Genomic DNA, 50557 nt, shown 5'->3' with positions numbered 1-50557 from the left:
TCCCCGCCCCGGTCCGGGGTGGGGAGGCACACGCGCGTCCGGGGGAGGTCAGCGGTCGCCGGCCGCTCCCGCGCCGAACCGGTCGCCCGCGAAGGGCGCCAGGTCGACCGGCGCGGGCTCGCCCAGCGCCAGGGCGGCCGCGCACTCGCCCACCGCGGGGGCGAACTTGAACCCGTGCCCCGAGCAGGCCGAGGTGTGGACGATCCGCGGGTCCGCCGGCGAGCGGTCGATGATGAAGCTGCCGTCCGGGGTCAGGGTGTAGTAGCAGTAGCGCGCCCGGGGTGCCTCCGGCTGGACGCCGGTGAAGATCCGGGCCACCATCCGGGCCATCTCCTCCCGCTCCTGCGCCGAGACCTCGCGGCGCGCCAGGTCGGTCGGGTCCCCGGGCGTCTGCTGGCGGTTGTGGAAGCCGATCTTGACCTCGCGGCCGCCCTCGCCCCACTCGGGCACGCCGTAGACGACCTGTCCGTCGGCGCTCTCGTACAGGAAGGCCGGGAAGCCCTCGGTGCCCAGCTTCGGGTCCGCCCGGAACCAGTAGACCGGGACCCGCATCGGGCTCAGGTGCCGCGCCGTGGACGGTGCGAGCGGTCCCTTCATCCAGGGGCCGGTCGCGACGACGACGGCGTCGCAGGAGAGCGTCCCGCCGGAGCGCAGCCGTACGGTCACGCCGCTGGCGGCCGACCGCAGGTCCACCACCTCCTCGCCGAAGCGGATCGAGGCCCCCCGGCGGACCGCCTCGTCGATCATCGCCAGCCGGGCGCGGTTGGCCAGGACGGTGTAGGCGCCGGGTTCGTACAGCGCCTTCATGTCGGCGCCGACGCCGAACCACGGGAAGCGCCCGTTGAGCTGCTCGGCGTTCCAGACCTCGTGCGCGATGCCGCCGGTCTCCGCGGTCTGCCGGCTGAGGTCCACCACGCCGCTGGACTCGGCCCCGACGAAGACCCCGCCGGTGCGCATCAGCAGGGTGTCCCCGTACGCGGCCTCCAGGTCCGTCCACCGCTCGTGGGCGCGCTCCAGCAGCGGGAGGTAGTCGGTCCCCTCCCAGTAGGCCCGCCGGAAGATGCGGGTCTCGCCGTGCGAGGAGCCGAAGCGGTGCGTCGGGCCGTGGGCGTCGACGGCGAGCACCCGCGCGCCCCGTTCGGCCAGTGCCTGGGCCGCCGCCGCGCCGAACACCCCGAGGCCGATGACCAGTACGTCGCCCGTTCTCACAGCCGTACCCCCTTCTCGACCGGTGCCGCGACCGGCCCGGACTGCGGACGCGCCCGGCGGACGCGCAGCGCCGATTCGATGACGATGGAGACCAGTGACAGCCAGACCACGGCGAAGCAGATCAGCGTGTTGGCGGACGGCCGCTGGTGGTACCAGACCAGCGCGACGACGAGCTGGGTCGTCGGCAGCACGTACTGGATGAACCCCGTCGCGGTCAGGCTGACCTTCTTCGCGCCGAAGGCGATCAGCCACAGCGGTGTGACGGAGACCAGGCCGCACACCGCGAGCAGCACGAAGTCCGTGTGCCCGGCGGACGGCCCCGGGTCGAGCGAGTAGCCCGTGGTGAGGACGGCGATCCCGATGCCGAGCGCCAGCAGGGCCGTCTCCAGGGTCAGCCCGGTGACCGGGTCGGCGGTGGTGAGCTTCTTGAGGAAGGTGTACACCCCCCACGTCAGGCCGATCGTGACGTACACCCACCAGTCGAGCTCGGTGCTGCGCACGATGAGCAGCACGACGCCCAGCAGGCACAGGCCGAGCGCGACGCGGCGCAGCCGCCCGAGCGGTTCGCCCATCACCAGCGTCCCGAGGACGACGGTGACCGCCGGGGCGATGAGGTAGCCGAGGCCGGTCTCGATGACCCGCCCGTGGATCGAACCCCAGATGAACGTGAGCCAGTTGATGCAGACCAGCACCGCCGCGGTCAGGTGCACCAGCACCAGCCTCGGGGTGGCGGCCGTGCGGGCGGCGGCCCGGAACCGCCCCAGCAGCGCGAGCGCGCCGCACAGCGTCACCAGCGACACCAGGATGCGGTAGCCGAGCAGCGTCTCCGGCGGCACGTGCGCCAGGGCCCGCCAGAACAGCGAGGACGAGCCGAGGATGACGTTGGCGACCGCGATCGCGGCCAGGCCCGCCGGAGCGCCCCGGCCGCGTACGCTACCCATCCGCCCGCCTCTCCCCCCGGCGGGCCAGGCGGCATTCGACGATCTCGTACGACCAGTAGAGGGTCCCGTCGCCGGCGATGCTAAAGGCCGCGCCGTGGTGCTCCTTCCAGTGGTGGAACTCCCTGGTCAGCACCTGTCTGGAGGCGTGCCACTCCCTGGTGTACAGGAACAGCGGGAAACTGTGCCGCTCGATCAGCCGGAACTCCAGAGGGCCGGCGCTGCCCGCCGGCCCGCCGAGTCGGCGGAGCACGTCCTGGATGCCCGTCATGGAGTTGAGGCCGATGACGGCGCGCCCGGTGTCGGTCAGGTGGTGCGGGAGGTCGCGCAGGAAGCCGAGGAGGACCTCCTCCCCGGAGAACATGGCCGACAGTTCGAGGTCGGCGAGCCCCTGCTGCCGCAGTTCGCGCCGGCAGTCCGCGGACGGGGTGCGCCAGCCGGGCGGGTTGAAGACGACGAGGTCGAACCTGCGGTCCGCGGCCGGGCTCTGGAACAGGCTGCCCGCGTCGTACCGGACGATCCGGTCGCCGAAGTTGAGCTGCTCGTTCTCCGCGGCGGTCTTCAACGCGGGGATCGACACGTCCGTCGCCACGATGTCGCGGGCGCCCAGGCTGCGCATCAGCAGGGCCAGGGCCCCGCTGCCGGTGCCCATGTCGAGGACCGAACCGCCCAGGACGGACCGGTCGAGGGTGCGCACCAGGACGTCGCCGAGGCTCAGCCCGGCGGGGCTGACCTTGAAGACGCCTTGGCGGTCCTGGAGTCGGAGGCTGTGCCCGAGGCCGAAGTACACCTCGTAGTGCTCCTCGGAATGCACCGCCGCGGTTCTGTCGCCGGGATTGTGCTGCCGGATCACGCCCAGCATGATTCCCCCTCCAATGGAATTCTCGGTCGAGTTCTCGGCCGGTTCCCCGGCCGCACCGCATTCACCGGGGCGGCGGCCGCCGTGGCACGCGCATTCACCGGCCGATTCCGCCCAGTTCACGCGAACGGTCGGCGGAGCGGGTCAAACCCCCCACGAGCACGCCTTGCAGCCCCAGCTCCTGGAAATGGAAGATTCCCTGTTCGGTCGTTCCCCCCGGGGTCATGACCTGTCGGCAGAGCTCCTCGGGAGAGTGCTCGGTCGCATCCAGGAGTTCCGCGGTGCCGCGCAGTACCTGGGTGGTCATCGACCGGGCCTGGGCCCGGTCGAACCCGGCGGTGACGGCGAAGTCGATGAACGCCCCGGCGATGTGGGCGACGAAGGCCGGTCCACCGCCGCAGAGCGCGGTGGCGTCGTCGATGAGGGCCTCGTCGCGCACGGTGAGGGCCCGGCCGATCGAGGACAGCAGCCGTTCGGCGGTCCGCACGTCGGCCACCGGCACGGTGGCGCCGGGGCACAGCACGGTCATGCCCTGCGCGACCTCGGACGGCGTGTTGGGAATCGCCCGGACGACCCGGTCGGTGCGCAGCAGTGCCGTCATGGCCGCGATGCTCACCCCGGCCATCACGGAGATGACCAGGGCCCCCTCGAACGCCCCCGCCTCCTGGTCGGCCGCGAACCCCTCGAAGGCCTGCGGCTGGATGGCGAGGACCACGGCGTCGCCGGGCTGCGGGCGGTACCGGACGACGGGTTCCAGGCCGAATTCCGCGTGCACCAGGCGCGCCCGGGATTCGGCCGTCTCCACGATTTCGAGCGGAAGGTCCGGAGTTCTCTTCAGGAGTCCGGAAATGATGGCGGTGCCCATGTGCCCGGCACCGATGACGACGACCCGGTCCACGCCGGTTGTCAGACTTTCCCCACTGGTCACATTTCCCCCACTGTCAACGGGCGTCACTCTGGACGCACCAAGCGACGGTCATCACGAATGTGCCTTTTCGGAAGCTTTACAACACCCGCGCCAGCCTATTTATGTGATCATGGACCGACAAGGGACCAAAGGCGGATGGACCGGACAGTTTTTACGACCGTACAAAAACCCATTCGACGGTCGGGCCGCACCACCGCGCCGCCCCTCGCCGCACTTCCGCCTCGCCCCTCGCCGCACCTCCCCCGACGCGAAGGAGCCCGCCGTTTCCGGCGGGCTCCTTCGTGGTGCGGTCGTCGTCAGACCGCGATCACCGTGATCAGCGCGACCAGGCCGAGCAGCGCCGGGACGATCACCCACCAGCACCAGCGGACGACCACCGGGCCGGCGGCGTCGGGCCGGCGGCCGTTGCGCTCGGCCATCCCCTGGAGGACGTCGGTCACCTGGTCGGACCAGGCCCGGGTCGGGTCCGAGGACCCCTGGACGACCGGGTTGGTCCGGGCGGCGAGGCCCAGCCCCAGGCCCGTCCGGGAGGCGTGCTCGGCGTTGCCGCGGCTCAGCGCCCGGTTGGCCCGCTTGCGCTGGCGCAGCGACACCGGGACGGCCCACACCTGGTACTTCTTCTCGCCGGACAGCAGCTCGACCGAGTACCCGGCCCGCAGCGCGTCGACCGAGGCCCAGGGGACGGTGATGGTGCGCCAGGGGTTGCGGACCACCAGGCGCCGACTGTCGGCGAACACCGCCGGGCGCAGCGTGTAGGCGATCACCGGGAGGGCGAACACCGGCAGCGCCGCGAGCGCGACGTACGGGGTCCTGCCGGTGCCGGTCACCGCCGCGTCGCCGATCAGCCAGGCGGCGACGGCGAGCAGGAACACTCCGGAGATCACGCCGGGGACGGAGCGGTACACGCGGTCCGCGTACTCGGGGTCCCCGTCGGGGGCGGCCGGGCCCTGGTGGGGCTTGCCGTCGGATTCGGTCATGGCGTCGATTCTGCCCCATGCACCCCTCACCAGCGGGTCTCGGTCCGGCCACGAATGGCGCTCCGACCCCGGCCGGGGCGCACCCCGGTCGGCACCCCGATCGGCACCCCGGGCCCGGCCGGGCCGCGGCCGGGCGGCCCCGTTCGGCCGAGGTCTCGGTCCGGCCACGAAAGGCCACCGGAAAGGTGGGCGCTCTAGCGGTCGGCTACGCGCGTAGATATGCTGGTCTGGTGACTATGTCCACTGTTGCAGCCAATGCCCCCGGCGTTGCGGGCAGCGGCCTCGCGGACGTTGCGGCGTCCGAGGCCTCGCTCCGCCGCTTCCTGCACGGCCTGCCCGGCGTCGACCAGGTCGGCCTCGAAGCCCGCGCCGCGTCCCTCGGGACCCGCTCGATCAAGACCACGGCGAAGGCCCGCGCCATCGACCTGGCGATCTCCATGATCGACCTGACCACGCTCGAGGGCGCGGACACGGTCGGCAAGGTGCGCGCCCTGTGCGCCAAGGGCAGGACCCCCGACCCGACCGACCCGACCACCCCGCGCGTCGCCGCCATCTGTGTCTACCCGGACATGGTCGCCACCGCGAAGGACGCCCTGCGGGGCACCGACATCCAGGTCGCCTCCGTGGCCACCGCCTTCCCGGCCGGCCGCGCCGCCCTCCCGGTCAAGCTCGCCGACACCGCCGACGCGGTGGCCGCGGGCGCCGACGAGATCGACATGGTGATCGACCGGGGCGCCTTCCTCTCCGGCCGCTACTTCGACGTCTTCAACGAGATCGTCGCCGTCAAGGAGGCGTGCAAGCGCGCCGACGGCAGCTACGCCCACCTCAAGGTGATCTTCGAGACCGGCGAGCTGCAGACCTACGACAACGTCCGCCGGGTCTCCTGGCTGGCGATGCTGGCCGGCGCCGACTTCATCAAGACCTCCACCGGCAAGGTCGCCGTCAACGCGACCCCGCCGGTCACCCTGCTGATGCTGGAGGCGGTCCGCGACTTCCGCGCCGCCACCGGCGTCCAGGTCGGCGTGAAGCCGGCCGGTGGCATCAAGACCACCAAGGACGCCATGAAGTACCTGGTGATGGTCAACGAGACCCTCGGCGACGACTGGCTGAGCCCGCACTGGTTCCGCTTCGGCGCCTCCAGCCTGCTCAACGACCTGCTGATGCAGCGCCAGAAGCTCGCCACCGGCCGCTACTCCGGCCCCGACTACGTGACGGTGGACTGATCACCATGGCCAAGAAGAAGAACATCGAGGAGCCCGCGGCCCAGCCGGCCGGAGGCCTCTTCACCTACGCCCCGGCCCCGGAGTCCCCCGCCGCCGCCGGCGACATCGCGACCTCGTACGGCCACTTCATCGGCGGCGAGTTCGTCGACTCCTCCGGCAGCGAGGCCCTCAAGACGGTCAACCCGGCCACCGAGCAGGTGCTCGCCGAGTTCGCCCAGGGCACCGACGAGGACGTGGACCGCGCCGTCGCCGCCGCCCGCAAGGCCTTCGCCGACTGGTCGGCGCTGCCGGGCAGCGAGCGCGCCAAGTACCTGTTCCGGATCGCCCGGATCATCCAGGAGCGCGCCCGCGAGCTGGCCGTGCTGGAGTCGATGGACAACGGCAAGCCGATCCGCGAGACCCGCGACTTCGACATCCCGACCGTCGCCGCCTGGTTCTTCTACTACGCGGGCTGGGCGGACAAGCTCGACTACGCCGGCTACGGCGCCAACCCGCGCCCGCTGGGCGTGGCCGGCCAGGTCATCCCGTGGAACTTCCCGCTGATGATGCTGGCGTGGAAGATCGCGCCCGCCCTGGCGACCGGCAACACCGTCGTCCTCAAGCCGGCCGAGACCACCCCGCTGACCGCGCTGCGCTTCGCCGAGATCTGCCGCCAGGCCGGTCTGCCGAAGGGCGTCGTCAACATCGTCACCGGTGACGGCCGCACCGGCGCCGCGCTCACCGCGCACCCGGACGTCAACAAGGTCGCCTTCACCGGCTCCACCCCGGTCGGCCGGGCGATCGCCAAGCAGCTGGCCGGCAGCCGCAAGAAGCTGTCGCTGGAGCTGGGCGGCAAGGCCGCCAACATCGTCTTCGACGACGCGCCGATCGACCAGGCGGTCGAGGGCATCGTCAACGGCATCTTCTTCAACCAGGGCCACGTCTGCTGCGCCGGCTCCCGCCTGCTGGTCCAGGAGTCGATCCAGGACGAGCTGCTGGACGCCCTCAAGCGCCGGATGGGCACCCTGCGGGTCGGCGACCCGCTGGACAAGAACACCGACATCGGCGCGATCAACTCGGCCGCCCAGCTGGCCCGGATCACCGAGCTGACCGCGGCCGGCGAGGCCGAGGGCGCCGAGCGCTGGTCGCCGGAGTGCGAGCTCCCGGGCACCGGCTTCTGGTTCAGGCCGACCCTGTTCACCGGCGTCAGCCAGGCCCACCGGATCGCCCAGGAGGAGATCTTCGGCCCGGTCCTGTCGGTGCTGACCTTCCGCACCCCCGACGAGGCGGTCCAGAAGGCCAACAACACCCCGTACGGCCTCTCCGCCGGCATCTGGACGGAGAAGGGCTCGCGCATCCTCTGGACGGCCAACCGGCTCAAGGCGGGTGTGGTCTGGGCCAACACCTTCAACAAGTTCGACCCGACCTCGCCGTTCGGCGGTTTCAAGGAGTCGGGTTACGGCCGCGAGGGTGGCCGCCACGGTCTGGAGGCCTACCTCGATGTCTGACACGACCTTCGCGCGTCTTGACGTCCTCAAGACCTACAAGCTGTACGTCGGCGGGAAGTTCCCGCGCTCCGAGAGCGGGCGGGTGTACGAGGTGACCGACGCAAAGGGCGAGTGGCTCGCCAACGCCCCGCTGGGTACCCGCAAGGACACCCGCGACGCCGTCCTGGCCGCCCGCGCGGCGGTCAAGGGCTGGGCCGGCACCACCGCGTACAACCGCGGCCAGGTGCTCTACCGGGTGGCCGAGATGCTGCAGGGCCGGCGCGAGCAGTTCGCCGCCGAGGTGGCCGTCTCCGAGGGCATCGGCCCGAAGAAGGCCGCCGCGCTGGTGGACGCCGCGATCGACCGCTGGGTCTGGTACGCGGGCTGGACGGACAAGGTCGCCCAGATCGCGGGCGGCGCCAACCCGGTCGCCGGGCCGTACTTCAACCTCTCCACCCCGGAGCCGACCGGCGTGGTCGGGATCGTCGCCCCGCAGGCCGGGTACGGGCACTCGCTGCTCGGCCTGGTCTCGGTGATCGCCCCGGCGATCGCCACCGGCAACACGGTCGTGGTCGCGGCCGCCGCGGACGCCCCGCTGCCCGCGCTGTCGCTGGGCGAGGTGCTGGCCACCTCGGACCTCCCGGGCGGCGTGGTCAACATCATCTCGGGCCGGACCGCGGACATCGCCCCCACCCTGGCCTCGCACCAGGACGTCAACGCGCTGGACCTCACCGGCGCCGTCGCCGCCGACGGCCCCGGCGCGGCGACCGCGCTGGAGGCCGCCGCCGCCGATACCCTGAAGCGGGTGGTCCGTCCGGAGCTGGACCCGTTCGCCCAGGACTGGACGGATGCGCCCGGTACCGACCGGCTACTCTCCTTCCTGGAGACGAAGACGGTCTGGCACCCGATGGGGATCTGACCCTCCGTCGGTTCCGCATCACAACTCCACAGACTGGCCGTCCCCAGCGCCCTCTCCCCCCCAGGGCCCGGACGGTCATTGGACGGACCCGCACCTCTCCCCCCCTGGTGCGGGTCCGTCGACTTTCGTCACCGCCCGCGCGACTTTCGGCGCTCGCCGTGCGTGTGCGTCCGGACCAGAATCCCCGGTACCGACACCACCGAGGAGGCGCCGTGGGAGAGTTGATCGCCGAGCTGATGCCGCTGCTGACGGACGGGTTCGTCCGCCGCTGGCACGTCGCGCGGGTCCGCCGCCGCCTGGCCGCCGGGAAGCCCGCCCGACTGCCCTGCTCCGCCCGGTCCGACCGGCCGGGCTGGCAACACCGCTACACCAACGGCAGGTTGGACGTCACCCCGGGTGCCGCCGCGGTCACCTTCCGCGCCCGCGGGGCCCGCCCGCTCGAACTGCCCACCGGGGGCACCTTCCACGAGCCCGAGCCCGACACCTGGCACTCCCAGGACTGGGCCGCCACCGGCTACCAGCCGCCCGGCGGCGGGCGCCAGGTGTACCTCCAGCTCGACAGCCGCTACCTGCCGGCGCTCCACCTCGCCCTCGCCGGCCCCGACTTCCGGACGGCGTGACGGAGGGCGCGACCGGAAGGCGCGACCGTAAGGCGCCGGCCGGAAGGTGTGATGCAGAACGGTTTCGGCAACCGGCCGGGATGCGTCAGACTGGTGTCCCGTGAGTGACTCCCCCATGAATCCCGTCCCGACGGCCCACGCCCGGGTGATCCTGCTCTCCGGGCCCTCCGGATCGGGGAAGTCCTCGCTGGCCGAACGCAGCGGCCTCCCGGTGCTCCAGCTGGACGACTTCTACAAGGACGGGGACGACCCCACCCTCCCCCGGCTGCCCGACGGCGCCGTGGACTGGGACTCCCCGCTCGCCTGGCACCGCGACCAGGCCGTCGCCGCCATCCGCGCGCTGTACGAGCGCGGGCGCACCGAGGTGCCGGTGTACTCGATCCCGGACAACGGCCGGATCTCCACCCGCGCCCTGGACCTGGACGGCGCCACCGCGTTCATCGCCGAGGGCATCTTCGCCGCCGAGATCGTCACCGAGTGCACCGCCGAGGGCCTGCTCGGCGACGCCCTGTGCCTGCGCAACGGCGCGCTCACCACGGCCTGGCGCCGACTGCGCCGGGACGTCCGGGAAGGCCGCAAGTCGCTGCCGGTGCTGCTGCGCCGGGGCTTGCGACTGATGCGGGCCGAGCGGGCCATCGTCGGACGGCAGGTCGAGCTGGGCTCGTACCCGTGCGCCGGGCCGGAGGCGGAGCGGCGGGTCCGCGCCGCCTCGGGGCGGCGGGAGCTGTCGGCGGTCTGAGCCGCGGGGCGGGACCGCCCGAGGACGTACGACGACGGGCCCGGTGCGTCTCCCCCGCACCGGGCCCGTCGCCCACCGAACGGCTTGGGCTCCCCACGAGCGCCGCTCCCCCGAGCCGGCACCCCCGAACCGCAACCGTCCGCTACCCGTCCCCCGACGGGAGTCCTGTCCCCTGCTCCCCGCTCGCCGCCGTCAGGCGACCAGCTCGCCGAACGCCCGGACGGTGTCGCCCGACTTGTTCAGGTGCTCGTCGTCGCGCAGCCGGCGCAGCGCGCGCCAGATGCTGCTCTTGACCGTGCCGACGCTGATCCCCAGCACGTCGGCGATCTCCGGGTCGGTCTTGCCCTCGTAGTACCGCAGCACCAGCATGGTCCGCTGGTTCTCCGGCAGCTTCGCCAGCGCCTGCCAGAGCACGGTGCGCAGCTCGGTGCCGCCCATCGCGTCGGTGTCGCCGGCCGTCTCCGGCAGCTCCTCGGTCGGGTACTCGTTGACCTTGCGGCGCCGCCAGGCGGAGATGTGCAGGTTGGTCATGGTGCGGCGGAGGTAGCCCCCGACCGCGGCCTTGTCGGTGATCCGGCCCCAGGCCCGGTAGGTGCTGAAGAGCGCGCTCTGCAGCAGGTCCTCGGCCTCGTAGCGGTCACCGGTGAGGTGGTACGCCGTGGCGTACAGGGAGGCGCGGCGCTCGCGCACGTACGCGGTGAACTCCGTGATGTGGTCCTCCGCGACGGCCGGGTGCTCCCCCTGCGCGTCTCCCTGTCCCGCCTCGGTGGTGCGGGCCGGCGCGGGGTTCAGCCGCAGCAGCGTCGCACCGGCGGCCCCGCGACCGGCCGGCTCCCCCGAGCCGACCGTCCGCAGACCGTTCTTCCTCTGGTCGCCCCCCCGGGCGTCCGTGCCCTCGACGCGGACGGGGAGGATCCCCCGCAGCGTGAGGGTGTTGCCGGAGTCGGCCGTACTCCCCAGTCGGCCGATCCCGTACAGCTCCCCCGTCCTGCCGCCGCCGCTCACCCGGCGGGCGACAGGGTTTCCACCGGTGCTGTGCGCGCACCCCCGTACGGTCACGGCACCGGAGTTCTCGTCGGTCCTGATCTCGTACCGGGTCCGGTGGGTGGTCGCTGAGGAACGCGCGGTGCGGACAGCCGGGTTGGTCCGGGTCTGAAGCATGGCGTTCATCGTGCGCCCCCTTGGTTCGGTACGAGCGGTTCCTGTTGCCGCCCTCCAGCCGGCCCTTGCGGCCCGCTGTCCTGCGGCGACATGGAAAATCCTGCCCGCCGGTTGTGATGGCGCTGTCCGCCGACTGTCACAGGGGTGTCACAGGGCCGGGCCCTTCGACCCGTTCCTCCTCCCGCCGTTCCGGACGCCGGCGGCCGTCCTTCCGGTTCCCGTACGGGCGGTGACCGGTCCGGGGGGTGATTCGGCGCTCCCGGTGGGCCAAAATGGGGCCGTGCCTTTCCTCCTACTGATCGAGGACGACGACGCCATCCGGACCGGCCTCGAACTCGCTCTCACCCGCCAGGGCCACCGTGTGGCCACCGCCGCCTCCGGCGAGGACGGTCTGAGGCTCTTCAAGGAGCAGCGGCCCGACCTGATCGTGCTGGACGTGATGCTGCCCGGAATCGACGGCTTCGAGGTCTGCCGTCGGATCCGCCGCACCGACCAGCTGCCGATCATCCTGCTCACCGCCCGCTCGGACGACATCGACGTGGTCGTGGGTCTGGAGTCCGGCGCGGACGACTACGTGGTGAAACCGGTCCAGCCGCGCGTGCTGGACGCCAGGATCCGCGCCGTGCTGCGGCGCGGTGAGCGGGAGAGCTCCGACTCCTCCGCGTACGGCACCGTCGTGATCGACCGGGCCGCGATGACCGTCACCAAGGACGGGCAGGACCTCCAGCTCACCCCGACCGAGCTGCGGCTGCTCCTGGAGCTCAGCCGCCGCCCCGGCCAGGCGCTCTCCCGCCAGCAGCTGCTGCGGCTGGTCTGGGAACACGACTACCTCGGCGACTCCCGCCTGGTGGACGCCTGCGTCCAGCGGCTGCGGGCCAAGGTCGAGGACGTGCCGTCCGCGCCGACCCTGATCCGCACCGTGCGCGGGGTGGGCTACCGACTGGACCCGCCTGCCTGAGCCCCTCGCCCCCTTCCTGAACTCCCGTACGACGACAGGCTCTTGTGACTGACCATCAGCAGACTGCCCGACGGTTCTCGTCCGGCCCGTGGCGACGGCTGCGCTCCTTGCGGGTGCGGCTGATCGCGGTGTTCGCGGCCGTCGCGCTGCTCGCCGCCGTCTCGGCCTCCGGCATCGCGTACTGGCTGAACCGCGACGCGGTGCTCAAGCGCGCCCAGGACACCGCGCTGAACGACTTCCGGGTCTCGCTCAGCCGCAACGTCTCCGACCTGCCGCTGAACGCCAGTTGCCCGGACCTCGCCACGCTGGCCTCCAACGTGGCGAGCTCCGGCCTGTCCTACGACGTGGTCGTGGTCGACCCGGCGCACCCCGAGTGCCCGGCGGTCTCCTCCGCCCCGACGCGCTTCACCCTGGCCGACGTCCCGGCGGCGCTGCAGTCCACCGTCGCCAAGCCGCGCGAGGTCACCGAGAGCAACCCGTACCCGTACCACCTGTACTGGCAGCGGCAGAACCTGGACGGCCGCCCGTTCGTGATCGGCGGCACCAAGGTGCTGCCGAACGGCCCGACGGCGTACATGTTCAAGTCGCTGGAGAACGAACGGGCCGACCTCAACACCCTGGGCTGGTCACTGGCCATCGCGACCCTGCTCGCGCTGATCGGTTCGGCCCTGCTCGCCCAGGCCGCCTCCTCGACCGTGCTGCGGCCGGTCAAGCGGCTCGGGGAGGCCGCCAAGCGGCTCGGCGAGGGCCACCTGGACACCCGGCTGGAGGTCGAGGGCTCCGACGAACTCGCCGACCTGGCCCGGACCTTCAACCGGGCCGCGGAGTCGCTGCACGAGCAGGTCGAGGAGCTGAGCGCGCGCGAGGCGCAGAGCCGGCGGTTCGTCGCCGACATGTCGCACGAGCTGCGCACCCCGCTGACCGCGATGACCGCGGTGACCGACATCCTGGAGGACGAGGCCGAGTCGCTGGACCCGATGATCGAGCCCGCCGTCCGACTCGTGGTGAGCGAGACCAGGCGGCTGTCCGACCTGGTCGAGAACCTGATGGAGGTCACCCGCTTCGACGCCGGCACCGCCAGGCTGGTCGCCGACGAGGTCGACGTCGCCGACCTGATCATGTCCTGCATCGACGGCCGGGCCTGGTACGACGCGGTCGAACTGGACGCCCCGCGCGGCATCCTGGCCGTGGTCGACCCGCGCCGGCTGGACGTGGTCTTCGCCAACCTGATCGGCAACGCGCTCAAGCACGGCGGCTCGCCGGTGCGGGTCAAGGTCCGGCAGTCCGCGGACTCGGTCGTGGTCGAGGTCTCCGACAGCGGCCCCGGCATCCCCGAGGACGTGCTGCCGCACGTCTTCGACCGCTTCTACAAGGCCGACCGCGGCCGGGCCCGCTCGGAGGGCAGCGGCCTGGGGCTGTCCATCGCGATGGCCAACGCCCAGATCCACGGGGGGACCATCACGGCGGCGAACGGGGAGGTCGGCGCGGTGTTCACCCTGACGCTGCCGCTGACCCAACCGCCGTCGCCGTCCGCGGGCGGGACCGAGCTCGGCCCCGCCGGCGACGCCGAGCTCAAGGACGCCACGTGACCGCCCCCACCCGCACCGCCCTGCGCCGCACCGCCGGCGTCCTGCTCCTGCTCGCGCTGGCCTCCGGCTGCGGCATCCGGCCGACCGCCGTACCGGTCGACGCCGGCGCGCCCGCCAGCCGGACGGCCTGCCCGAGCGCCCCGCACATACCGACCGCGCTGGCCACCCCGACCCCGCCCGCCCCGGCCGTCACCCCGTCCCGCGGCGCGGCCAAGGCGAGCCCGAGCCCCTCGCCCACCCCGGTGGTGCCGGGCTCGCCGCCGCCCGACAACGTGTTCGGCGCGGTGCCCACGGCGGCGCCCTGCCGGTAGGGCCCGTCCTCGGGCGAGGCGCCCCCCGTCGACTCCGTCGACCCCGTGTGACGGGAAACGGGGGCGCGCCCCGGAATGTTCACGCCCGGCGTGGAACCGCCGCGCCACCGGCCCACGTCCTTCCCCCCGTGCAGCGAGATGGCACCAGGACACGCGACGAGCGTTCCGGCGCACGGACCGAGAACAGGCCGGCGGCGGGCGTCCACCGTCCCCTCCGGCACGCCGGACTGGCGGGCCTGGCCCTCCACCTGACGCTGGTGCTCTGGCTGGTGCTCAGACCCCTGCCGGTGGCCTGGGTGTACGACGCCAACCTGACGCCGCTGGCCTCGCTCCGCTCCTCCACCCCGTGGCAGGTGGTCGGCGAGTTCCTGCTGCTCGCCCCGCTCGGCGTCCTGCTGCCGCTGGCCGGCGGCCGGGTCCGGGCCCCCTGGCTGCCGTCCTTCCTGCGCACCACCGGTGTGTCCGCCCTGCTGGCGACCGGCCTGGAGTTCCTCTCCTCCTGGACGCCCGGGCACGTGCTCAACGTGGACCACATACTGTTCGCCGTGCTCGGCGTGATGATCGCCCACCTCGCGCTCGTCCCCGGCCTGCGCCGCCTGCTGCGGGAGCACCGGACCGCGGCCCGGGCCCGGCGGGCCGCCGTCCTGGCCGCCCCGCCGGTGGCCGCCGCCGTCACCCCGAAGGTGACCATGGCACCCGCGGCCCGTCCGCGCGCCTACGCGGGCCCCACCCCGCCGGCCGGCTAGGCCCTGTCCGGTCGATCTTGTCGGATCAGCCCGCGGCGGTGGGCGCCCGGCTGGGCGTGCGCCCGGATCGTCCTCGTACTGGGTGTACTCGGGCGATTCGGGCGTGCGGCCAGGCGGGATGCCCGGCGTCGCGGGCCCGGCAAGATCGGCCGGACAGGGCCTAGGCACGCACCACCCGGCTATGCGCGCACCACCCGGCCGCCGACCTCGACCAGCCCGCCCGGCCGCGGACCGGCCAGCAGCTGCGAACCCCGGCCCTGGGTGACGGTCAGCGCCCGCCCGAGCCGGCCGGCCAGCAGCAGGGCCGCCGCACCGGTCGCCTCGTCCTCGTCGATGCCGTCACCCCGGCCCGGGAAGGCCCGCGCCCGGACCGTACCGGCCGCCTCGTCCTGCCAGGCCCAGGCGTACACCCACTCCCCCGGCGGCGGCACCTCCAGCGCCTCCACCTCGGCGGCCGAGCCGTACTGCCGCAAGGTCCGCCCCGGGGCCCACTCCGGCCGGGCCTCGATCCGGGTCAGCCCGCCCTCGCGCCGCACCGGCACCTCCCCGGCGGCGGTCACCAGCCGGTCCACCCCGAGCAGCCAGGCGGCGCCCACGCACGGGTGGCCGGCGAAGGGCAGCCGCACGCTCGGGGTGTAGATGTCGATCTCCCCGCGCTCCGCGTCGTCGACGAACACCGTCTCGCTGAAACCGAGTTCACCGGCGAAGGCCTGCCGCGCCGCCCGCCCCGGAACGGCGGCGCCGTCCCGCACCACACCGAGCGCGTTGCCGTACTGCCCGTCCGGCCCGCAAAAGACCCGCAGCACCTCATAAACAGTCATTTCCCACCTCGTCAATTACCGCTCCGGCGCAGCCGCGACCCGGCGCAACGACACCGTGATGAAAAGGCGACGACGGATGTCGGCCCCCTCCAGTACTGTGCGCTGTCGTCCCCGGACGGTTCCCGTCGTCATTCTCCTCCCACAGGAAATTCCCTTGAACAATCTCGACTTCACCAACGCACCCGGTTTCTCCTGGTACGTCGTTCTGCTGGCGCTCAGCGGCGCCATCATGCTGGTCCTCGGCGTCCTGCCGCTGCGCGGGCTCAAGGTCGGCATGCGGATCCTCAACATCGTGATTGGCCTCGGGTTCGCGGGCTACGCCTACTACCTGGCGTTCGTCTTCGAGGGCGGCACCTACCGGATCTTCTTCCAGGCGCTGATCCTGCCGATCGCGATGATCGTCGCCACGGTGAAGGCCGTCGTCGAGCGCAGCAACGCCAAGAACGCGCCGCCCCAGCCGGTCACGCCGTACACCCCGCACGCGCCGTACAACCCGAACGCCCCGCACGACCCCAACGCCGCCGCCCAGCAGGCCGCGTTCAACCCGAACGCCCCGTACGCCCAGCCGGCCGGGCAGCCGGGCCAGCCGGTGCCGCCGCAGGGCGCCGTGCCGCCTCAGCCGGGCGCGCCGGCGCAGCCGGTGGCGGACAACCCGTACGCCCAGCCGCAGCCGCCGCAGCAGCCGGCCGGCTGAGCCCCGGAACGCCGCAAGGCCCGTCCGTCCCCGCTCGAAGGCGGGGACGGACGGGCCTCGTGCTGTCCGGGGTCAGTTCCCGGCGCCCTGGGCGCGCTGGCGGCGGCGGGCGACGACCAGGGTTCCGATGCCGAGGGCGATCGCGGTCGCGCCGGTGATCGCCATCGGGGCGGAGGAGGACCCGCCGCCGGTGGAGGCCAGCCGGGTGGCCTCCACGGCCGCCGGGGCCGGGGCGGCGGCGGCCGCCACCTGCACGGGCTCGGCCGCGGGGCTCGGGGCGCCGGTGGTGACCTGCGCGGCCGGGACGGCGGCGGCAACGGTGGCCGGGGCGGCCGGAGCGGAGGTGACCGGGGTGGTGGGAGCCGGGGTGCCGGTGGCGGCCTCGATGGTGAAGTCCGCCCTCGGGCTGAACGACTCGGCGCCGCTCTCACCCGCGCCGGGCAGGCTGCCCACCCTGGCGAGCAGGGACTCGGCGACGACCGGCGCGTCCTTGGTGAAGGCCAGCCGGAGGTTGAACGTCCTCGTCCCGCCCTTCGGCAGGACGACGACGTCGGCGTCCTTGCTCCCCGCCCGCAGGCCCATGCAGAGCCAGGCCGGGTGGTCCGAGTCACCGCCGGGGGTGCCCTCCAGCCAGTCCCCGTTCGGCGCCTGGAACTCGAACCTGACCGTCCCGGAGGGGAGCAGGTCCTTCCCCTGGAACACGATCGCGGGCACCAGCCGGAGGTCCTTGCCACTGGTGTTGCCGAGGACGAGCTTGAACGGCTTCGACTCCGTGCCCGCCGTGAAGACGGCGGGCACCCCGTCGAGCCGGACGTCCGCCGTGGCAGCGGGCGTGGTCGCCGGCGTGGTCGGCGTGACCGCCGGGGCGACCACCAGGTTCGGGGAGGTGCTGAGCGCGGTCGAGATGCGCTGCTCGGGGGGCAGGGTGGGGTCCGACACGATGGCGTTGAAGCCCGGGCCCACCCGACCCGCCGGGGCATCGGCGGCGACGGTGAGCCGCAGCCGGTAGACGGCCTCGGCACCGGCCGCCACGTGCCGGCCGCCGTTGCGGTCGACGTCCCAGACAGCGGCACCGCGTTCCTCGGCGGCCTGCCACCCGGTCGTGCCGGGGGCCTGGTACTCCAGCTTGAACTGGCCCGGCTTGATGCCGAGGCCGGGGTCCGCGAGGGTGAGGACCGACCCCAGCACGTCCATCTGGTGGTCGACGGTGTTCTTGAGGGTCACGGAGAACTCGATCGGCGCGCCGCCCGCCTTGACCGAGTCGGGCAGTCCGCCGAAAGCGGCGGTGACCGGCGAGGTGGCCTGGGTGCCCTGGGGCGCGGCAGTGGCCGTCGGGGCCGCCAGTGCCGCCGGGGCCGAGGTCAGGGCGGCGCCGGAGGCCAGCGCGGCAGCGGCGGCCACGGCGAGGATTCTGCGGGACTGATTGCGCAAGGGGACCTCACGGGAGAATTCGGGCGCAGCCCGAGAGAAGTGCGAAATCGCAGGCGTGAGGGGCCTCTTGAGGCCGTGACGGCGCCGCCGGATTTCCCCCCACCATCAGCGACCGCGGAATCATATCCCTCCGCCCCGACACCTTCGCGAACGGGTTTTTCCGTACCCGCACCTCCGGGTCATCCCTGAGGCGGACCCCGATCCGGGTCTCCGTCTTCCCGGTGACCTACCGGGGTCGAGGATCGCCTGGTGGGTGGAGGTTTCCGGGCCGGCGGCGGCGGAGTATGGAGGTACGCCCGCCGGACCACCCGGCACCGGCAGCCAGCCAGCCAAGGAGTTCCCATGAGCGCCCGCCTCGCCCGCCCCCGCCACAACCGCGTCATCGCCGGCGTCTGCGCCGGGATCGCCGAGCGCTTCGGCCTCACCCCGTGGACCGTCCGACTGATCTTCCTGCTGTCGTGCCTGCTGCCCGGCCCGCAGTTCCTGATCTACCTCGCGCTGTGGGTGCTGCTCCCCCAGGAGCCGTGAGGCCGTACCGGCGGGCACGACGACGGGCCGCCCGCCTCCGGAGGAGTTCCCGGGGGCGGGCGGCCCGTCGTCGTGCGGGTGGCCGGATCAGCCGCCCAGGCCGCCCAGCGCGCCGGCAACCCCGCCGATCGGGGTCTTGTCCAGGCCGGGGACGTTCGGCAGGCCGCCGACGCGCTGCTGGGTGAGGCCGGCGACCGGGGCGGCGGGCGCGGCCTCGGCGGCCGGAGCGGCGGCGGGCTGGCCGGCGCTCGGGGTCAGGGTGCCGAGGGTGCCGGCGACCTTGTCGCCGCCGGGCAGCTTGGCCGCGGTGTCGGTGACCGCACCGGTCACCGCGGGGTTCGTCACCGCGCCGGTGGGCAGCCCGAGGCCGCCGGCCGCCTGGCCGGCCGCCGCGGAGGCGGTGCCGGCGCCGACCGCCGCGATGGCGATGCCGAGCGCCGCGGTACCGGCGGCCTTGAGAGCCTGCTTCATGGTTCGTCCCCTTGGGTCCTCGTCGGTGGCCGACATCGCACGGGGCGACGGACGGGCGAGTGCCGCCACGGCCTGTCAGCATTGACTGGCACACCGTAGTGACAGGGTCGCGCGAGAACCAAAGGGCGTTCACTCACCCGAGTGAGTTTTCGTATGAACGCCAACTTCCGTACCCGGAAGCCGCGTTAATCCGACCGCAAGGACGGGCCGTCGGCTCAGCTGCCGGCGGTGCCCGCGCTGAACAGCCACTCCGCCTTGAGCTCGGCGTAGCCCGGCTTGATCACGTCGTTGATCATCGCCAGCCGCTCGTCGAAGGGCAGGAACGCGGACTTCATCGCGTTCACCGTGAACCACTCCATGTCGCCCAGGGTGTAGCCGAAGGCGTCCACCAGGTGGCCGAACTCCTGGCTCATGCTGGTGCCGCTCATCAGCCGGTTGTCGGTGTTCACGGTGACCCGGAACTTGAGCCGGCTGAGCAGCCCGATCGGGTGCTCGGCGTACGAAGCGGCGGCCGCCGTCTGGAGGTTGGAGGTCGGGCACATCTCCAGCGGGACGCGCTTGTCGCGCACGTACGCGGCCAGTCGGCCCAGCTCGACGCTGCCGTCCTCGTTCAGGGTGATGTCGTCGACGATCCGCACGCCGTGGCCGAGCCGGTCGGCGCCGCAGCACTGCAGGGCCTCCCAGATCGACGGCAGGCCGAAGGCCTCGCCCGCGTGGATGGTGAAGTGGTTGTTCTCGCCCTTGAGGTAGTCGAAGGCGGCCTGGTGGCGGGTGGGGGGGTAGCCCGCCTCCGCGCCCGCGATGTCGAAGCCGACGACGCCCGAGTCCCGGTGGCGGTTGGCCAGTTCGGCGATCTCCTGCGAGCGGGCGGCGTGCCGCATCGCGGTGATCAGGGTGCCGATGCGGATCCGGTGGCCGGCCGCGCGGGCGTTGGCCTCGCCCAGGCGGAAGCCCTCCTGGACGGCCTCGACGACCTCGTCCAGGCTCAGGCCGCCCTCCAGGTGCTGCTCGGGGGCGTAGCGGACCTCGGCGTAGACGACGCCGTCGGCGGCCAGGTCCTCGGCGCAGTCGGCGGCGACCTTGACCAGGGCCTCGCGGGTCTGCATGACGGCGCAGGTGTGCGCGAAGGTCTCCAGGTAGCGGACCAGCGAGCCGGAGTCGGCGGCCTCGCGGAACCACTCGCCGAGTTCCTTGGCGTCGGTGGTGGGGAGCCCCTCGTAGCCGGTCGCGGCGGCGAGCTCGACGACGGTCTCCGGGCGCAGCCCGCCGTCGAGGTGGTCGTGCAGCAGGACCTTCGGCGCGCGGCGGATCTGGTCGGGGGTGGGAATGCGCGGGCCGGCGCCCGCGGTGGTGACGGGGATCTGCTTCTCCATTGCGGAAATATAGCCCCTACGCGCGTAGACCTACCACCGGGAACACCACCGGATGGTCCAAAGCAGGACCGGAATTCCACCGCCCGGTCCATAGGATCCGCCAAACAGGCCGCATCGCGCCGACCACCTCAGTCGTGGTGCAGCAGCCGCCCCCGCCGGGACAGCACGAAGTCCCGGAACACCGCCACCGGCGGCGTCAGCGGCCGCCCCGCCGCCCAGGCCAGGCCGATCGCCCGCCGGGTCCGCGGCGCGGTCACCTCCAGCTCCACCACCCCGGGCCGCGGCACCAGCGCCGGCGGCAGCAGCGCCACCCCCAGCCCGGCCGCCACCAGCCCCCGCAGGGTCTCGGCCTCCTCCCCCTCGAAGGCCAGCCGGGGCACGAAGCCGGCCTGCGCGCAGAAGCCGTCCGTGATCATGCGCAGCCCGTACCCCTGCTCCAGCCCGACGAACGGCTCCTCGGCCACCTCCGCCAGCCGGATCCGCCGCCGCCCCGCCAGCCGGTGGTCCGCCGGGACGGCCAGGTGCAGCCGCTGCTCGTCCAGCGGGCGGGCCGTGAAGGCCGGGTCGACCGGCAGCGGCGCGACCAGGCACAGGTCCAACTCGCCCGCCCGCAACCGCTCCAGCATCGCCGTGCCGTAGTCCTGCACCAGCTGGAACCGCACCTGCGGGTGCGCCGCCCGGAAGCCCCGCAGCAGCGCCGGGACGGCGTCCGGGCCCATCGTGTGCAGGAAGCCGAAGGCCACCCGCCCCACCGCCGGGTCCGCCTCCGCCCGGGCCGCCTCCGCGCCGCGCTCCAGCTCCGCCAGCGCCCGCTCCACCGAGGCCAGCAGCAGCCGGCCCGCCCTGGTCAGCCGGACCGTCCGGCCCTGCCGGGCCAGCAGGCCCACCCCGAGCTCCGCCTCCAGCCGGGACACCGCGCGCGACAGCGTCGGCTGCGGCACCCCGAGCAGCGCGGCCGCCTGGGTCACGTGCTCCAGCCGGGCCACCGCGGCGAACCGCGCCAACCTGGGCGCCAGCAGCACGGCCGGCTCCTCCGGCCCCAACTCGGCCGCCCGGTAGGGCTGCTCCGTTCCGTCCGACCCGTCCGCCACGGCCATCCCCGTCCCACCTCGACTCATACACCGGCGCATCGATCATCCACTCTTCATGCATTGGACGCATCAGCCGCGCCAGGCCTAGCGTCGGAGCCATGCAGCCCTCCGATACCAGGGCATCCGCGGCCACCCCGGATGCCTCCACCGAGCACACCCTCGACCGGGACGACCGCCACCGCCCGGGCGGGCGCGGCTTCCGCCGCGCCAACCTCGCCCTGTTCGCCGCCGGTGTCGCGACCTTCGTCCTGCTCTACTCCACCCAGGGCCTGCTGCCGGTCCTCTCGGCCGACCTCGACCTCACCCCCGGCCAGGCCAGCTGGACGGCCTCCGCCGCCACCCTCGGCCTCGCCCTCGGGCTGCTCCCGGCCAGTGCGCTGGCCGACCGGTACGGCCGCACCGCGGTGATGACGGCCTCCGTCCTCGCGGCCTGCGCCCTCGCCGTCGCCCTGCCCCTCGCGCCCGACCTCACCACCCTGGTCGTGCTGCGCGTCCTCCAGGGCGCCGCCCTCGCCGGGCTCCCCGCCACCGCCATGGCCTACCTCGCCGAGGAGGTCCACCCCAGCGCGCTGCCCTCCGCGATGGGCCTGTACGTGGCCGGCAACAGCATCGGCGGCATGGGCGGCCGGCTGATCTCCGGCTGGACCGCCGCCGCCCTCGGCTGGCGCTGGGGCCTCGCCGCCTCCGCCGCCCTCGCCCTGCTCGCCGCGCTCGCCTTCCGGCTGCTGATCCCCGCCGCCCGGCACTTCACCCCGGCCCCGGTGGACCCGCGCGCCCTCGCCCGCACCGTCGGCCGGCACCTGCGCAACCCGCTGCTGGTACGGCTGTACGCGCTCGGCATGCTGTTCATGGCGGTGTTCGGCGCGGTCTACAACACCGTCGGCTACCGGCTGATCGCCGCGCCCTTCCACCTGCCCGAGTCGATCGCCGCCTCGATCTTCGTCGTCTACCTGGTCGGCACCGGCACCTCCGCCGCGGTCGGCCGCCTCTCCGCCCGGCTCGGCCGGCGCGGCACCCTCTACGTCGCCGTCGGCGTGACCGCCGCCGGGCTGCTGCTCTCGCTCGCCGACTCCCTGGTCTGCGCCCTGCTCGGCCTGGTGCTGATCACCGCCGGCTTCTTCGCCGGCCACACCACCGCCTCCGCCGCCGTCGGCCGCACCGCCACCGAGGGCCGCGCCCAGGCCTCCGCCCTCTACCTGATCGCCTACTACCTGGGCAACAGCCTCGGCGGCACCCTCGGCGCCGACGCCTACCACTCCACCGGCTGGCCCGGCGCCGCCACCGTCGGCCTCACCGCCATGACCCTCGCCGCCGCCGTCACCCTCCACGCCACCCACCAGGCCCGTACCACGAGGCGAGCGGTCGCGGACGCTTGACAGCGGGCGCGGATACACTCCGGAGTGTGAGTGTCGATCCTGCAGTGTTCGCCCGGCTGCTTGAGATCGCGGATCAGCTGCCGAAGGTGCCGGGGATAGGGAAGGTCGAGATCGCCGAGGGCGAGATCGTCATGATGACGTCACCGGTCATGCGACACGAACTCGCTGCACTGCACATCGCCAGGCAGCTCAATGCGCAGTTGTCGACGACCCACCCGGGCCATATCGCGTACCACGGTGCGGACCTAGTGGACCCTCGACACCGGCGTGCTGCGGACGTACGCCTGACACCCCGCCCGGCGGGCCCGTAAGTTTCCTCTCGTCAGTTCGTACGAACAGCAGAGGAATTCGCCATGGCCACCTTCGTCCTCGTCCCCGGCGTCCTGCACGGCGGCTGGTGGTACCGGCCGTTGACCGGGCGGCTGCGGGCGGCCGGGCACGAGGTGTACCCGGTGACGCTGAGCGGGGTGAGCGAGCGCGGGCACCTGAACAACGGGGCGATCAACCTGGACACCCACGTCCAGGACGTGCTGGGCCTGCTGGAGGCGGAGCAGGTCACCGACGCCGTGCTGGTCGGGCACAGCTACGGCGGCATGGTGATCTCGGCGGTCGCCGACCGGGCGCCGGAGCGGGTGGCCGCGCTGGTGCACGCCGACGCCTTCGTCCCGCGCGACGGCGAGTCGGCCCACGCGATCGTCGACGACCTCTGGAAGCAGCGGTACCTGGCCGGTGCCGCCGCCGGGAACGGGCACACCATGGTGGGACTCCACCCGGCCCTCGACCCGCGCGCGACCGTCCACCCGATGGGGACCCTGCTCCAGCCGGTGCGCCTCACCGGGGCGGTGGACGGGATCGCCCGCCGCGTCTACATCCACGCCGAGCGCTTCGAGGGCACCCCGTTCCTGGAGACCTACGAGCGCCTGCGCGACGACCCGACCTGGGCGGTGCACGCCCTCCCGGTCGGCCACGACCTGGTCCGGGAGGCGCCGGAGGAGTTCCTCAAGATCATGCTCGCCGCGGCGGAGTAGCCGGGCCGCGGGGGGCGCGGCGCGATGCGGTCGCGCCACGCCCCCGTCCGACCACTACGCGATGCGGTCGAGGACGATCGGGTTCGGGGTGAACGCCGTACCCGCCGGGGAGACCCCGATGCCGCCGGCCAGCGCCTCGATGGCGTACTCGTAGCGCTCCGGGGTGTCGGTGTGCAGGGTCAGCAGCGGCTGGCCGGCCACCACGGTGTCACCGGGCTTGGCGTGCATCTCGACGCCGGCGCCGGCCTGCACCGGGTCCTCCTTGCGGGCGCGGCCGGCGCCCAGGCGCCAGGCGCAGACGCCGATCGCGTAGGCGTCCAGCTCGGTGAGCACGCCGGAGGCGGGCGCCGGGATGACGTGCTGCTCGCGGGCGACCGGGAGCGGGGCGTCGACGTCGCCGCCCTGGGCGGCGATCATGCGGCGCCAGTGGTCCATCGCGGAGCCGTCCCGCAGCGCGTCGGCCGGGTCCTTGCCGTGCACGCCGGCGGCGGCGAGCATCTCGCGGGCCAGGGCGAGGGTCAGCTCGACGACGTCGGCGGGACCGCCGCCGGCCAGCACCTCGATCGACTCGCGGACCTCCAGCGCGTTGCCCGCGGTGAGGCCGAGCGGGGTGGACATGTCGGTGAGCAGGGCGACGGTGTTGACCCCGGCGGTGGTGCCCAGGCCGACCATGGTGCGGGCGAGTTCGCGGGCGTCGTCCAGGTTCTTCATGAAGGCGCCGGAGCCGACCTTGACGTCCAGCACGAGCGCGCCGGTGCCCTCGGCGATCTTCTTCGACATGATCGAGGAGGCGATCAGCGGGATGGCCTCGACGGTGCCGGTGACGTCGCGCAGCGCGTACAGCTTCTTGTCGGCGGGCGCGAGACCGTCGCCGGCCGCGCAGATGACCGCGCCGGCGTCGCGCAGCACGTCCATCATCTCGTCGTTGGAGAGCAGGGCGCGCCAGCCGGGGATGGACTCCAGCTTGTCCAGGGTGCCGCCGGTGTGGCCGAGGCCGCGGCCGGACAGCTGCGGGACGGCGGCACCGCAGGCGGCGACCAGCGGGGCGAGCGGGAGGGTGATCTTGTCGCCGACGCCGCCGGTGGAGTGCTTGTCGCTGGTGGGCAGCGGCAGCGAGGAGAAGTCCATCCGGACGCCGGAGCGGATCATGGCCTCGGTCCAGCGGCTGATCTCGTGCGGCTTCATGCCGTTCAGCAGGATCGCCATGGCCAGCGCGGACATCTGCTCGTCGGCGACCTCGCCACGGGTGTAGGCGTCGATGACCCAGTCGATCTGAGCGTCGCTCAGCTCTCCGCGGTCGCGCTTGGTCCTGATGACGGAGATGGCGTCCATGCGTGCTCCAAGAGGGGTTTCAGATGCGTCGTGCACATGCGTCGTGCACATACGTCGAGAAGATGCGTGGAAAGCGAAGAGTGCCGCGAGATGACCGGGTTACGGCCCACTCGCGACACTCTACGCGCGTAACAATTGCCGAGGCTAGAGCCGCTCCGGACCGAACGCGTCGGGCAGGACCTCGCTCATCGGCTTCACGCCGGAGGCCAGGTCGACCAGCAGTTCCGGCCCGCCGTGCTCGTACAGCAGCTGGCGGCAGCGCCCGCACGGCATCAGCAGTTCGCCCGCGCCGTCGACGCAGGTGAAGGCGACCAGCCGGCCGCCGCCGGAGGCGTGCAGCGCGGACACCAGCCCGCACTCGGCGCACAGCGCGAGCCCGTACGAGGCGTTCTCCACGTTGCAGCCGCTGACCAGCCGACCGTCGTCGACCAGCGCCGCCGCGCCGACCGGGAACTTGCTGTACGGGGCGTACGCGCGGCCCATGGCCTCGCGCGCCGCCTCGCGCAGCCGCTCCCAGTCGACCGCGGGGGCCGTCACTTGCCCTGGCCCTTGCGGTAGACCTGACCGTCGGCCTTGGGCATCCGCAGACGCTGCGAGGCCAGCGAGAGCACCACCAGGGTGATCAGGTACGGCGTGGCGACGATCAGCGGACGCTGCACCTCGTCGGTCAGCGCGTACCAGGCGCCCAGGCCGCCGGCCACCACGAAGGAGACCACGGTCGCGGTGAACTTGCGGCGGTACAGCTGCCACAGGGCGAACAGCGCCATCGCGATCGCGACGACCAGGATCAGCACGTGCACCGACTCCGGGTCGCGCAGCTGGAGGCTGTCGGTGAAGCCGAACAGGCCGGCGCCGATGGCGAGGCCGCCGGGCATCCAGTTGCCGAAGATCATCGCCGCGAGGCCGATGAAGCCGCGGCCCAGGGTCTGGCCGTCCTTGTAGAAGTGCGCGGCGACCAGCGAGAGGTACGCGCCGCCGAGGCCCGCGAAGGCGCCCGAGGCGATGACCGCCAGGTACTTGTACTTGTAGACGTTGACGCCCAGCGACTCGGCGGCCGTCGGGTTCTCACCGCAGGAGCGCAGCCGCAGGCCGAACACCGTGCGCCAGAGCAGGAAGTAGCTGGCCACGATCAGCACGGCCGCCAGCACCACGACCACCGAGAGGTTGGTGACCAGGCCGCCGAGCACGCCGGCGACGTCGGAGACCAGGAACCAGTGGTGGTTCTCGATGCTCTTCAGGCCGGAGGACAGCCCCGGGACGGTGATGTACGGCAGCGGGTCCGCCGGCGGGGACTGGTTCGCCCCGGCACCGGCCGAGATGTAGTCCTTGTAGTAGATCCGGTTGACGTACGCGCAGATGCCGGGGATCAGCAGGTTGATGCCGACGCCGGAGACGATGTGGTCGACGCCGAAGGTGACCGTGATGACCGCGTGCAGCAGACCGCCGAGCGCACCGCCGAGCATGCCGGCCAGCAGGCCGACCCACGGGTTGACCAGGTAGCCCGCCCAGGCGCCGCAGAAGGTGCCGGCGACCATCATGCCTTCGAGGCCGATGTTGACCACACCGGCCCGCTCGGACCAGAGACCGCCCAGACCGGCCATGCCGATCGGCACGGCGGAGCCGAGCGCCGCGGCGACCTGACCGGAGGAGGTCAGCGAGTGGTTGCCGGTGGCCATGCCCACGGCGGCGAAGAGGACCAGGGCGCCCGCGATCAGCAGGAGCACCACGGGCCAGGACAGCTTGCGCTTCTTCGCGGGCGCGCCCGGCGCCTTCGGACGAGCGGCAGTCGCCGTGCTCACGCGGACACCTCCTTCTTCTCAGTGGCCGCGAGCTGGGCGGCGAGCTGGGCGCCGACCTTCTGCTGCTGGCGCTTCAAGCCGTAGCGGCGCACCAGCTCGTACGCGACGACGACGCAGATGACGATGGTGCCCTTCATGACGTCGACGATCTCGAACGGGAACCCGCCCTTGAGCGGCAGCTGCGAGCCGGTGGCGTCCAGGAAGGCGAAGAGCAGGGCCGCGAAGGCGATGCCGATCGGGCTGTTCCGGCCGAGCAGGGCGATCGAGATGCCCAGGAAGCCGAGGCCGGGCTGGAAGCTCTGGCCGTAGTAGTACGAGTTCTGCAGGAGTTCGGGCAGGCCGATCAGACCGGCGATGGCGCCCGAGACCACCATCGAGATGACCACCATGCGCTTGACGTTCACGCCGGACGCGGTCGCGGCGGACTCCGAGCGGCCGGTGGCGCGCAGGTCGAAGCCGAAACGGGTGCGGCTCAGGGTGAACTGGAAGACCACACCGACCAGGGCGGCGATGAAGATGAAGCCCCAGAGGTCCCCGCCGGCGGTGGGGATGGTGAAGAAGTGGCTGGACTGCGAGACCGGGTCGGTCTGGATCGAGTTGCTGGTGCCGCTGACCTTCGGGGCGAAGATGCCGGGCACGAGCAGCAGACCGACGATCGCGAGCGAGATCGAGTTCAGCATGATGGTCGAGATGACCTCGCTGACGCCGCGGTAGACCTTGAGCAGACCGGCGATGCTCGCGTACAGACCGCCGACCAGCATCGCGGTGACCAGCAGCAGCGGGATCTGGATGATCGCCGGCAGGTCGACCTGGGCGCCGACGAAGGCCGCGAACAGCGCGGCGACCTTGTACTGGCCCTCGACACCGATGTTGAACAGGTTCATCCGGAACCCGAACGCGGCGGCCGCGGCGGCCAGGTAGTAGGTGGTGGTCCGGTTGAGGATGCTCACCTGGCCGTCCGACTTGGTGGCGTACGTGATCATCACGTTCCACGCGTCGAACGGGTTCTTGCCCGAGGTCGCCAGCAGCACGGAACAGATCGCGATGGAGAGCACGACCGCGAGCACCGGCGCCGCCAGTGCGAGCACGATCCGCTCACCGCTGATCCGCTGCGCCAGGCCGCGCTTGGCGGCGGGGTTGGGACTGGTCATGGGTTACTCCCCCGCCTGCGGGTCGTCGGCGGTGTCGGTGTGCGGGTGCTCGGCCGCGGCCTCGGTGCCCTCGGCGGCGACGGCCTGCGCCTCGGCGACGGCCTCCGGCTCGGACTCGATGTGGCCGGCGGCGGCACCGGTCATCGCGGTGCCGAGGTCCTCGGCGGTGACGGTGGCCGGGTCGGCGTCGGCGACCAGGCGGCCGCGGTAGATGACCCGGATGGTGTCGGAGAGGCCGATCAGCTCGTCCAGGTCCGCCGAGATCAGCAGGACGGCCAGGCCCTCCCGCTGGGCGACCCGGATGTGCTCCCAGATCTGCGCCTGCGCACCGACGTCCACACCGCGAGTGGGGTGGGCGGCGATCAGCAGCTTCGGCTGGTGGCTCATCTCGCGGCCGATGATCAGCTTCTGCTGGTTGCCGCCGGAGAGCGAGGCCGCGGTGACCTCGATGCCGGGGGTACGGACGTCGTACTCCCGGACGATCCGCGCGGTGTCCTCGCGGGCGGCGGCCGGCTTGAGCAGCACACCGCTGGAGTTGGGTGCCTCGGTGACGTGGCCGAGGATCCGGTTCTCCCAGAGCGGGGCCTCCAGCAGCAGGCCGTGCTTGTGGCGGTCCTCGGGGATGTAGCCGATGCCGGCCTCGCGGCGGGCCCGGGTCTGGGTGCCGGAGAGGTCCTTGCCGTCCAGGGTGACGGTGCCGCCGTCCAGCGGCAGCATGCCCATGATGGCCTCGACGAGTTCGGCCTGGCCGTTGCCCTCGACACCCGCGATGCCGAGGATCTCGCCCTTGTGGATGCGCAGCGAGATGTCGTCCAGGACGACGCGCTCGATGCCCTCGGCGTCGGTCTTGGCGATCCTCAGGCCCTCGACCTTGAGCATCTCGGTGGTGGTGACGGTCGACTCGCGGCTCTCCGGGGAGGGCAGCTCGGCGCCGACCATCAGCTCGGCCAGCTGGCGGGCGGTCACGGCCTTCGGGTCGGCGTCGCCGACCGTGGTGCCGCGCCGGATGACGCTGATCGCGTCGGCGACCGCGAGCACCTCGTGCAGCTTGTGCGAGATGAAGATGACGGTGACGCCCTCGGCCTTGAGCTCGCGCAGGTTGTCGAACAGCGCGTCGACCTCCTGCGGGACGAGCACGGCCGTCGGCTCGTCGAGGATCAGGATCTTGGCGCCGCGGTACAGCACCTTGAGGATCTCGACGCGCTGGCGGTCGGCGACGCCGAGGTCCTCGACCAGGGCGTCCGGGCGCACGCCCAGGCCGTACTGGTCGGAGATCTCCTTGATCCTCGCCTTCGCCTTGGCACCGATGCCGTGGAGCTTCTCGCCGCCGAGGACGACGTTCTCCAGCACGGTGAGGTTGTCGGCCAGCATGAAGTGCTGGTGCACCATGCCGATGCCGCGCGCGATGGCGTCACCGGGGGTGTTGAACTCGCACAGCTCGCCGTTGATCGCGATGGTGCCCTCGTCCGGCTTCTGCATGCCGTAGAGGATCTTCATCAGCGTCGACTTGCCGGCGCCGTTCTCGCCCATGAGGGCGTGCACCGTGCCGGTGCGGACGGTGAGGTTGATGTCGTGGTTGGCCACGACACCGGGGAAGCGCTTGGTGATGCCGCGCAGTTCGACGGCCGGGGTCGCCGTCCCCGCGCTGGGGGTTCCGTCCTTGCGCAGGGGGACGGGGTCTGATGCGGTGATGGCGGTCTCCTGGTGGTCTGGAGGCGCGTCGTTGCGCTCGGAGGGCCAAGGGGGGACAGGGGGGAAACGTGGAGACGGAACGGGGCCCGGGGGTGCGCGTCGAGCGCACCCTGCCGGGCCCCTCCCGTTGATCGAGTCGATCGTCACGCTGCCGGGCAGGCGGCAGCGTCAGGTCGCGTCCCGGGACGCGCCGGCCTCAGGAGGTCGGCGCGGTCGGGATGGTGGTCGCGCCGCTGGTGATGGCGTCGCTGGCGGCCTTGAGCTTGTCCTGGATGTCGTCGATCTTGCCGCCGGTGGTGGCGAGCGAGACACCGTTGGCCTTGAGGTCGAAGAGCTTGATGCCGGTGAACGGCGTGCCCTTCTTGACCGAGTCGATGTACGCGAACACCGCGTTGTCGACGTTCTTGACCATCGAGGTCAGGATGCTGTTCTTGAACTTCGCCAGGGCCGGCTGGTTGGCCTGGTCGGAGTCGACGCCGATGGCCCACTTGCCCGCGTTGGCGACGGCCTCGATGGAGCCGTTGCCGGAGGAGCCGGCGGCGGCGTAGATGACGTCCGCGCCCTTGTCGAGCTGGCCCTGCGCGGCCTCCTTGCCCTTGTCGGGCGAGTTGAAGCCGGTGAAGTCCGGGGGGGTGGTCAGGTAGGTGGTCTCGACCTGGATGCTCGGGTCGACGGACTTGGCACCCGCCTTGTAACCGGCCTCGAACTTCTTGATCAGCTCGGACTGCACACCGCCGATGAAGCCGATGTGGTGGGCCTTCGACTTGCTCGCGGCGGCGACGCCGGCGAGGTACGAACCCTCCTGCTCGGCGAAGAGCAGCGAGGTGACGTTGGACGGCTGGTCCTTGTCGTTCGAGTCGATGATCGCGAACTTGACGTTCGGGTTGTCCTTGGCGACCTTGTTGACCGCCGGCTGGTAGACGAAGCCGACCGCGATGATGGTCTTGTAGCCGGCGTCGACCAGGTTCTTGAGGCGGGTCTCCTTGTCGGCCTCGGCCTCGCCCGACTTGGCCTCGGCCTCGGTCACGGAGACGCCCAGGTCGGCCTTGGCCTTGTCGAGACCGCGCGCGGCGGAGTCGTTGAAGGACTGGTCACCGCGGCCGCCGATGTCGTAGGCCATGCCGACCTTGAGAGCGTCGGAAGACCCGGCGGAGGCGTTGGTGTCATTGCTCTTTGCGCCGCAAGCGGCGAGCGAGGCCATGCCCAGGGAACCCGAGAGCACAACCGCGGCGAGCTTCATTGAACGGCGCAAGGGAGTTTCTCCTTCTCACACGCACCCGATTAGCGTGGTCGGACGCCACCGTAACGCGCGTAGAACACGGTTGGGTTACGGGCTGCCGGAGCATTCGGGTTGTTATCAAACCGTGGTCTGACGGCCGTCCCCGAGCCCTTTTCCCGTGCGCGGACGGTGAATCCGAGACTTGGTCCGGCCCAGTCTACGGAACCGTTTCGAAACCCCGGATCTCGACAACGTGCTCACGCGTCGCCCGCAAACCCCCTTGAAACGGTCAGATCCGGTCATCCTCCAGGGCCAGCGCCGCGAACAGCTCCACACCCACGCCGATCGCCCGCTCGTCCACGTCGAACCGGCCCTGGTGCAGGTCACGGACGGTGGTGTCGCCGGGGGCCCGGACGCCCAGCCGGGCCAGCGCGCCCGGGGCGTGCTCCAGGTACCAGGAGAAGTCCTCGCCGCCCAGGCTCTGTTCGGTGCCCTCCACCACCTCGGCGCCGTCCCCGCCGAACCGGGCGGTCATCGTCTCCTCCAGCCGCGCGACCGAGACCGCCTCGTTGACCACCGGCGGCACCCCGCGGTGGTAGTCCAGGGTCCACTTGGCCCGGTAGGTCTCGGCGAGCTTGGCGATCAGCTCGTGCAGCAGGTCCGGCGCCTCGCGCCAGCCGTCCAGCTCCAGGCAGCGGACGGTGCCCTCCAGTTCGGCGTGCTGCGGGATGACGTTGGGCGCGGAACCGGAGGCGATCCGGCCCCAGACCAGGCTGACGCCCCAGCGCGGGTCCATCCGGCGGGCCAGGGCGGCCGGCAGGTCCGCGGCCATCCGGGCGATCGCGGTCACCAGATCGGTGGTCAGGTGCGGACGGGCGGTGTGCCCGCCGGGGCCGTCCAGGTGCAGCACCAGGCGGTCGCAGGCCGAGGTGATCGCGCCGACCCGCAGGGCGATCCGGCCCACCTCCACCTTGGGGTCGCAGTGCACCGCGAAGATCCGGCCGACGCCGTCCATCCCGCCCGCCTTGATGACGTCCAGCGCCCCGCCGGGCATGACCTCCTCGGCCGGCTGGAACACCAGCCGGACCGGGCGGCGCAGCTCGCCCGAGCGCAGTGCCCCGGCCAGCACCAGCCCGGTGCCGAGCACCACCGAGGTGTGCACGTCGTGGCCGCAGGCGTGGGCCCGGCCGGGGACGGTCGAGCGGTACGGCACGTCGGTCTTGGCGTCGTCGATCGGCAGCGCGTCGATGTCGGCGCGGAAGGCCAGGAACTCGGTGCCCGGAGCGGTGCCGGCCGGGACGAGGTCGACCAGCAGCCCGGTGCCGCCGGGCAGCACCCGCGGCTCCAGGCCCGCCGCGACCAGCCGGTCGCGCAGCAGGTTGGTGGTGCGGAACTCCTGGCGGCCGAGCTCCGGGTGCCGGTGCAGATCACGGCGGAAGGCGATCAGCTCGGGCTCCAGCCTCCGCACCCGGGCGCGCAGTTCGGCGGCGGGGCGTGCGACGGCGGGAGTGACGCCCGGCTGAGCGGGCTCAGGACGGTTCATCTCCCCAAGAGTAGGCCCGTTGGGGGGATTTGGCCCGACTTCCGGAAAACTAGTCCCCGGATGGGCGCATACCGGCCTGACAGGTGGGTATGACATCTCGTTTCAGCCGCCTTCCCCGGGTTGCTTGCCCTGTGCAACGATCACCCTGGCCGGCGGTCACGGCCGCCACCGGCTTGACGGCCGGGCCCCCTGACGGCCGCTCAGCGGGCCCGTTCTGCGGCCGCTCCCCCGTCGTACGCCCGGCGCCCGGCTGACGGGCCGGACCGGAGCGCTCGCTCCGCGCACCCGGTTGAGATGATCGGACGAACGACCGGATGAGCCCCAGGGAGTGGCAATGACCGAGCAGAAGGTGGCCGTGGTCACCGGTGCCAGCAGCGGAATCGGCGCGGCGACCGCCCGCCGGCTGGCCGCCGAGGGCTTCGAGGTGGTGCTGACCGCACGCCGGACCGAGCGGATCGAGGCGCTGGCCAAGGAGATCGCCGAGCGGGGCGGCGCGGCCAGGGCGCTCACGCTGGACGTCACCGACCGGGCCGCCGTGGACGCCTTCGCGGCCGAGGTCGGCCGGGTGGACGTCCTGGTGAACAACGCGGGCGGCGCGATCGGCGCGGAGAGCGTCGAGCACGGCGACCCGGCCGACTGGCGGGCCATGTACGAGGTGAACGTGCTCGGGGTGCTGCACGTGACCCAGGCACTGCTGCCCGCCCTGCGCGCCACCGGCGACGGCACCGTGCTGGTGCTCTCCTCGACCGCCGCGCTGACCGCGTACGAGGGCGGCGGCGGGTACGTCGCGGCCAAGCACGCCGCCCACACCATCGCGGCGACGCTGCGGCTGGAGCTGTGCGGGGAGCCGATCCGGGTGATCGAGATCGCGCCCGGGATGGTGAAGTCCGAGGGCTTCGCCGTCACCCGCTTCCGCGGTGACGAGGAGAAGGCCGCCGCCGTGTACGCGGGCGTGGCCGAGCCGCTGACCTCGGAGGACATCGCGGACACCGTGGCCTGGGCGGTCACCCGGCCCTCGCACGTGAACATCGACCTGCTGGTGGTCCGCCCGCGGGCGCAGGCCGCCAACCACAAGGTCCACCGCGGCTGACCGGCCCCTCCCCCGGCGGGCGGCCCGACGACACCCCCTGATCGAACACGTGTCGTACACGAGTGGTACACACGTGCGATGACGATCTTCCGGGCCGCCCGCCCACGGGTGCTGCTGACCGCCTTGGCGGCAGGCACCCTCCTGCTCACCGCCGCCTGCGACAACACCGTGACGACGGCCCAGGACAAGGCCTCCGGCACCACCGCGCCCGCCGCCGGCAGCCCGACGACGGCCCCGACGCCCACCCCCGGGCCCAAGGGCGAGGCCGACCCGGCGCTCAAGGCCTTCTACGGCCAGCAGATCACCTGGGCGGACTGCCCGGCCGACCCCAAGGCCGACAAGGCGAAGATCGACACCTCCGGCATGCAGTGCGGCAAGCTGCACGTCCCGCTCGACTACGCGAACCCCGCCACCGACGCGATCGACCTCGCCCTGATCAAGTACGCGGCGGCCGACCGGGGCAAGCGGGTCGGCTCACTGATGGTCAACCCCGGCGGCCCCGGCGCCTCCGGCGTCGAGATGGTCAAGTACGGCGCCAAGGACTTCGACGGCACCCTGCACGACCGCTTCGACGTGATCGGCTTCGACCCGCGCGGCACCGGCGACAGCGCGCCCGTGGTCTGCTACGACGACAAGCAGCTCGACGCCGCCAACCAGGAGGACGCGCCGGACGACCCCGCCGAGCGCAGGGCCGCCCACGTCAAGCAGTCCACCGACCACGCCACCGCCTGCCAGGCCAGGTCCGGCAAGCTGCTGCCCTTCGTCGGCACCCGCAACACCGCCCGCGACCTGGACGTGCTGCGCGCCGCCGTCGGCGACCGGAAGCTCAACTACCTCGGCATCTCCTACGGCACCTACCTCGGCGCCCTGTACGCCGAGGAGTTCCCGCAGAACACCGGCCGGCTGGTCCTGGACGGCGCCGTCGACCCGGCCCAGGACACCCTGGACCACGGCGTCGACCAGCAGGTCGGCTTCGAGAAGTCCTTCGAACGCTTCGCCGCCGACTGCGTGGACAACCACCCCGACGAGTGCCCGCTCGGCACGGACCGGACCAAGGCCGCCAAGAAGGCCGCCGACTTCCTGGACGGCCTCCACGACCACCCGCTGACCACCAAGGACGGCCGCAAGCTCGGCCGCGACATGGCCTGGACCGGCGTCATCTCGCTGCTGTACGGCGACGAGAAGACCTCCTGGCAGTACCTGCGGGCCAGCCTCGGCTGGGCGATGAAGCGCGACAAGGGCGACTACCTGCTGGCCTTCGCCGACGACTACAACGGCCGCGACGAGAACGGCCACTACAGCCCGATGGACGAGGCCAACAGCGCGATCAGCTGCGCCGACGCGGCCCGCCCCGCGCCGACCCCCGAGCACGCCCGGCAGGCCGTCGAACGGCTGCGGGCCGAGGCGCCGCTGCTCTCCAAGGACGTCACGGTGGACGACTACACCGAGCCCGGCTGCGCCTACTGGCCGTTCAAGACCCAGGAGAAGCCGCACACCATCCGCGCCGAGGGCGCCGCCCCGATCCTGGTGGTCGGCACCACCGGGGACCCGGCCACCCCGTACTCCTCCGCCCAGAAGCTGGCCCAGGGCTTCGCCAGGGCCACCCTGCTCACCCGGGTGGGCGAGGGCCACGGCGCCTTCGGCAAGGGCAGCGCCTGCACCGACCTCGCCATGGCCGCCTACCTGACCGACGGCACCATGCCGGCCGAGGGCACCCGCTGCGGCTGAGCCGCTAGCAGATCCGTACGGGCAGGGCGCTGACGAGAAGGTGTCAACGTCACAACTTGATAGCTCGTCCGGATGAATTCCGCGCGCGCCCTCCCCAACTGATGAGCGCTCAACTACCTTTGAGGAGCTGCCAGAACGGCGCCGCGCGCCCCCTCCGCAGCCCCATACTCCACCTGCTCCACCACCCCACACCAGCCGCTTCCCGCCCTCACGAGGAGGACCCGCTGGCCAGCGACATCCCGTCACAGCGGCCCGACGTCCGCAGCGAGCCGACCCTCCTCGGCCTGCACCGCTTCAACGAGGCGGACGCCGGCGCTGCCGAGGAGGCCCTGCTGGCCTGCTGCGGCAGCCACCGCTGGGCCCTGCGCCTCACCGCCCACCGCCCCTACCCCGACATAGAGTCCCTGCTGGCCGCCGCCAGCGAGGCCTCCTACGACCTGCGCCCGGCGGACCTCGCCGAGGCCCTGGCCGACGAGAGCTGGATGCCGCAGCCGCTGCTCGGCATGCGCGCCCCCGGCAGCCAGGCCGCGCACACCGCGCTGCGGGCCGCCCACGCCGCCTACGAGGCCCGGTTCGGCCACGTCTTCGTGGTCTGCCTGGACGGCGTCGACCCGGAGGAGATGCTCGACGCCGTGCTCTCCTCCATCCGCACCCGGCTGGCCAACGACCCGGACGAGGAGCGGCTGACCGCGGCGGACGAGCTCCGGCGGATCGCCCTCACCCGACTGGAGCACCTGGTCGCCACCCACTCCGAGGCCGGAGCGCGCTGAGCCACCGCCCCCGGCGCGCCACGCCGGGGGCGGTGCGGCCGGACCCGATTTCATCCCCCCGGGTGAATCCGATCGCCGCCCGTCACCGCGAAGCCCCAGGCTAGTCACTCAGCGTGACCGAAGTGGCCCGGGTTCCCTCCGCACTAGGCCAGAAGTGCCTGATTGATCACACCTGGGTACCCCGGAGGCGGTTCCCGACGAGGCGTCGATAGGATGCTGGCGGCCGGTGGACCGTACCCGGCCGGGCTGACCGACACCGAAGCCGGCCGAGCCCCCAATCGCTTCCGGAGGGTTTTTCCGTGCCGGCTGGAACGCTGTACCGCGGCCGGGAAGGCATGTGGAGCTGGGTGGCTCATCGAGTCACCGGCGTCCTCATCTTCTTCTTCCTGTTCGCCCACGTCCTGGACACCGCCCTCGTGCGAGTGTCGCCGGAGTCCTACGACACCGTCATTCAGACGTACAAGACTCCGCTCGTGAACCTGATGGAGTACGGCCTGGTGGCCGCCATCCTGTTCCACGCGCTCAACGGCCTGCGCGTCGTCGCGGTGGACTTCTGGTCCAAGGGCCCGAAGTACCAGAAGCAGATGCTGTGGACCGTCGTCGGGGTCTGGGTCGTCCTGATGGCCGGCTCCTTCTACGGCATCCTGCAGCACACGCTGATCTCCTGGTTCGGGAAGTGAGCTGACTGATGTCCACGGACTACTCCGACGCGATCGTCGTCCCCTCCAAGCAGGCGCACACCGGCAAGGGCCTCGGCACGGGCAACCCCGCCGACGCCTTCGTCATCGAGCCGCCGCGCAAGCGGACCGGGAAGACCCCGCGCCGCACCCGCACCAACTTCGAGATGCTGGCCTGGCTCTTCATGCGCCTGTCCGGTGTCGTCCTGGTCGTGCTGATCCTCGGCCACCTGCTGATCATGCTGGTCCTGGACGGTGGCGTCTCCAAGATCGGGTTCGCCTTCGTCGCCGGTCGCTGGGCCTCGCCGTTCTGGCAGGGCTGGGACCTCCTGATGCTCTGGCTCGCCATGCTGCACGGCGCCAACGGCATGCGTCAGGTCATCAACGACTACGCCGAGAAGGACTCGACCCGGCTCTGGCTCAAGGGGCTCATGGGTACCGCCACGGTCTTCACCGTGCTGCTGGGCACCCTGGTGATCTTCACCTTCGACCCCAACATCTGAGCCGCGAGCACCATCGACCATCGGCAGAGGCCAGAGGCGAGTTAACCCCCCATGCAGATTCACCAGTACGACACCGTCATCGTCGGCGCCGGCGGCGCCGGCATGCGCGCGGCCATCGAGTCGACGCAGCGCAGCCGCACCGCCGTCCTGACCAAGCTCTACCCGACCCGGTCCCACACCGGCGCGGCCCAGGGCGGCATGTGCGCCGCCCTGGCCAACGTCGAGGAGGACAACTGGGAGTGGCACACCTTCGACACGGTCAAGGGCGGTGACTACCTGGTCGACCAGGACGCCGCCGAGATCATGTGCAAGGAGGCCATCGACGCCGTCCTCGACCTGGAGAAGATGGGCCTGCCCTTCTCCCGCACCGAGCAGGGCCGGATCGACCAGCGCCGCTTCGGCGGTCACTCCCGCAACCACGGCGAGGCCCCGGTCCGCCGCTCGTGCTACGCGGCCGACCGCACCGGCCACATGATCCTCCAGACGCTGTTCCAGAACTGCGTCAAGCACGGCGTCGAGTTCTTCAACGAGTTCTACGTCCTCGACCTGCTGATCAACGAGGGCAAGACGGCCGGCGTCGTCGCCTACGAGCTGGCCACCGGCGAGATCCACGTCTTCCAGGCCAAGTCGGTCGTGTTCGCCTCCGGCGGCACCGGCAAGTTCTTCAAGGTCTCCTCCAACGCCCACACCCTCACCGGTGACGGCCAGGCCGTGGCCTACCGCCGCGGCCTGCCGCTGGAGGACATGGAGTTCTTCCAGTTCCACCCGACGGGCATCTGGCGCATGGGCATCCTGCTCACCGAGGGCGCCCGCGGCGAGGGCGGCATCCTGCGCAACAAGGACGGCGAGCGCTTCATGGAGCGCTACGCCCCCGTCATGAAGGACCTCGCGTCCCGTGACGTCTGCTCCCGCGCGATCTACACCGAGATCCGCGAAGGCCGCGGCTGCGGTCCGGACGGCGACCACGTCTACCTGGACCTGACCCACCTGCCGCCGGAGCAGCTGGACGCCAAGCTCCCGGACATCACCGAGTTCGCGCGCACCTACCTCGGCATCGAGCCCTACACGGACCCGATCCCGATCCAGCCCACCGCGCACTACGCCATGGGCGGCATCCCGACCAACGTCGAGGGTGAGGTCCTGCGCAACAACACCGACGTCGTCCCGGGCCTGTACGCGGCCGGCGAGGTCGCCTGCGTGTCCGTGCACGGCGCCAACCGCCTCGGCACCAACTCGCTGCTGGACATCAACGTGTTCGGCCGTCGCGCGGGCATCGCCGCCGCCGACTACGCCAACGCGAACGAGTTCGTCCCGCTCCCGGAGGACCCGGAGGCGCTGGTCCAGGGCATGGTCGACAGGCTCCGCGAGTCGACCGGCACCGAGTCCGTGGCGCAGATCCGCAAGGAGCTGCAGGAGACCATGGACGCCAACGCGATGGTCTACCGCACCGGCGCCACCCTCAAGCAGGCCGTCGAGGACATCGCCGCCCTGCGGGAGCGCTACAAGCACGTCTCCATCCAGGACAAGGGCTTCCGGTACAACACGGACCTCCTGGAGGCCATCGAGCTGGGCAACCTGCTCGACCTGGCCGAGGTGCTGGCCGTCTCCGCGCTGGCCCGTGAGGAGTCCCGCGGCGGTCACTACCGCGAGGACTTCCCGACCCGTGACGACGTGAAGTTCATGCAGCACACCATGGCGTACCAGGAGGTCGCCGCCGACGGCAGCACCTCCATCCGCCTCGACTACAAGCCGGTCGTCACGACCCGCTACCAGCCGATGGAGCGTAAGTACTGATGAGCACTCCGACTGTGGAGCACTCGGCCGCTCTGGACGCGGTCGAGGCCGGTGGCGTACAGCTGATCACCGTCACCTTCCGGATCCGCCGGTTCAACCCGGAGGAGCACCCGGACCCGGTGTGGGTCGACTACCAGCTGACCCTGGACCCGAAGGAGCGCGTCCTGGACGCGCTCAACAAGATCAAGTGGGAGCAGGACGGCACCCTCACCTACCGCCGTTCCTGCGCGCACGGCATCTGCGGCTCCGACGCCATGCGGATCAACGGCCGCAACCGGCTGGCGTGCAAGACCCTGATCAAGGACGTCGACCCGGAGAAGCCGATCACGATCGAGGCCATCAAGGGCCTGACGGTCCTCAAGGACCTGGTCGTGGACATGGACCCGTTCTTCCAGGCGTACAAGGACGTCATGCCGTTCCTCATCACCAAGGGGAACGACCCGACCCGCGAGCGCCTGCAGTCCGCCGAGGACCGCGAGCGCTTCGACGACACCACCAAGTGCATCCTGTGCGCCGCGTGCACGTCGTCCTGCCCGGTGTTCTGGAACGACGGCCAGTACTTCGGCCCGGCCGCCATCGTCAACGCGCACCGCTTCATCTTCGACTCGCGCGACGAGGGTGCCGAGCAGCGCCTGGAGATCCTCAACGACCGTGAGGGCGTGTGGCGTTGCCGCACCACCTTCAACTGCTCCGAGGCCTGCCCGCGCGGCATCGAGGTCACCAAGGCGATCCAGGAAGTGAAGCGGGCGCTGGTCACCCGCCGCTTCTGATCCCCGCCCGACACCCACGGAGGCCCCCGTCCGATCCTTCCGATCGGACGGGGGCCTCCGTGTTCCTCACTTCAGCGCACCGGCACCGGAGGGGTCGCTCCAGCCGCTGTAGTACACCAGGTGCCGGTCGGCCGTGACGGCCCACAGGTCCGGCTTGCCGTCACCGTCCACGTCGCCCGAGCTGCCGAGCGTCGGGTACTTGTCGACGGTGAAGCCGCTCGCGACGACGCCCGCCTTCGGGTCGGCGAGGGCGGAGAAGTCGAAGGTGCCGTCGGCCTTCTTCACGATCGGGTAGGCGTGCAGCTCCCCGGTGGCCCGGTCACGCGCCCAGAGGGCGAGGTTGCCGGCCGCGTCCGGGCCCGGGGCGACCAGGTCGTAGCCCGCCCAGGCGCCGTCGGTGGTGAGCTGGCGGGCGGTCCGCAGCCGGTAGGAGAAGCCGGGGTTGGCGAACAGCCAGAGGTTGCCGTCCTCCACGGTCATCAGGGAGGAGACCATCCGGCTGTCCAGGGAGCCGATCAGGGCGATCTGGTCGGCCTTGTGCCAGTCGGTGGCGAAGCCGGCCGGGCAGGCGGCGGCCGTTCCGGCGGGGTTCTGGCAGGCGGACGGCCGGGAGATCGCCGACGGGTACCCGGTGAACGAGGCGTAGTCCTGGTTGCTGTAGAAGTACAGCGCCGGCGAGCCGCTCGGGTGCATCAGCAGGTCGTCCATCGGCGCGTGCATGTTGGCGTCCCAACCGCGGTGCGCCACCTGGACGTTGGACCAGGAGGTCTGGTTCGGGGACTGGACGGCCCGGATCACCGCGGACGGCGTGGTGTCACCCGAGCCGCTGCTGATGATCTGCAGGTTGCCCGCTGCGTCCGGCAGCAGGACGTCCGGGACGCCGTCCCCGTCGACGTCGCCGGGCGCCTTGGGCGGGTTGGGGTTCGACGGGGCGTAGAAGGTGTAGCCCGCCCCGCCGACGTTGCCCGCGTCGTCGATCACCTGGACGTTGAGGGTGTTGGTGCCCCAGTTCAGGACCCGCAGGCTGACGGTCGCCGTGCCGTCGTCCTCCGGGACGACGGCGTCGGGCGAGTCGCAGCCACCGACGCCGAGGTTGCCCCAGCCGTAGCGGATGCAGGCGATCCCGGAGGACTCGCCGCCGGCCGGCACCGGGTCGGTGGTCCTGACCACGAAGGTGCCGACCTGGCCCGCGAACTTGGGGGCGGTGCCGCTCGCCGGGAAGTCGGTCGAGGAGACCGTGGCGGTCGGGCTGGTGGTGTCCACCGTGAAGTGGCAGTCCGCCGACGGGGCGGAGACCTGGGCGCCCTGGAGGGCCCAGGCGTGCCAGGCGTAGCTGTGGCCGTCCAGCAGACCGGGGACGGTGAGGCCCGCCTGCGGGGCCCCGTTGGCCTGGGCCTCACCGGTGAACACCGGGTCCTCGGCGCCGGTGGTCACGTCCCAGACCCCGAACCGGGCGCCGGTGCCGGCGACCTTGACGTTGAGCGCCGGCCCGTTGACGCTCCGGCCGATCCAGGCCGGGTCGCCCGCCGGGCCGCAGGCCCCGAGGTGCTGGGCGTCGACGCCCTGGCTGGTCCCCAGGACGGCCGGCCCGGCATCGGCCACCGCCACCGTCGGCGTGGCCAGCAGCCCGGCGGCCACGGTCGCCGCGGCGACCCCGCCGAATCTGCGCAGGTGCACGTGCTTCATCGAAATTCCCCCCACCCATCGTGCTCGGCGCGTCCGGTACGCGCGTACGAGCGGAGAGGATCTTGCCAGCGGAGAACCACCGGCGGCAACGGGGATTCCGACCGGTGGCCCGCCCACGGCACGGAGGCCCCGCCCGAGTTGATCGGGCAGGGCCTCCGTCGGCGGATCAGTTCAGCGGGCCGAGGTCGTTGGCATCGGTCCAGCCGCTGTACATCACCAGGTGCCGGTCGGCCGTGACGGCCCACAGGTCCGGCTTGCCGTCACCGTCGGCGTCGCCCGAGCTGCCGAGGGTCGGGTACGCGGCCACGGTGAAGCCGGTGGCGACGACGTCCGCCTTCGGATCGGCGAGGGCGGAGAAGTCGAAGGTGCCGTCGGCCTTCTTCGGGACCGGGTAGGCGTGCAGCTCGCCGGTGGCCCGGTCACGCGCCCAGAGGGCGAGGTTGCCGGCCGCGTCCGGGCCCGGGGCGACCAGGTCGTAGCCGCTCCAGGCACCGGAGGTGGTGAGCTTGGTGATCTTGTCGAAACCGGAGGTGGCCCCGGCGAGCAGCCAGAGGTTCCCGCTCTCCAGCGTCAGGAGTGACGGCGAGGTGCCGCCGGCCACCGGGCCGAAGGCGACGATCTGGTCGGTCTTGGACCAGTCGGCGGCGAAGCCGGCCGGGCAGGGCTGCGGCTCGAACGGGTCGCCGCACACGCGGTCGCCCGAACGGTCGAAGCCCTTGGTCATGCCTCCGTAGTCCCAGTTCCGGTAGACGGTCAGGGAGGCGTCGCCCGGCTTGTGGATGAACAGGTCGTCCGAGGACGGCGCGTGGTAGTCCCACCCCCGGTGGGCGACCTGGTAGGGCGCCCAACTCTGCCCGGAGGGAGCGCGGTTGGCCGCGATGACGGCGTTCGGCGTCGTGTCGGTCGCGTTGACGCCGATGTACTGCAGGTTGCCCTGGGCGTCGGGGAGCAGGATGTCCGCGACACCGTCCCCGTCCACGTCGCCGAGGGTCTTCGGCGCGCTGGGGTTCGACGGGGCGTAGAAGGTGTAGGTCGTCCGGCCGACGTTGCCCGCGTTGTCGATCACGTTGACGACGAGGTTGTTGCTGCCCCACTGCAGGACCTTGAGGTCGATCTTCGCCGTACCGTCGGCATCCGGCTCGACGGCCTCCGGCGAGTTGCAGTCGGTCCCGGCGTACATCCAGGCGTACCGGAAGCACGCGATTCCGGAGGCCTCACCGCCCGCGGGGACCGCATCGGCGCCCTTGAGGACGAAAGTCCCCTTCTGCCCCGCGTACTTCGTGGCGGTGCCGCTCGCCGGGAAGTCGGTCGAGGAGACCGTGACGGTCGGGGCGGTGGCGTCCACGGTGAAGTGGCAGTCCGCCGAGGGGGCGGAGGCCTGGGCGCCCTGGAGGGCCCAGGCGTGCCAGGCGTAGCTGTGCCCGTCCAGCAGGCCGGGCACGCTGAGACCGGCCTGCGGGGTTCCGTAGGTCTGGGCCTCACCGGTGAACACCGGGTCCTCCGCACCCGTGGTCACGTCCCAGACGCTGAACCGGGCACCGGTACCGGTGACCTTGGCGACGAGGTCGGTGCCGGTCCCGCTCCGGCCGATCCAGGCCGGATCCGTGGTCGGACCGCAGGCCGCGGTGATCCGGTCCGCGCCCTGGGCGGTACCGACGACGGCCGGCGCGGAGTCGGCCGAGGCCGCCGGCCCGGTGAGCAGGCCGGCGGCGAGAGCCGCCACGACGACCCCGCCGAGTCTGCGGGCACGCGAAAATGTCATGAAGGTTCCCCACCCCTTGTGTTCGGCGCGTCCGGTGCGCGCGCGAGAACGGTGAGGATCCTGCCAGCGGGCACTGACAGCGGCGACGGGGATTCGGGGTCAGTCCGTGGCCGTGGCCGGGGTGCGGCGGGTGGCGCGGAGGCCGCGGAGGCCGATGGTGCCGACGGCGATGCCGAGGAGGAAGGAGGTGACGGCGAGGAGCAGGTGGATCCAGAAGAAGGCGGTGGGCTGGGAGTGGTCGCCGTTCACGAAGGCCTGGTTGCCGGAGTCCTTCCACAGGTTCTTGACGAAGGTGGTCCAGATGATCATCGACCAGACGCCGAAGGCGGTCAGGAACCAGGAGGTGCGGCGGCTGAGCTTCATGGGGTGGTCCTCGGCGGGGGTGCGGTGGCGGCGGGGTGCCTCCCCAGTATGCGCGGGCCGCCGATCGGCGTAGGGCGGGCCCCTCCTGCGGAGGACCGGTCCGGTGTGGCGGACGTCGGCGCTCCGCAGTGGGTACGGTCAGCTGGTGTCCACACCCCGTCACACCTTCGCGCAGTTGTGCGCCGCGGTCACCGCGGCCCTCCCGGTCCTGCTCGCCGCGCCCGCGGCGGTCGCGGCTCCGCAGGCGCCGCCCCCGCCGTCCGCGATCGGCGGTGAGCGGCTGGGGCTGCCCGGGGTCCAGGTCAATCCGCTGACGGGGGCGCCGGCCCTGCCGACGGACCTCACCGGCCAGTCCTGGATAGTCTCCGACGCCACGTCGGGGGACGTGCTGGCGGCCTACAACCCGCATCTCAGGCTGCCCCCCGCGAGCACCTTGAAGATCCTCTTCGCGGACACCGTGCTGCCCAAGTTCGACCGCAACGCGGTGCACCGGGTCGCCGACGAGGAGATCCAGAACATCGGCGCCGGCAGCAGCCTGGTCGGCATCAAGGAGAACCTGGACTACCGGGTCGAGGACCTGTGGCGCGGGGTGTTCCTGAGTTCGGGCAACGACGCCGTGCACGTCCTGGCCCACATGAACGGCGGTATCCAGCCGACCGTCAACGAGATGCAGGCCCGGGCCGAGGCCCTCCAGGCGCGGGACACCAAGGTGATCTCCCCGGACGGCTACGACATGGACGGCCAGCTGTCCTCGGCCTACGACCTGTCGCTGTTCGCCCGCTCCGGCCTGCGCAACCCGGACTTCCGCGGGTACTGCGCGACCCGGGACGCGATGTTCCCGGGCGCCGTCGACAAGAACACCGGCCAGCGCGGCAGCTTCGGGATCGCCAACACCGACCGGCTGCTGGGCAAGTACCCCGGGCTGATCGGGGTGAAGAACGGCACCACCACCAACGCCGGTTCGACCTTCGTCGGCGCCGCCGAGCGGAACGGGCGGACCCTGCTGGTGACGGTGATGCACCCGGCCAGCTACCAGAAGGTGTACGACGAGACGGCCGAGCTGCTGGACTGGGGCTTCGCCGCGGCGGGCAAGGTGCAGCCGGTCGGCCGGCTGGTCGACGAGCAGCAGGCCGGCGGCGAGGAGCCGACCGGTCAGGCGGGTGGCGCCGCCGGTGCCCCCGCGCCGCCGCCGCACCCCTCCCCCACCGCGGGCCGGGCCGCCGCCGGACCGGCCGGGGACGACGGGCCGGGCCCGGGCACCTGGACGGCCGTGCTGGTCGGGGCCGTGGTCGCGGCGGGCGCCGTGGTGGCCCTCCGGCGCCGGGCGTCGGGCCGCGCCGGGGACTGAGCCGCGGTCCGACGCCCCGGTCCCGGCCTCAGGTCCGGGGCCGGGGCGTCGCCGTGGGCGTGGTGTCCTTCGCCTCGGCCTCGTCGGCCGCGGCCAGCAGCGCCCGGCCGTGCTCCCTGGTCCGCTCCCGGGCCGCCGCCGGGTCGGCGGTGGCCGTCCAGGCCACGCAGTACATCAGCAGCCGGCTCACGAAGTTGATCCACAGCAGCAGCGCCACCGGGGTGGCGAAGGCCCCGTACAGGCTCCGCCCGGCGACCGAGCCGAGGTAGGAGGAGAGCAGCAGTTTCAGCAGCTCGAAGCCGACCGCGCCGATCAGGGCGCCGGTCAGCAGGTCGCGGCGGCGCTGGTCGGTGATCCCGGGGAAGGGCGCCAGCAGGTAGGCGAAGAGCAGCATGTCGCACGCTATGGCGATCAGCACGCCGACCCCGGTCAGCAGGTAGCCGCTGCCCAGGCCGATCGCGTCGGCGATCCGCCCGGCGAGCGTGGTGCCGGCGGCGGAGGCGGCCACCGAGAACAGCGACACCAGGCCGAGGCCGGCCAGCACCAGGACGTCCCAGGCCTTGCGCAGCACCGGGTTGCCGTCCTCCTCGGGCAGCTGCCAGAGGTCCCTGATCGAGGTGCGCATGGTGTCCACCCAGCCGAGGCCGGAGACCAGCAGCAGGGCGCCGCTGACCAGCCCGAGGGTGCCCGCGTTCGCCACCAGGGACGGCAGGTTGAGCGAGTCCGACAGGCCGGGCAGCTGGTCGGAGATGTGGTGCTGGAGGTCGTCCACCTGACTGCCGTTCAGCGTGGCGACGGCGATCGCCAGGCCGACCGTGAGCAGCGGGAACAGGGCCAGGAAGCCGAAGAAGGTGACGGCTCCGGCCAGCCGGTTGCCGCGGGCGGCGGAGAAGTACTCGTACACCCGGTAGGGGCGGCTGCGCAGCACCCGGGCCACGAGCGGGCCCAGGACCGGAAGGCGGGTCAGGAAGTCCACCCGACCGGTTATACCTGCCCGTCCCCCGAACGGCCGTCAGGCGCGGGTCGGATCCGGGGGACGGGCTTACCGGTTGACGAGCCGTCGGGCCTTCGCCAGGGCGCGGACGGCCTGGTACGCGGCGTACCGCCCGTGGCCGAGCAGTTCGGTGCGCACGCCGTCCACGCCGGGCGGCGGGCGGTAGCCGGCCGGGCGCAGCCGGGCGCAGTGCGCGGCGGAGCGGCGGAAGTACTCGCGGCGGTCGCCGGGCGGGATCCGGCCGGGCTTGGCGACCACGGTGTTGAGGTGGTTGAGCATCTTGCCGAAGACCACCGGGCGCCACCGGTCCAGGTCGGGACGGCGGTCCAGGAAGGCGAAGACCAGGTCGTACTGGGCGAAGACGTCGAAGTGCTTGCGGCTGGCGGTGGCCAGGATGTTGCCGCCCTCCTGGCGCTGGCGGTAGTGCACGCCGACCCGGTCGAGCAGGGTGATGCTGGCGGCGGCGAGCAGCGCCGGGTACGTCCAGGGGGTGTCCTCGTAGTAGCCGGCCGGGAACTCCAGCCGCTGCTCGGTGACGAACCCGCGGCGGTAGGCCTTGTTCCAGACGACCTGGAGCAGGTCGAGCAGGTCGGGGCGGGCGGCGAGGTCGAAGACGTCCGGGGAGTCGGCGCCGAAGACGTGGCCGGCGGCGGCGCGGGTGGTCCGGCCGTCGGCGTAGGTGCGGGCGTAGTCGTAGACCAGGACGTCCGGGTCGCCGGTGGCGGCGAGGCGGTCCTCGACGGCGGCCAGCAGGCCGGGGGTGAGGGTGTCGTCGCTGTCGAGGAAGAGCACGTAGTCGCCGGTGGCGACCTCCAGCCCGGCGTTGCGGGCCCGGCCCAGGCCGACGTTCTCCGGCAGGTGCAGCACCCGGACCCGGGGGTCGGCGGCCGCGGCCTCGTCCAGCATCGCGCCGCAGCCGTCCGGCGAGCGGTCGTCCACCGCGATCAGTTCGAAGTCCGGTCCGCCCTGGCCGAGGACCGATTCGAGGCACTCGGCGAGGTAGTCCTGGACCTGGTACACGGGGACGATGACGCTGAAGCGGGGCACGGGGGCCAGCGTAGTGGGCCCGAGGGGGTCCGGGCCCCGGAGGTAGGATCGGGGGGCACGTACGCACCGATCCAAGTGCGGCCAGACCCCCTGCGGGCTGCCACGCTCCTCCCGAGAAAGGCCTGCGTAGCCGATGGCTCCCCGCCTCTCCATCGTCGTTCCGATCTACAACGTCGAGCGTTATCTCGTCGAATGCCTCGACTCGATCGCCGCCCAGACCTTCACGGACTTCGAGTGCGTCATGGTCGACGACGGTTCGAAGGACGGCAGTGCGGCGCTCGCCGATGCGTACGCAGCGAAGGACTCGCGGTTCCGGCTGGTCCGGCAGGTCAACAAGGGCCTCGGCGCGGCCCGCAACACCGGCATCCGGCACATCGACCCGGACTCCGAGTTCCTGTGCTTCGTGGACAGCGACGACTCGATGCCGCCGAGCGCGTACGAGCTGATGATCAACACGCTGGACGAGACCGGCTCGGACTTCTGCACCGGCAACGTGCTGCGGTTCCGCGCGGTGGGCTACTACCAGTCCGGCGGGCACTCCAAGCCGTTCAAGGAGACCCGGCTCAAGACCCACATCACCGAGCTCCCGGCGCTGGTCACCGACCGCACCGCGTGGAACAAGGTGTACCGCCGCTCCTTCTTCGACGCCGCCGACCTGCTCTACCCCGAGGGCATCCTGTACGAGGACGCGCCGGTCAGCGTGCCGCACCACTACCTCGCCAAGAGCGTGGACGTGCTCTCCGAGCCGATCTACCACTGGCGCGAGCGCGAGGTCGGCGAGATGTCGATCACCCAGATGCGCACCAACCCGAAGGGCCTGGTCGACCGGGTCGCCTCGGTCGAGCTGGTCCGCGCCTGGTTGAAGAAGCAGACCGAGCCGCGCTTCGCCGAGTACCTGCGCTCCTACGACGAGAACACCCTCGTCGAGGAGATCCCGATGTTCTTCTGGTCCGTCGTGGACGGCGACAAGGAGTACCGGGACGCCTACGTCCAGAGCGTCAGCCGACTGCTCCGCTCGATCGGCCAGGAGCAGGTCCGCAAGCTGCGCGCGCCGCTGCGGCTCAAGTACCACCTGACCCTGCAGAACCGGGTCGACGAACTGGTCGAGCAGATCAAGTACGAGGGCGAGAGCGGCGGCGGCGTGCAGGCCCGCGGCCTGCTGCGGCCGTACGCGGACTACCCGTTCCTGCGCGGCGGGCGCAAGAGCGTCCCGTCCGGGGTGCTCAAGCTGGACAACTCGCTGGTCATGCGCAGCCGGCTGTACGGCAGCGCCTGGGTCGGCGGGAAGCTGGAGCTGACCGGGCACGCCTACCCGGAGCAGCTGGGCGCGGCGAACAAGCACGACATGGTGCGCACCCTGGTACTGCGCGAGGCCAAGGGCCGCCGGGCGATCGCGGTGCCGATGAAGACCCAGTACAGCCCCGAGGCCACCGCGAGCTGCAACCACGACCTGTACAACTGCGACTGGTCCGGCTTCTCCGTCGCCGTCGACCCGAAGAAGCTCAAGCACCGCGGCCAGTGGAAGGACGGCCACTGGCGCGTCCTGGTGGCCGGCGCGGGCAAGGGCGGGATCTACAAGGGCCGGATCTCGGCCGGCTGGAGCGACAGCGCCGCGTCGATCCCGCAGCACTGGGTCGAGCCGGACGTGCGGATCGTGCCGTGGGTCCGGGACGGCTTCGTCTACCTCCAGGTGGAGACCGTCAAGGCCCGGGTGACCGGCCTGGCCGCGCACGGCGGCCGGATCGAGGTCTCCGGTGCCGCCCGTTCCGGGGCGAGCTTCGCCGGGGCCCGACTGCGGCTCACCCACCTCGAGTCGGACCGCGAGCTGACCTTCCCGGTGGAGCTGGGCACCCCGGCCGGCACCCTGCAGCCGTTCACCTCCTCGGTCGAGGTCGCCGAGCTGACCGCCGTCCGCGAGGCCTGGGCCGAGCTGGACCCGGTGGCCGCCGAGCGCGTCCGCGACCGCTGGAAGACCGCGCTGCTGCTGGCCGACGACAGCGTCCTCCCGCTGGTCTGGGACGACCGCAACGCGCCCGAGCAGCTGCACGTCCCGCTGGACCCGCAGGCGCCGGTCGAGCTGCGCCGGGCGATCTACACCAAGCCCTCCCCTAGCGGCCACCTCCAGCTCTCCGACCAGCTGCTGCAGCCGATCGTGGACGAGGTGTCGGCGCGCGGCGCCGACGGCTTCCTGCTGAGCGGCTCCTTCCCGCAGCCCGGCGCGCACCGCTGGGAGCTGGTGGTCCGCCACCACTGGCGCGAGGAGGAGCACGTCTACCCGGTGGAGATCTCGGACGGCCGGTTCCGCACCGCGCTGCCCGCCGTCCCGACCGCCACCTTCGCCGGCCGGGTGCCGCTCGCCCAGGGCACCTGGAACGTCTTCTTCCGTCCGGTCGGCGTGCCGGCCTCGGCCCTGCCGGACAGCCACGTGCAGATCTCGCCGGACTGCTTCGGCGCCCTGCCGGTGGAGGTGGAGTCCCGCGGCAAGCGGATCGCGCTGGAGCGCCGCTACCACGACGGCCTGTCGCTGGAGTCGTACTCGGCGCTGCTGCCCGAGGAGCGGTCCGGCTTCCGCCAGCGCCGGCTGCGCACCACCGACTACCCGGCCGCCCGCCGCCTGCCGGTGCGCGACACGGTGCTCTACAACGCCGGGCACGGCAGCGCCTACGCCGACTCCCCGCGGGCGATCCACGAGGAGCTGGTCCGCCGCGGCCTGCCGCTGGAGCACCTGTGGGGCAGCGACGACATGCAGACCGAGCTGCCGCGCACCGCGCAGCCGATCCGGCTGTGGAGCCCGGAGTGGTTCGAGGCGCTGGCGACCGCCAAGTACATCGTCACCAGCACCCACCTGCCCGACTTCTTCGTCCGCCGCCCCGGCCAGGTGGTCCTGCAGACCCGGATGGGCAGCCCGCTCAAGCAGGTCGGCCTCGACTTCGAGAAGGTCTGGTTCACCGACTCGAACTACCTCAAGGGCCTGAGCCGCGAGGTGCCGAACTGGAGCCTGCTGGTGGCCGGCAACAGCTGGTCCGCCCCGGTGCTGCGGCGCGCCTTCGACTACCAGGGCGAGATCCTGGAGAGCGGGGCGCCCCGGAACGACCTGCTGTTCGCGGCCGACCGGGAGAAGACCGCCGAGCAGGTCCGCGAGCGGCTCGGCCTGCCCGAGGGCAAGAAGGTCGTGCTGTACGCGCCGACCTGGCGCGAGGACCGGCGCCGGCCGAACGGCGGCTACCAGATCGACCTGCGGATCGACCTGGAGGCGGCCAAGGCCGCGCTGGGCGACGACCAGGTGCTGCTGGTGCGCCGGCACAACATGATGTGCGGCCAGATCCCGGGCGCCGGCAACGGCTACATCTGGGACGTCGGCAGCTACCCCGACATGGCGGAGCTGCTGCTGATCGCCGACGTGCTGGTCACCGACTACTCGTCGAGCGTCTTCGACTTCGCCACCACCGGGAAGCCGGTGCTGTTCTTCACCCACGACCTGGAGCACTACCGCGACAACCTGCGCGGTTTCAGCCTGAACTTCGAGGCCGAGGCCCCGGGCCCGCTGCTGGCCACCTCCGAGGCGCTGGTCGACGCGCTCGGACGGGTGGACGCGGTGGCGGCCGAGTACGCGGACAAGGCGGCCGCGTTCCGTGAGGCGTACTGCGACCTGGACGACGGCAAGGCCTCCGTCCGGGTGGTCGACGCGATGCTCCGCAAGGAGTAGTCACCGGTCATGACAGCGGGGCGGCCCCGGGGGGTGACCCCGGGGGGGCCCCGGGGGTGATGGGTTTAGCCCGCGCAAAAAAGAGGGGTTTAAGGACATTTGGAAAACAAAAAACCATTTTATGAAA

At 72.1% G+C, this 50557-nt stretch carries 46 protein-coding genes; 23 read left to right on the top strand and 23 right to left on the bottom strand.

The annotated features are described in order from the left end of the window. Positions 1-48 precede the first annotated feature (48 nt). From solA to ACFXPX_RS25855, 5 genes are all read right to left on the bottom strand, one after another. The gene (solA, locus tag ACFXPX_RS25875) at positions 49-1209 is read right to left on the bottom strand and encodes an N-methyl-L-tryptophan oxidase (protein WP_380531383.1); all 1161 of its coding nucleotides are present in this window, start codon (positions 1207-1209) and stop codon (positions 49-51) included. After that, the gene (locus ACFXPX_RS25870) at positions 1206-2150 is read right to left on the bottom strand and encodes an EamA family transporter (RefSeq protein ID WP_375894703.1); all 945 of its coding nucleotides are present in this window, start codon (positions 2148-2150) and stop codon (positions 1206-1208) included. The genes solA and ACFXPX_RS25870 overlap by 4 nt, the downstream gene beginning before the upstream one ends. Then, entirely contained in the window at positions 2143-3009 is an 867-nt protein-coding gene (locus ACFXPX_RS25865; protein WP_375894701.1) for a methyltransferase, read from the bottom strand. Before ACFXPX_RS25865 ends, ACFXPX_RS25870 begins: the two co-directional genes overlap by 8 nt. 94 nt (positions 3010-3103) lie before the next feature. After that, a complete protein-coding gene (gene proC / locus ACFXPX_RS25860; RefSeq protein WP_380643488.1) occupies positions 3104-3904 on the bottom strand; it encodes a pyrroline-5-carboxylate reductase in 801 nt (266 codons plus the stop codon). A gap of 326 nt (positions 3905-4230) precedes the next feature. Further along, positions 4231-4911: a PH domain-containing protein gene (locus ACFXPX_RS25855; protein ID WP_375894695.1), complete on the bottom strand. Its 681-nt coding sequence runs from the start codon at positions 4909-4911 to the stop codon at positions 4231-4233. A 236-nt stretch (positions 4912-5147) separates the two neighbouring features. Between ACFXPX_RS25855 and deoC the strand changes: the two genes are divergently transcribed. From deoC to ACFXPX_RS25830, 5 genes are all read left to right on the top strand, one after another. Continuing rightward, on the top strand, positions 5148-6134 hold the full coding sequence (gene deoC, locus ACFXPX_RS25850) for a deoxyribose-phosphate aldolase (RefSeq protein ID WP_375894692.1): 987 nt from the start codon (positions 5148-5150) through the stop codon (positions 6132-6134). A 5-nt stretch (positions 6135-6139) separates the two neighbouring features. Then, positions 6140-7621: an aldehyde dehydrogenase family protein gene (locus ACFXPX_RS25845; protein ID WP_375894689.1), complete on the top strand. Its 1482-nt coding sequence runs from the start codon at positions 6140-6142 to the stop codon at positions 7619-7621. Beyond that, positions 7614-8519: an aldehyde dehydrogenase family protein gene (locus ACFXPX_RS25840; RefSeq protein WP_380531374.1), complete on the top strand. Its 906-nt coding sequence runs from the start codon at positions 7614-7616 to the stop codon at positions 8517-8519. Before ACFXPX_RS25845 ends, ACFXPX_RS25840 begins: the two co-directional genes overlap by 8 nt. A gap of 212 nt (positions 8520-8731) precedes the next feature. Beyond that, positions 8732-9139, top strand: coding sequence for a hypothetical protein (locus tag ACFXPX_RS25835; RefSeq protein ID WP_380531372.1), 408 nt, complete (start codon positions 8732-8734; stop codon positions 9137-9139). Positions 9140-9239: 100 nt separating this feature from the next. After that, positions 9240-9878, top strand: a complete 639-nt coding sequence (locus tag ACFXPX_RS25830) for an ATP-binding protein (protein ID WP_380531369.1) — start codon at positions 9240-9242, stop codon at positions 9876-9878. Between the two features lie 192 nt (positions 9879-10070). Here the strand turns inward: ACFXPX_RS25830 and ACFXPX_RS25825 are convergent, their stop codons facing one another. Next, on the bottom strand, positions 10071-10733 hold the full coding sequence (locus ACFXPX_RS25825; RefSeq protein ID WP_375894809.1) for a SigE family RNA polymerase sigma factor: 663 nt from the start codon (positions 10731-10733) through the stop codon (positions 10071-10073). 586 nt (positions 10734-11319) lie between these two features. Between ACFXPX_RS25825 and ACFXPX_RS25820 the strand changes: the two genes are divergently transcribed. The 4 genes from ACFXPX_RS25820 (at position 11320) to ACFXPX_RS25805 (ending at position 14643) form a co-directional block, all read left to right on the top strand. Further along, positions 11320-11997 carry a response regulator transcription factor gene (locus tag ACFXPX_RS25820; RefSeq protein ID WP_063349065.1) on the top strand — a complete coding sequence of 226 codons (678 nt, stop codon included), beginning with the start codon at positions 11320-11322 and terminating at the stop codon, positions 11995-11997. A 44-nt stretch (positions 11998-12041) separates the two neighbouring features. Further along, positions 12042-13586, top strand: coding sequence for an ATP-binding protein (locus ACFXPX_RS25815; protein WP_375894681.1), 1545 nt, complete (start codon positions 12042-12044; stop codon positions 13584-13586). Further along, on the top strand, positions 13583-13897 hold the full coding sequence (locus ACFXPX_RS25810; protein ID WP_375894678.1) for a hypothetical protein: 315 nt from the start codon (positions 13583-13585) through the stop codon (positions 13895-13897). The genes ACFXPX_RS25815 and ACFXPX_RS25810 overlap by 4 nt, the downstream gene beginning before the upstream one ends. A gap of 128 nt (positions 13898-14025) precedes the next feature. Beyond that, positions 14026-14643 (top strand): VanZ family protein, encoded by a 618-nt coding sequence (locus ACFXPX_RS25805; RefSeq protein WP_375894675.1) that lies wholly within the window; start codon positions 14026-14028, stop codon positions 14641-14643. A 179-nt stretch (positions 14644-14822) separates the two neighbouring features. Here ACFXPX_RS25805 and ACFXPX_RS25800 read toward each other — a convergent pair whose 3' ends face one another. Beyond that, positions 14823-15464, bottom strand: coding sequence for a PhzF family phenazine biosynthesis protein (locus ACFXPX_RS25800; RefSeq protein ID WP_375894672.1), 642 nt, complete (start codon positions 15462-15464; stop codon positions 14823-14825). A 154-nt stretch (positions 15465-15618) separates the two neighbouring features. Between ACFXPX_RS25800 and ACFXPX_RS25795 the strand changes: the two genes are divergently transcribed. Continuing rightward, a complete protein-coding gene (locus ACFXPX_RS25795) occupies positions 15619-16158 on the top strand; it encodes a hypothetical protein (RefSeq protein ID WP_380643486.1) in 540 nt (179 codons plus the stop codon). 72 nt (positions 16159-16230) lie between these two features. On the opposite strand, the gene ACFXPX_RS25790 is transcribed toward ACFXPX_RS25795, so the two are convergent. After that, positions 16231-17559: a hypothetical protein gene (locus tag ACFXPX_RS25790; RefSeq protein ID WP_380643484.1), complete on the bottom strand. Its 1329-nt coding sequence runs from the start codon at positions 17557-17559 to the stop codon at positions 16231-16233. A gap of 372 nt (positions 17560-17931) precedes the next feature. Here ACFXPX_RS25790 and ACFXPX_RS25785 point away from each other — a divergent pair, with 372 nt between their 5' ends. Next, positions 17932-18117 (top strand): PspC domain-containing protein, encoded by a 186-nt coding sequence (locus tag ACFXPX_RS25785; RefSeq protein WP_207813471.1) that lies wholly within the window; start codon positions 17932-17934, stop codon positions 18115-18117. An 87-nt stretch (positions 18118-18204) separates the two neighbouring features. On the opposite strand, the gene ACFXPX_RS25780 is transcribed toward ACFXPX_RS25785, so the two are convergent. The 3 genes from ACFXPX_RS25780 to ACFXPX_RS25770 form a co-directional block, all read right to left on the bottom strand. Next, positions 18205-18588, bottom strand: coding sequence for an ATP-binding protein (locus ACFXPX_RS25780; protein ID WP_375882306.1), 384 nt, complete (start codon positions 18586-18588; stop codon positions 18205-18207). A gap of 215 nt (positions 18589-18803) precedes the next feature. Beyond that, positions 18804-19961: an adenosine deaminase gene (locus ACFXPX_RS25775; protein WP_380643482.1), complete on the bottom strand. Its 1158-nt coding sequence runs from the start codon at positions 19959-19961 to the stop codon at positions 18804-18806. 128 nt (positions 19962-20089) lie between these two features. Beyond that, positions 20090-21058, bottom strand: coding sequence for a LysR family transcriptional regulator (locus ACFXPX_RS25770; protein WP_380643480.1), 969 nt, complete (start codon positions 21056-21058; stop codon positions 20090-20092). A gap of 92 nt (positions 21059-21150) precedes the next feature. Between ACFXPX_RS25770 and ACFXPX_RS25765 the strand changes: the two genes are divergently transcribed. The 3 genes from ACFXPX_RS25765 to ACFXPX_RS25755 are packed head-to-tail and all read left to right on the top strand — an operon-like array spanning position 21151 to position 23456. Next, a complete protein-coding gene (locus ACFXPX_RS25765; RefSeq protein ID WP_380592796.1) occupies positions 21151-22428 on the top strand; it encodes an MFS transporter in 1278 nt (425 codons plus the stop codon). A gap of 26 nt (positions 22429-22454) precedes the next feature. Further along, entirely contained in the window at positions 22455-22739 is a 285-nt protein-coding gene (locus ACFXPX_RS25760; protein ID WP_380592794.1) for a hypothetical protein, read from the top strand. Between the two features lie 42 nt (positions 22740-22781). Beyond that, positions 22782-23456 carry an alpha/beta fold hydrolase gene (locus ACFXPX_RS25755; RefSeq protein WP_380521155.1) on the top strand — a complete coding sequence of 225 codons (675 nt, stop codon included), beginning with the start codon at positions 22782-22784 and terminating at the stop codon, positions 23454-23456. A 54-nt stretch (positions 23457-23510) separates the two neighbouring features. Here the strand turns inward: ACFXPX_RS25755 and ACFXPX_RS25750 are convergent, their stop codons facing one another. The 7 genes from ACFXPX_RS25750 to ACFXPX_RS25720 form a co-directional block, all read right to left on the bottom strand. Then, entirely contained in the window at positions 23511-24788 is a 1278-nt protein-coding gene (locus ACFXPX_RS25750) for a thymidine phosphorylase (protein WP_380397285.1), read from the bottom strand. Positions 24789-24932: 144 nt separating this feature from the next. Continuing rightward, entirely contained in the window at positions 24933-25325 is a 393-nt protein-coding gene (locus ACFXPX_RS25745) for a cytidine deaminase (protein WP_375882289.1), read from the bottom strand. Further along, positions 25322-26587 carry an ABC transporter permease gene (locus tag ACFXPX_RS25740; RefSeq protein ID WP_375882286.1) on the bottom strand — a complete coding sequence of 422 codons (1266 nt, stop codon included), beginning with the start codon at positions 26585-26587 and terminating at the stop codon, positions 25322-25324. Before ACFXPX_RS25740 ends, ACFXPX_RS25745 begins: the two co-directional genes overlap by 4 nt. Further along, a complete protein-coding gene (locus ACFXPX_RS25735) occupies positions 26584-27738 on the bottom strand; it encodes an ABC transporter permease (RefSeq protein ID WP_380643478.1) in 1155 nt (384 codons plus the stop codon). Before ACFXPX_RS25735 ends, ACFXPX_RS25740 begins: the two co-directional genes overlap by 4 nt. Before the next feature lie 3 nt (positions 27739-27741). Continuing rightward, the gene (locus tag ACFXPX_RS25730) at positions 27742-29322 is read right to left on the bottom strand and encodes an ABC transporter ATP-binding protein (RefSeq protein ID WP_380521157.1); all 1581 of its coding nucleotides are present in this window, start codon (positions 29320-29322) and stop codon (positions 27742-27744) included. Between the two features lie 304 nt (positions 29323-29626). Then, the gene (locus tag ACFXPX_RS25725) at positions 29627-30682 is read right to left on the bottom strand and encodes a BMP family protein (RefSeq protein WP_375882277.1); all 1056 of its coding nucleotides are present in this window, start codon (positions 30680-30682) and stop codon (positions 29627-29629) included. A gap of 256 nt (positions 30683-30938) precedes the next feature. Further along, positions 30939-32192: an amidohydrolase gene (locus ACFXPX_RS25720; RefSeq protein WP_380521158.1), complete on the bottom strand. Its 1254-nt coding sequence runs from the start codon at positions 32190-32192 to the stop codon at positions 30939-30941. A 334-nt stretch (positions 32193-32526) separates the two neighbouring features. On the opposite strand from ACFXPX_RS25720, the gene ACFXPX_RS25715 reads away from it, so the two are divergent. From ACFXPX_RS25715 to ACFXPX_RS25685, 7 genes are all read left to right on the top strand, one after another. Continuing rightward, positions 32527-33282 (top strand): SDR family oxidoreductase, encoded by a 756-nt coding sequence (locus ACFXPX_RS25715; RefSeq protein WP_380643476.1) that lies wholly within the window; start codon positions 32527-32529, stop codon positions 33280-33282. 78 nt (positions 33283-33360) lie between these two features. Continuing rightward, the gene (locus tag ACFXPX_RS25710; RefSeq protein ID WP_380521160.1) at positions 33361-35010 is read left to right on the top strand and encodes an alpha/beta hydrolase; all 1650 of its coding nucleotides are present in this window, start codon (positions 33361-33363) and stop codon (positions 35008-35010) included. Positions 35011-35129: 119 nt separating this feature from the next. Further along, complete coding sequence (locus ACFXPX_RS25705) at positions 35130-35780, top strand: 2-oxo-4-hydroxy-4-carboxy-5-ureidoimidazoline decarboxylase (RefSeq protein WP_375882266.1); 651 nt, start codon at positions 35130-35132, stop codon at positions 35778-35780. A gap of 299 nt (positions 35781-36079) precedes the next feature. Then, positions 36080-36460: a succinate dehydrogenase, cytochrome b556 subunit gene (gene sdhC, locus ACFXPX_RS25700; RefSeq protein ID WP_033332398.1), complete on the top strand. Its 381-nt coding sequence runs from the start codon at positions 36080-36082 to the stop codon at positions 36458-36460. A gap of 8 nt (positions 36461-36468) precedes the next feature. Next, a complete protein-coding gene (gene sdhD / locus ACFXPX_RS25695; protein WP_375882263.1) occupies positions 36469-36960 on the top strand; it encodes a succinate dehydrogenase, hydrophobic membrane anchor protein in 492 nt (163 codons plus the stop codon). 51 nt (positions 36961-37011) lie between these two features. Beyond that, entirely contained in the window at positions 37012-38754 is a 1743-nt protein-coding gene (gene sdhA / locus ACFXPX_RS25690; protein WP_380521163.1) for a succinate dehydrogenase flavoprotein subunit, read from the top strand. After that, complete coding sequence (locus ACFXPX_RS25685; protein WP_375882257.1) at positions 38754-39524, top strand: succinate dehydrogenase iron-sulfur subunit; 771 nt, start codon at positions 38754-38756, stop codon at positions 39522-39524. The genes sdhA and ACFXPX_RS25685 overlap by 1 nt, the downstream gene beginning before the upstream one ends. A gap of 66 nt (positions 39525-39590) precedes the next feature. On the opposite strand, the gene ACFXPX_RS25680 is transcribed toward ACFXPX_RS25685, so the two are convergent. The 3 genes from ACFXPX_RS25680 to ACFXPX_RS25670 form a co-directional block, all read right to left on the bottom strand. Further along, the gene (locus ACFXPX_RS25680; protein WP_380592784.1) at positions 39591-41210 is read right to left on the bottom strand and encodes a hypothetical protein; all 1620 of its coding nucleotides are present in this window, start codon (positions 41208-41210) and stop codon (positions 39591-39593) included. Positions 41211-41376: 166 nt separating this feature from the next. After that, complete coding sequence (locus tag ACFXPX_RS25675; protein ID WP_380643474.1) at positions 41377-42972, bottom strand: hypothetical protein; 1596 nt, start codon at positions 42970-42972, stop codon at positions 41377-41379. A 99-nt stretch (positions 42973-43071) separates the two neighbouring features. Next, the gene (locus tag ACFXPX_RS25670; protein ID WP_380397302.1) at positions 43072-43335 is read right to left on the bottom strand and encodes an SCO4848 family membrane protein; all 264 of its coding nucleotides are present in this window, start codon (positions 43333-43335) and stop codon (positions 43072-43074) included. A gap of 145 nt (positions 43336-43480) precedes the next feature. Between ACFXPX_RS25670 and ACFXPX_RS25665 the strand changes: the two genes are divergently transcribed. Next, on the top strand, positions 43481-44683 hold the full coding sequence (locus ACFXPX_RS25665; RefSeq protein ID WP_375882248.1) for a D-alanyl-D-alanine carboxypeptidase family protein: 1203 nt from the start codon (positions 43481-43483) through the stop codon (positions 44681-44683). Positions 44684-44711: 28 nt separating this feature from the next. Here the strand turns inward: ACFXPX_RS25665 and ACFXPX_RS25660 are convergent, their stop codons facing one another. Both ACFXPX_RS25660 and ACFXPX_RS25655 read right to left on the bottom strand, forming a co-directional pair. After that, the gene (locus ACFXPX_RS25660) at positions 44712-45659 is read right to left on the bottom strand and encodes a YihY/virulence factor BrkB family protein (protein WP_380521168.1); all 948 of its coding nucleotides are present in this window, start codon (positions 45657-45659) and stop codon (positions 44712-44714) included. Between the two features lie 66 nt (positions 45660-45725). Further along, the gene (locus ACFXPX_RS25655; protein WP_380521170.1) at positions 45726-46724 is read right to left on the bottom strand and encodes a glycosyltransferase family 2 protein; all 999 of its coding nucleotides are present in this window, start codon (positions 46722-46724) and stop codon (positions 45726-45728) included. Between the two features lie 133 nt (positions 46725-46857). Here ACFXPX_RS25655 and ACFXPX_RS25650 point away from each other — a divergent pair, with 133 nt between their 5' ends. Continuing rightward, positions 46858-50430 (top strand): CDP-glycerol glycerophosphotransferase family protein, encoded by a 3573-nt coding sequence (locus ACFXPX_RS25650; protein ID WP_380521172.1) that lies wholly within the window; start codon positions 46858-46860, stop codon positions 50428-50430. Positions 50431-50557: the final 127 nt, after the last annotated feature.

It is taken from the genome of Kitasatospora sp. NPDC059146, assembly GCF_042786665.1.
Taxonomy (GTDB): Bacteria; Actinomycetota; Actinomycetes; order Streptomycetales; family Streptomycetaceae; genus Kitasatospora.
The sequence above is the reverse complement of the archived record's forward strand: the minus strand, read 5'-3'. Positions and strand labels throughout refer to the sequence as shown.

Bases quoted from the DNA above. Each gene is read 5' to 3' on its own strand.
- ACFXPX_RS25845 (WP_375894689.1), top strand. From the start codon at position 6,140: ATGGCCAAGAAGAAGAACATCGAGGAGCCCGCGGCCCAGCCGGCCGGA.
- ACFXPX_RS25735 (WP_380643478.1), bottom strand. From the start codon at position 27,738: ATGACCAGTCCCAACCCCGCCGCCAAGCGCGGCCTGGCGCAGCGGATC.
- ACFXPX_RS25765 (WP_380592796.1), top strand. From the start codon at position 21,151: ATGCAGCCCTCCGATACCAGGGCATCCGCGGCCACCCCGGATGCCTCC.
- ACFXPX_RS25680 (WP_380592784.1), bottom strand. From the start codon at position 41,210: ATGAAGCACGTGCACCTGCGCAGATTCGGCGGGGTCGCCGCGGCGACC.
- ACFXPX_RS25870 (WP_375894703.1), bottom strand. From the start codon at position 2,150: ATGGGTAGCGTACGCGGCCGGGGCGCTCCGGCGGGCCTGGCCGCGATC.
- ACFXPX_RS25780 (WP_375882306.1), bottom strand. From the start codon at position 18,588: ATGAAGCAGGCTCTCAAGGCCGCCGGTACCGCGGCGCTCGGCATCGCC.
- ACFXPX_RS25650 (WP_380521172.1), top strand. From the start codon at position 46,858: ATGGCTCCCCGCCTCTCCATCGTCGTTCCGATCTACAACGTCGAGCGT.
- ACFXPX_RS25865 (WP_375894701.1), bottom strand. From the start codon at position 3,009: ATGCTGGGCGTGATCCGGCAGCACAATCCCGGCGACAGAACCGCGGCG.
- ACFXPX_RS25670 (WP_380397302.1), bottom strand. From the start codon at position 43,335: ATGAAGCTCAGCCGCCGCACCTCCTGGTTCCTGACCGCCTTCGGCGTC.
- ACFXPX_RS25750 (WP_380397285.1), bottom strand. From the start codon at position 24,788: ATGGACGCCATCTCCGTCATCAGGACCAAGCGCGACCGCGGAGAGCTG.
- ACFXPX_RS25720 (WP_380521158.1), bottom strand. From the start codon at position 32,192: ATGAACCGTCCTGAGCCCGCTCAGCCGGGCGTCACTCCCGCCGTCGCA.
- sdhA (WP_380521163.1), top strand. From the start codon at position 37,012: ATGCAGATTCACCAGTACGACACCGTCATCGTCGGCGCCGGCGGCGCC.
- sdhD (WP_375882263.1), top strand. From the start codon at position 36,469: ATGTCCACGGACTACTCCGACGCGATCGTCGTCCCCTCCAAGCAGGCG.
- ACFXPX_RS25715 (WP_380643476.1), top strand. From the start codon at position 32,527: ATGACCGAGCAGAAGGTGGCCGTGGTCACCGGTGCCAGCAGCGGAATC.
- ACFXPX_RS25800 (WP_375894672.1), bottom strand. From the start codon at position 15,464: ATGACTGTTTATGAGGTGCTGCGGGTCTTTTGCGGGCCGGACGGGCAG.
- ACFXPX_RS25675 (WP_380643474.1), bottom strand. From the start codon at position 42,972: ATGACATTTTCGCGTGCCCGCAGACTCGGCGGGGTCGTCGTGGCGGCT.
- ACFXPX_RS25685 (WP_375882257.1), top strand. From the start codon at position 38,754: ATGAGCACTCCGACTGTGGAGCACTCGGCCGCTCTGGACGCGGTCGAG.
- ACFXPX_RS25775 (WP_380643482.1), bottom strand. From the start codon at position 19,961: ATGGAGAAGCAGATCCCCGTCACCACCGCGGGCGCCGGCCCGCGCATT.
- ACFXPX_RS25840 (WP_380531374.1), top strand. From the start codon at position 7,614: ATGTCTGACACGACCTTCGCGCGTCTTGACGTCCTCAAGACCTACAAG.
- ACFXPX_RS25770 (WP_380643480.1), bottom strand. From the start codon at position 21,058: ATGGCCGTGGCGGACGGGTCGGACGGAACGGAGCAGCCCTACCGGGCG.
- ACFXPX_RS25785 (WP_207813471.1), top strand. From the start codon at position 17,932: ATGAGCGCCCGCCTCGCCCGCCCCCGCCACAACCGCGTCATCGCCGGC.
- ACFXPX_RS25855 (WP_375894695.1), bottom strand. From the start codon at position 4,911: ATGACCGAATCCGACGGCAAGCCCCACCAGGGCCCGGCCGCCCCCGAC.
- ACFXPX_RS25755 (WP_380521155.1), top strand. From the start codon at position 22,782: ATGGCCACCTTCGTCCTCGTCCCCGGCGTCCTGCACGGCGGCTGGTGG.
- ACFXPX_RS25710 (WP_380521160.1), top strand. From the start codon at position 33,361: ATGACGATCTTCCGGGCCGCCCGCCCACGGGTGCTGCTGACCGCCTTG.
- deoC (WP_375894692.1), top strand. From the start codon at position 5,148: ATGTCCACTGTTGCAGCCAATGCCCCCGGCGTTGCGGGCAGCGGCCTC.